The sequence below is a fragment of the Parcubacteria group bacterium genome (assembly GCA_041660065.1).
Taxonomy (GTDB): domain Bacteria; phylum Patescibacteriota; class Minisyncoccia; order Moranbacterales.
Genome location: JBAZXC010000003.1, coordinates 57,672 through 99,745, shown reverse-complemented (window position 1 = coordinate 99,745; position 42,074 = coordinate 57,672). Strand labels below are relative to the sequence as shown.

The following is a 42,074-nucleotide window of genomic DNA, read 5'->3' as shown; positions in this document are numbered from 1 at the left end:
TATACCATACTTTTTGGCATTTGTGGCAATATATTTATTTTTTTTAGATGATTTGATAGCGATTGGAAAAAGGTGACTGGTTATGTGCAACGGGACGCAAAAGGAGCAGGTTACAAACCTGCTCCTGCAAAAGTAAAATACATATCCGCTAGTCCCCTTTACGCTTCGCTCTGATGCGATCATTTTCTGTGAGAAACTTTTTGCGAAGTCGTACGCTTTTTGGCGTGATCTCGAGATATTCATCCCCCGCCATGACTTCCATGCCTTTTTCGATCGTTATAACGATTGGTGGCGTCAATGTGATCGCATCATCCGTACCGCTTGCGCGCATATTTGTCAGTTGTTTACCCTTGATCGGATTGACCGTCATCTCATCACCTTTTGCCGTATTACCGATCACTTGTCCTTGATAGACATCCGTACTTGCACCGACATATAGAGCTCCTCGCTGTTGTAAGTTTGCAAGAGAAAATCCAAGCGCTTTCCCTGTCTCACCGGACACCATCGATCCCACTGCGCGTCTTTTGATCTCACCAACATATGGTCGGAACTCCAAGAAACGACTGGAAATGATACCCTCACCCTTTGTGTCTACGATAAATTCATTACGGTAGCCGAGTAACCCGCGTGTTGGCACATCAAATAGCATCCGCACACCATCATGTCCGTGTTTCATATCGGTCATTGTGCCTTTGCGCTTGCCAAGTTTTTCGATCACCGCACCAGAATATTGCTCCGGCACCGTCACCGTCACTTCTTCAAACGGCTCCTGTTTCACACCATCGATGTTTTTGATGATCACGCGCGGTTGTGATACTGCGACCTCAAATCCTTCTCTGCGCATATTCTCCAAAAACACAGCCACATGCAACTCACCGCGGCCTGATACTGTGAAATTTTCACCGGAAAAATCCACTTTGAGTCCCACATTCACTTCAAGTTCTTTTTTCAAACGTTCGCGAATCTGCTCCCTCGTCACAAAAGTTCCCTCTTTGCCTGCAAATGGTGAATCATTAACGAGAAACTCCAACGAGATCGTCGGCTCATCCACAGTGATCGCCGGCAGTACTTCTGCATCTTCATTCATACAAATTGTTTCACCGATATCGATATCTTCAATACCCGCGATCATCACAATATCTCCTGCCGATGCTTCATCTACAACTTTTTTATTGATCCCTTCGAATGTGAAGAGTTTGATGATCTTTGCTTTGCGCACGGGACGATCTTGCGACTTCACAAACACCGGTCCATTTTTTACAATGCCCTCATAAATACGCGCGACAGCCATGCGTCCCAAGAAATCGTCATACGCGAGTGAGAACGATTGCAAACGAAAAGGTGCCTCTGTGTCATTTTTTGCCGGCTCGACATATTGCAAGATCGCATCCAAAAGTGGCGACATGTCTTTGCTGTCGTCTGTTGGCGCAAGCATTGCCCGTCCTTCGCGCGCGATCGCGTATACCGTTTTGAAATCCAACTGTTCATCATTTGCTCCGAGATCGAGGAATAACTCATAAATCTCCTCTTCAACCTCGCCCAAACGCGCCGCCGGTTTATCGATCTTATTGATCACAACAAGCGGTTTGTGCCCGATCTCCAGTGACTTTTTTAACACAAATCGTGTCTGTGGCATCGGACCCTCTTGCGCATCCACAACCAATACGACAGAATCGATCGATCGCAAAACACGTTCTACCTCAGATCCGAAGTCAGCGTGCCCTGGCGTGTCCACAATGTTAATCTTTGTGTCTTTATACATCACAGATGTGTTTTTGGCATAGATCGTGATCCCGCGCTCCTTTTCGATCGAATCGCTGTCCATGCTCCCATCGGATGATGCTCCTGTTTGTTTCATGATTGCGTCAGTGATCGTTGTTTTGCCATGATCCACATGAGCAATGATGGCGATATTTCGAATTTCCATAACTACGTTTAAAAGTGTTGATTATATATACGTTCTTGAAACTAAAAAGCCAGCCCCAGACTGGTAACCTGCACAAAAAAGTGCAACCGTCTGTCCATCATACAAGAAAAGCTCTCATCCGTCAAGAAAAAACCTCCCGGAAAAAATTCCGAGAGGTTATCAATAATAATGTATTACAGCAAATGACTTGCCAGTTCCGATAACGCTGACCGCTCACCTTTGGTAAGAGAGACATGCGCAAACATTTCTTGTCCGGACATCTTTTCGATCATATAGCTAAATCCATTTGAATGCCGATCAAGATATGGATGATCGATCTGTTCTGGATCCCCTGTGAATATCACTTTTGTTCTCTCACCCGCTCTCGTAATGGCCGTCTTTATTTCCTTTGGCGTGAGATTTTGTGCCTCATCAATGACCCAATACCATCCGTATAAACTTCGTCCGCGAATGTATGTCAGCGGATCGATCGAGATTTTTTCGTTATCGATCAATTTATCAATTGCCAGCGCCCTTTCATCTTTATCAGGAAATTGATTACGAATCACGGAGAGATTGTCATACAATGGTTGCATGTATGGATCGACCTTTGACTTTACAGTACCCGGCAAATAACCGATATCTTTATTTGATAAAGGCACAATCGGACGTGAAACTTTAATCTGCCGATACGATCTTCTTTGCTCGATCGCTGCGGCAATTGCCAGAAGCGTTTTACCTGTTCCCGCCTTTCCAGACAAAGCAACCAGTGACACGGCAGGATTACATAATGCATGCACAGCAAAACTCTGTTCTGCATTGCGTGGCATAACACCATACACATCCTTTTTTTTGATACCGTACAAACAACTGTCGGAAGCGGAATATGTCGCAAGCGCACTCTTACTGCCACTTCGCATAATCACATACTCATTCGGCATCAATGGTTCTTCGCCAAAGACACCCACGTCAACCAAAACGCCATCAAAGCTTGCAAAAAGTCCATCGATCATGCTCGAATCGCAATTTTCCACAAGCCGGCATCCTTCGCGCAGATCACTTTTTACATGATCTTTTGTATAATCTTCACCGCTCAAACCAAGTGCCTGTGCCTTGAGACAAAAGTTTCCATCTTTTGACACTAGGACAACAGAAACTTCCGGATTCGCTTTGGCATAAAGATATGCAATGTTGAGAATCCGATGATCCGGTTTTGATGGATTGGGAAAGTGTCCTTTGATGTCCTCATGCGCCGGTTGTTCCAGCTTGATCATGATCTTGCCACGCCCCTCTCCCAATGACACACCACCGTTAAAGATTTGCTTTTCACTGATACTGCGGAGTTTCCGTATGAATTCTCGTGCATTGTAATTTTTTTCCTCCGTGCCTTTTTTGAAAGTATCCAATTCCTCCAAAACGGTGATTGGTATGACCACGTCATGTTCTTCAAAAGCATCGATGCAACTGCTACTGTGGAGAATCACATTCGTATCAATTACAAATGCTTTTTTGCGCCGCTTTTCCTTTCCCATGTTGTCACCTCATTTATAATATGTTCACATATATTAACGAACACCGTCTTTATTCGATTTTGCGAATACCCTATCATAACAGCCCTGCTTCAAAAAAGCAAAAAATCTTTTACATCATCGCAGGAGCACAGTTATACTGTGCTTCACATGTTTATTAGGTGTAAATAAATGCACGAGAATTCATACGGAAACTCCGCAATAAATGAAAGAAGCAGGTTATAAAACCTGCTCCTGCAAGATGCTTTTTTGCTTTTGTATTATTATCACGATTTTTGTTCTTCCAACGCAGTGACGAGACTCTTAAATTCAATAGAGGCCGCGCAGACCACCTCATCAGCACCACCATAATAGACAAAGAGATTGTCGCCAAGCACAACCGCACCGCAAGAGAAGACTGTCCCCGGGCGCAAGCCCTTATTCTCATAACCGGCCTTCGGCTCAAGGATCGGATAATCCAGCCGCGATGTCACAGCACCATTTTCCAGATTCAACATTGCCGCACCAAGTCGATACTGTCCATCGTGTCTAGAAAGTGCATGATAAATAAGTAGCCATTCATTACCTACTTTGAACGGTGGTCCAGCAATACCCACTTTCTCACTGTCCCATGAATCCGGCCGTGAACACATGATGCTTCGCCCGCCCAATGTATGCCCATTTTTGAAATCGATATCCTCCACATAATCCAACCAGATCGTGTGTTTCAATCGATGGAAAAAAACATATTTGTCATTGACTTTTTCAGAGACAAGACACGCATTTTTATCATCCATGCCATCCGGCGAGATGAGGATCGGCACCGTCCATCGCTCCCATTTCTGTTTGCGGAAATCTTCCACACTGATCGATGTAAAAGCAACGCGTGCCGGACCATGTCCATTATATGCCGTATAACACATATAGAAACGATTGCCAAACTGTGTGATGCGCGCGTCTTCACAACCGGAATTACCCGGCTCTTCACGCACCTCCTCGGGAATACGTGGCGCATAGATCGGCTGATCATATTTTTTCACGAGATGAAATCCATCCTTTGTTGTCGCATGCCCTACATACGACGTGTCATTATCATCTTGTGCACGATACAAAATATGGATAAGCCCATCATCATAGATCGCTGTCGGATTGAGTACATATTTTGACTCCCATCCGCCATCATGTGTTGGTTCGATGATTGGATTACCTTCAAAACGTTCCAGAGAGACGGGGGTGACATGATCACCGACATATTCCTCACAATCTTTCAATTTGATGTATTCCAACAACTCACGAAGCGACAGCATCGCCACAGCACACACCATATCCGCCGCACCATAGTACAATCGAAGTTCATCCCCATCAATCGTTACGCCTGACGGGAACGTGATATTTGGAATTGCACCGTACATTTCATAGATTTCTTCCGGTTTGATCAGTGGCTCAACACTACGACCAACGACACGCACAGGGTCTTTGAGATCCAGAAGTGCCGTTTCAATACCGAACACTTTATTTTCCGTACGATATCTCCTTATATATGAGTACACGAGAAGCCACCCATCCTTTGTCTTGACCGGTGGCGCACCGATCTCAATGTGATCATCGAGAGACCGCTGAAAATGCAATGTGTGTGAATCCATATCTTCCTCCCATTCTTCCCAAAATTTTCTATCCCAGATCTGCTCCGGCGTATCAAACTCTGCAAGCATAATGCGTACTGGCGGTATATCTGTATTCATCGTAAAGATTGCCACAATTTTTCCATTGATCCGTTCGGGAAAAAATGCCATCGCCTTGGAATTAAAATGCGTCACTTGATGTTTTGCATCAATCGTCTTGAAATCTTTGGTTGTCGCCACACCAATCGTGATTCCCTTTGGCGTATGCGGAAAATCGGATAGCGCTGTATACGTAATATAATATGTATCATCGATCTTTGTTACACGCGGGTCTTCACAGCCGTATTGCTCCCACAATTTTTCCGGCACGATCAACTGTCTGCGTTCTCCTGTAAAACTCAATCCGTCTTCACTGAAGGTATGCCCAATCGTCGACACTTCCATCGTATCCTGTCTATGTTTTTGTTTTGACGACTGCGCACGATACAGCAAATGATAGCCTTTTTCATCCCTGATCGGACACCCATTAAACACCGCCTGCGCTTCCCATGGATGTGTGCGGTCCGGACCGAGGATTGGGTTATTAGGATAACGCTTTACGTGAATTCTCATATTTTTGTGTAGGTTATTTGTTAGTTAGTTTTGTGTTGTCATAGAGCCCGTCCGCTTCAACTCATCCAAAAACTGTTGAATTGGCGCCGTTGCCACACATACACAGGCATCCGATCCGCCATAATAAACAAAAAGCGTGTCATCCTTTATCACTGCACCGCACGAGTAAATAACACCCCATTTATGTCCGTCATTCTCATAGGGCTCTTGCGGTTCAAGGATTGGCTCTCGTGTCCGAAAAAGAATTTTTGTCGGATCCTGATAATCAAGGATCAGCGCACCAAGCCTGTATCGATCAGAATTTCTATGATCCATTGCATGATAAAAAACAAGCCACCCATCTTCAGTTTTGAGCGGTGCGGGACCAACCCCGCGAAACCAACTATCCCACGTCCTCGTATGATCGACTGGTCGCGTGTTGTTGCTCTTGATAAATTTTGTGCCATCCAATTCATCCAAGCTATCAAAATAATCGATCAAAATTTCCGGATAAAAACTGTGCATAATGGCAAACTTGCCATTGATCTTTTCAGGAAAGATCACCCAATTTTTGTTTTTTTCTCCCGGTGGCGAGATCAGAGTTGTTTTTTTCCAATTCCACTTTTTATTTTTAAAATCCTCCCAACTGATCGACGTGAGCGCCATGCGCAACGACCCCCATCCATCAAAAGCTGTAAATGTTATATAGAGCACCCCGTCGATAAGCACCATCCGCGGATCTTCACAGCCACCATTGCTATTGTTGCCGGATGTATGTGACGTAGGAAATGGCGCATGGACAAACTGTGCATTTCTCCTATAAATGCACTGTGCATGTCGTTCATCGATCGTAAAACCGTCTTCACTGGAGGCATATCCCAAAACTGAAACGGCATCATGCCCGTCCGCCCGGTAGACAATATGCACTACACCATCACAAACAATTGCCGTCGGATTGTATGTCGCTCTGGATTCCCACAGATGTTGTTCTTTTGGCGCGATAATTGGATTGCACTCTGCCCGCTCCAGAGCAATATTTGCGCTACCATACTGTTCATCCACGGCGCCCTCTTGCACATTCTTTTGCGCAACTTCCCCCTCCTCATGACGATAAAAATGACGCAACAAAAACATCTCTTCTGCATCATCCATCCAATATGACACGAAATATTCATCAAACACCACTGCACCAAAAAGTGCCGCATGATTGTTCTTCGTATTTTGCGTTTGATAGATCGGCCCCTGTGACCGCCAAATCATCTTGGTCGGATCACCATAATCGAAAAGTGCGCCATAAATCTTGTACTGGATAATACATCCTTCATTCGTTTTTGCCGCATACATGACAAAAACGCCATCGTCCACAATTTGCACATCCAACACAAAAAGCTCCATCTGAAATTCATTCAGATCAATTGCGATCAGATCTTTTTTTGCACGCGTCCATTTCTGCATATCCCTAGAAACATGCACGCGAATCGCATCCCCGCCAGTAAACATCACATTGCGACCGGCATAGAGATAATCAGATACGATCTTACCATTGCCATTTATGCCGTCCAACTCCACCGTCTTCTCCCAATCGATCAAATTTTTGGATCGTGCAATACACAACTTCTCTATATTATTCACACGATATGTCATATAATACGTCTTTCCATCCTTTGACGCATGCAGAAAACCGCACTGATCAAACTCATCAGCCGGTCCGTTGATATTCACGATTTTTGCATTTTGTGTCAGTGTAACAAAATCAATCCCGTCCGTACCCTCGCGCACGGTAAATGTCCCATGTTGAATATCACTCTCATCACACAAAAATAAATACGATTTTCTATCGATCAATGCAGATCCAAGACCCTGCATTTGTTTTTTATTTTCCATTTGCTTCTCACGCTCAATATATATAGATACATTATAAAACCATTTCGCCAAAAAAACAAACGTTCCTCCTTCATCAAGAACATTCTTCTACCCCTTGTCAAACAACATGCCCAAAAGCTTTCACAAAACTGCGCATTTTTAAAGCTTTGACACTTTCATAATAAAATTTCGCCGATAATAGAGAGCATTGACTTTTTTTGATTAATGTGTAAACTATTTATATATTAACAATAATACATCTATGCAAACAATAACCGAATCGATCATGTGCATCGCATCGCGACTGGAACGCATCGCCGACCAACACATTTTTCGCCATATCGATCTCTCTGCGATCAGCGTCAAAATCCTCTTTATCATACACATCCATCCATCCATCACACCATCCGATATTCAAGAATCCGTCGGGGGTACCAAGTCCAACATCAGTCAACGACTTAACTACCTTGAGAAGAAAGGGTTCATCACACGTACTCATACAAAAGACGCGGATAAACGTACTGTTTCCCTCACTCTCACACCAATCGGCAAAAAAAAGATCACCACGATCAAAAAATGGCTCACCAAAGCAAATCTCCACCTCGAAAAACATTTCACACAAAAAGAGCTCCATACACACTTTGATTTTTTGAAAAAATTGCACACGGTGCTTGATCACGAGGAAAAAAACCACAGTCATAAACTATATACCTGTAAAAAAATTTAACTACTATTTTTATGAAATTTAAAATCATTATCACAGTTATTTCAATCGCATTTCTGTCACTTCTTATATACAGATTCACACAAAAGAAACCTGCAACTGATGTGATTGAAACGAAAGCACCCCAGATCGTTTCGATACAGAGCGCACACGACAGCAAACGTTCAACGCAAAAGATCACCTATCCTGCGATCATTGCCGGAGATCAGCAAGCCACTCTCACAGCAGGAGCAGGTGGCACGATCACAAATCTCTCTTTTGATCTTGGCACGTATGTTCCTCAAGGTAAACGTCTTGCGACAATTGATACTATTGGCACATCTGCCACAGGAGAAAATGGCCTCAAGAGTAGCCACATCCAGTCACTCGAATTAGATGTACAATCCGCAGAAGAATCCTACAAAAAATCAAAGGACGCTTACAAAAAAGATCACTCCTACGCAAATAAAAAATCCAAAGAAATCGCCCAGATCGATCTGGAGTCTGCTCGCGTAGCCCTAAGTGGCGCCCTTGACGGACAATTTGTCACTGCACCGATTTCCGGGACAGTGATCGAACGATTTGTATCTCTCGGCGATTCCGTATCCGTTGGTCAAAAAATTGCCACTCTGTCCAAAACAGGCCTGACAAAAATTCAATTTTATGTCAGCAAAGATGAATTACCATTCGTCGCAGTTGATAATCACATTGCAATCGACATTGATGGTCGTGCGACTGATGGTATGATTACGGTTGTCTCACCACAAGCCGACCCGGCAACAAAACGCTTTCTCATTGAAGCAACTCCTTTGGATAAGAAACCGCTCACCATCGGCTCGATTGCTACGGTTTCCTTTGACATTGAGCGTACTGTCACAAATTCCAAAAATATCATTCTCCCTCTTTCTACGATCACGATCGGTCAAAATGAAAGCTCCATTTTCATCCTTGACGGCGACACCGCAAAGAAAATCCCCGTTGCAGTAGTGACTGTACAGGGAGAAACCGCTGAAATTACCAGCGACGATCTCACCGGGGATACACAGATCATTACCGACGGGAGCAAGCTTATAAGCGACGGCGATCCTGTGTCATATCACCAATCCTGATCATTTCATCTATTAATTCCCTACATGTTTCATCATGAAAAATATACATTCCACAGAATCATCCACGCAAAAAAAAGAATTTGCCTCTAGCGATCTCGCATATCTCGCCAAACTTGAATTCGACCAATCTCTGACAAAAGGATGGCTGAGTTTCTTCGTGACAAACTTTCGGGTCGTCATTCTCCTCATTCTCCTTCTCTCCGGATGGGGTATTTATTCTTACATCAAACTGCCACGCGAATCCAGCCCTGAGGTAAAGATCCCCATCGCTGTCATTACCGCCGTCTACCCTGGCGCTTCACCGACAGATGTGGAGGAGTTGGTGACAAAAAAAATTGAAACAGACATCTCTGGTGTCTCCGGTATTGATAAGATCACATCAAGCTCGACAAATTCCTTTTCTGCTGTCACCGTTGAGTTTGGCGCCAAAGAAGACATCGATAATTCTGTACGCAAACTCCGCGATAAGCTTGCAACAATTCGTTCTGACCTGCCAGATGACGCCAATGATCCTGAAGTGATAGAGATTTCTCTCGACGATACACCGATTGTCACATTTGAACTTACCGGTCCTTATGATGGATTTACTCTCCGTGCGCAAGCGGAAAAGATCCAAGACGAACTCGAAAAAATTTCCGGCATTCGTGAAGTAAAAATTTCCGGCGGTGATGAAAGAGAATTTGATATTTACTATGACCCGCAAAAGTTGTCATTCTACAACATTTCGATCGACCAAGCCAATCAAGCCGTACGCACAACCAATCTCGCTGTACCCGCAGGTAATTTTGATAGCGCAACATATGCCTATCCTGTGCGCACAGATGGACGGTTTTATGATGCTGTAACGATTGGTGATATTCCGATTCTCCACACAGATAACAACGCTATCATCTATCTCAAAGACATCGCACGCGTCGAGGAAACCGCCATTGAAAAATCGATTCTCTCACGATTCTCGCAAAATGGCACGCCACCGCAAAATGCCGTGAGTATCCAAATTATTAAAAGAACGGGAAGCTCTGTGCTCGACACGGTCAAAAAAGCGCAGGATACATTGGACCAACAATCAAAAACATTTCCACAAAACATGACCTACGTCACAACGATCGACATGGCGGATTATATCCGGCAAGACTTTGACCAATTATTCCATGATTTCCTCATCACACTTTTACTCGTGATCACCGTACTCTTTCTCGTCGTTGGTCTCAAAGAAGCATTTGTTGCCGGCCTTGCGATTCCTCTCGTGTTCTTTTTTACATTTGGTGTCATGCAGGCAACGGGCACATCACTAAACTTTCTTTCCATTTTCTCTCTCCTTCTTGCGCTTGGACTTCTCGTTGATGATGCGATCGTTGTCGTGAGTGCAACAAAGCAATATATGAAAACTGGAAAATTCACACCAGAAGAAGCTGTGCTTCTCGTACTCAATGATTTCAAAGTTGTCCTCACAACGACCACGCTCGCGACCATGTGGGCATTTCTTCCTCTCCTCATGGCATCGGGCATGATCGGACAATATATTAAATCGATCCCTATCACTGTTTCCGTCACACTCGGCTCGTCGCTTCTCATTGCGCTTATGATCAATCACCCTCTCGCGGCCGTACTTGAGCGCATCCGCCTTACCAAAACATTCTTTTTCGTAATTTTTGCAGGATTGATTCTTGCAGGATTATCTGGTATTGCGACTCACACACCATTTGGTTTTGTCGTGGCACCTCTCTTTTTTGTGATTGCCATTGTCATGCTATATTGGTACCTCACAAAAGGAAAATTGATCACGGGGCAAAACAAAGATCTTGTAGAAGCTGAATGGCACGATGACGAACTCATCAAGAAAAAACTTCTTTTGCAAGGACAGCATGACTCTGGCACATTTGGAGATCGACTGATCCATGGCGTTATTCATTTTGATCGCGTGATTCCACTCTATGAGCGGTACCTCCGCAAAGTTACCAAAACGCGCAAAGCACGTCTGACATTTATTGGTGCGATTTTTGTAGCATTTATCATTGCAATGGCACTTCCTATTATTGGCATTGTCAAAACGGAATTTTTTCCTGTATCGGATGCGGAGGAAATTTATATCAGTATGCGCGCACCATCGGGACTCGTCCTTGAACAATCTGATCAGATCATTCAAAAAGTGGAGGATGAACTTTATAAGTATCCTGAAATTCTCAATTTTTCTACTCTTGTCGGAAACCCGGGGAGTGGCGGTGATGTTGGCATTACGCAAAATACCTCTAACACAGCATCGATCACGATCAAATTATCACCAACAAAGGAACGTCAAAGAAAATCCTACGAAATTGCCGACGCGATACGCGCTGATATCGCTCCACTGCAAGGCGCAACGATCACTGTTAGCAGCCCCTCTGGCGGACCACCGTCCGGTGCGACATTTCAAGCGCAAATCACAGGTGATGACCTGCAAACACTTGACCGCATCGCCCATGATCTCAAACCGCTTCTCGATGCAATTCCCGGTGTGATCAACAGCAACATCTCACTCAAAGATGCGCCGGCAGAATATACTTTTTCTCTCGATGCGGCTAAGATGGAATTATACAACGTCAACGCAACACTTGTCGGCACAACGCTCCGCACAGCGATTTCAGGGACAACGGTTACAACTGTGATCGATGGCAATAAAGATATTGACGTTGTGGCTAAATTTGATAAAGAAAAAATACCGAACCTTGAATCAATCCAAAATATACAGATTCTCAATACCCTTGGCCAGCCGATCTATCTCAAAGATGTCGCAACAATTTCATTGACACCTTCTGTAGAATCCATCACGCGCATCGACCAAAAGAGAACCGTGCTTCTCACGGCAGATGCACGTGCAACAACAAATTCCACAGAGATTCTCACACAATTCACAGATAAACTCGCCAGCGAATACACACTTCCGGAAGGATATGAGATCAGTTATGGCGGCGAGAACGAGCAAAACACCGAATCCGTACAATCCATTCTTCGCGCAATGATCATCGCTGGTATTTTGATCTTCTCAACCATGATCATTCAATTCAATTCGTTCAAAAAAGCCCTGATCGTCCTTGTCACATTGCCACTTGCACTGATCGGCACATTCTTTGGGCTTGCGATCGTTGGTATCAGTCTCAGTTTTCCCGGACTCATCGGCATCCTCGCACTCTTTGGCATTGTCGTAAAAAATGCGATCATTCTCATCGACAAGATCAATCTTAATATCAAAAGTGATATTCCATTTTATGATGCAGTCATTGATGCCGGCAAATCCCGCCTTGAAGCGATCTTTGTTACATCGATCTGTACAATTTTTGGCCTTATCCCGATCACATTGTCCAATGAAATGTGGCGCGCACTCGGCAGTGCCGTCATCTTTGGTCTGGTACTCTCGTCATTTCTCACCCTCTTTTTGGTTCCCGTTCTGTTTATCACATTTGTGAAAGAGAAATAATTTGAGCTGCACAAAAAAACACCCACATAGCTGGGTGTTTTTTTGTACGATGCAACTCACAAAACTTTGTATTTTCATTATTATGACAATGATTTCTTTTTTATGCATATTGAGAAATGACTTCCAACACACACGATTGTGTACAAAATAATCGGCTATGCGATCAAATAAAAAACTTATAAAAAATACTGCAAAAAAACTCGCGGTAATAAAAAACAAAAACGCGTAGCCACTGCTGTGAAATATACCAAGGATCGGCAAAGAGACGCGAGCAAAAACATCACCAACCATAAAACACATACTTACCCCAAATCCAAAGGATGCATACCGCATCCGACGATAAAAAATGGACATAAGCCAGTATGGCATATATCCCATCCAAATCATCATCCCAATTCCCATCGCACGAAGCATGATGCCCGGCCATCCGTCAAGTAACACAACGCGCAGATCGAAAAGGAGATAAATTGAACAACTAAAAAAAGTGACTACCGCAACGACCGCCCCCATGTCCGTCGTTATGCTGGAAAATTTTTCCCCCCTCATTTTATTGTCACTTGTGTATTAGTTTTCGTTTTCATTATAACAGCTACATCCCACTTTGTGCAAAAAACTTTTAAAAAAATAAAATCCCACCAACGACCGCTCTCGTTAGCAGGATTTTTTTGAGAATCATCACCCATTTTTTTGCAACCACTCATCCTCAGAAATAAAAATGGGATACCAGTCTGGCATAATGGCGTTATTACTATCATATGCGGCTACGCCAATGCGAACGCTATCATAGTACTTTTTCCAGGAAGTGCCTTCCTCAAAGGAAATCACATTGAGCAAAAACACCTCATTAGACCCGCACTCTGGATGATTCTTTGATCCTTCCCTGCACATAACCCCACCTCCACTGATGGTTGACTGTTATTTTTTAATGAAAACAACTGGTAAGCATATATCAAAAAACATGTTTTGTCAACATGTTTTTTGTGTATGTTTTTATCATTTATTCATAACGCAGGGCATGGATCGGATTGAGAGATGCCGCACGGCGTGCCGGATAATACCCAAAGATGATTCCGATTGCGGCAGATACACTAAATGACAAGATGATCGAAAAGCTGGATATCTGCGTTGTGGTAACATCAAAATAATCCAGTGCAAATGCTACGGTAATGCCGAGTGCAATACCGATCACACCGCCAATAAATGTAAGCGTCATTGATTCAAAAAGAAATTGCTGACGAATGTCTTTTTGATTTGCGCCGATTGATTTGCGCAAACCGATTTCTCTCGTGCGTTCTGTCACGGTTGTAAGCATCATATTCATGATACCAATCCCCCCAACTACAAGTGAAATTCCCGCAACCGCACCCAAAAGCAGCGTCAGCGTCCCCGTAATCGATGACGTCATTTCGAGAATATCCTCTTGATTGCGAATATTGAAATCCGCATCATCCACATTGTTAATCTTGTGACGCTTGAGAAGCAATGCTTGAATGTCTTCCTCCACCTGTGTCATACGATCTTGATCAGCAACACTCACGCTAATTGATGAGAGATATTCACTGCCGGAGAAATATTGTTGATACGTCGAGAGTGGCATATATACCACCTCATCACTATTACCAAATCCGCCACCGCCCTTGGATTTTGTCACACCAATGACCGTGAAACTCAAACCACCAATACGCATTTTCTTCCCCACCGCAACCGCACCTTCGCCATACAGATCATCACGAATATCCGGACCGATCACCACAATTTTAGAACGTTTGCTTTCCTGCACATCGCCGATGAACGTACCGGATGCAACTGTAATATTATTGACCTGCGCGTATTGTGCCGTCACGCCGGTCACAGACGACTGCGCATTATTTCCCTCCGCAATGATCTGCTGATTGCCCGATGCTGTCGGCGCGACTGCGGCGATACCGTCAATTTCTTCTGCGATTGCATCCGCATCATCACGCGTAAGAGATTCTGCCGAACCAGAACCTTGTTGCGGTCCGTCGCCAAACGAACGTTGGCGACCCGGTTGAATGGTCAACAAATTCGATCCGATTGATTGGATGCTCTCTTGGATCGCCTTTTGTGACCCATTGCCAATCGCGATCATCACGATCACCGATGCAATACCGATTACGATACCGAGCACAGTAAGACCTGTACGCACTTTGTTTGACGTAATCGCCATATGGACTTCTGTAACCAAATCTGACAATAGCATATTTATGACATCATGAAATTATTTTTGTACTTCATTCTTTTCTCTGTTGTAATAATCTTCGACCAACTTACCATCCCGGATCACGATCGTGCGATCGGCAAAAGTGGCAACTTCATCTTCATGTGTGATGAGGATGATCGTATGTCCCTTCTCTCGATTGAGGCGCCGAAATGTCTTGAGCACAAAATCCCCCGTTTTTGTATCCAAATTCCCCGTCGGTTCATCAGCGAGAATAAGTGATGGATCATTGACCAACGCGCGAGCAATTGCCACACGTTGCATCTGTCCACCGGAAATCTCATTGGAATAATGATTCCATCGATCTTCTGCGAGCTGTACAGCGCGCAGTGCATCCTCAGCAATTTTTTTTCGTTCTTTTTTTGGCACCTCACTATAGATCAGTGGCAACATTACGTTACGTAACACTGTTGCACGTGGCAAAAGATTGAATGCCTGAAAAACAAACCCGATCTTTTCCTTCCTGATCACCGACAATTCATCTTCCGTAAGTTGTGACACATCTTGTCCGCCGAGAAGATATGTTCCGCTTGTCGGATTGTCCAATGCACCAAGAATATGCATGAGAGTCGATTTCCCGCTTCCAGACGGTCCCATGATTGCCACAAACTCTCCTTCCGTGATCGTGAATGACACATCATCCAGAGCAATCGTCTGGCTGTCACCACGACCATAGATTTTGGTAATATTTTTACACTTTATCATACATTGAGCTCATTTAACATTAATTCCTTTGACCGCCTCCTGCACCGGGACCAACTGGTAAGATCGACGAGGAACTGGATGATGTTTCTTTTTCTGCAGTTGTTGCATTTGTCGTCGTCACAGAACTCACAACAATTTCTTCACCATCGCTCAATCCGCTCACGATCTCAACCATTGTATCATCCGTTGCACCGGTCTCCACTGTTTTGTGTTGCATCATCTCCGCGGCATTTTGCACCAAAACATAGCTACCGGATCCATCACTTTTTACCGCCTCGGCCGGCACAATCAATACATTTTCCGTTTTCTCGATCTCAATATCCGCCGAAGCACTCATGCCTGGTTTAAGTAATTCACTCGGTGATGCAAATGTGATTTCCACATCATAGGTTACCACACCTGCATCCACGACACCGATCGTATCAACCTTTGACACGGTACCTTGTGCCGTCACACCATCAAGCGCATCAAACGATAGTGACACAGTATCACCCACCTTTACCTTTGCCGCATCTACTTCATTAAGTGAAATTGTGACCTGCACATCCTCTGTGATCACCGATGCCAAAACTTCATCACGTGAGATCGAGTCTCCTGCAGAAAAATCCAGACCTGTCACGATCCCGTCAAACGGTGCGCGAATAGAATAATCTTTCAAGTCATCATAGGCGTTACTGAGAGAATTTTGCGCTTGTATGAGCGTATTCTTTTGTAATTGTCGCTCATATTTATCGTCAACAGTTTTTGTGTCAAACTGACGTTCGGTCTGCTTTACTTTGATTTGTGCTGTTTCCACGGATAACTTTGCATCACGAATTGTTTTTTGAATATCGGTCGTATCCAATACAGCGATCAAATCCCCTTTTTTTACCGCTTGATCATTCTTGACCGCTACTTCCACGATATCCAATCCATCACCGGCAACTTGCGGTTTGAGATCCACTTGACTCGTGGCGTTCACTTGTCCCGTACCGCTAACGGACACCTCGATATTACCTCTTTTTACCGTAGCTGTTGTCGGCACTGTATTTTGTGCAGTATCATTGTTTTTTTGTGAAAAATAATAATACGCTCCTCCGCCAACAAGAACGATAACTCCTATGATAAGCCATTTGCGCGCGATCAGTTTCTGTATAAAGTTTTTCATCGATTTATGTCAATCTAATTATCATGTAAAAAAGAGGTTTTTATACCTCCTATCGGTTATACGAGATCGTTTTCTCTTTTCTTGCAGATCGCCTATACTGTGCAATGCCCCACACAATTGCCCATCCGACAACCGGCACTACCCCGACAAAGATCGCATGTGTCGCAAATGACACATGGATTCCACCACAAATGAAAGCGAGATATGAAAACATCTGTAATTTTTTCCACCGGTTTTTGAAGTATTTTTGTGATGCACGATTGGATGTCAAAAATGGGATCATGAGTGCAACAAATGCGATGTTTCCCCACCCAAAAAGATTGGCAAAACTCCAAAATATTCCATCGGTAAAATATGTCAGAAGGATTCCGCTATCGATCATATACAATACGACGTGCAAAAAGGCAGTCACGCCGCAAGCAATCCCTAAATGTTTGCGCATCGGCATAATTTGGCGGAGTTCTTTGGATCCGGTAATTTCCGCGAGTGGCCTCATATAAAGAATTACAATCAAAAGAAACCAACTGATTTTGGCAAATAAAATATGCATAAAAAAATAATTATTGTGTAATTGCATGGGTTGGACACCCATTAACAGCTTTTGTAATTGATGTTTGTGATATGATTTCCTGTGAGATCACCTCAGCCTTATGCGTAGTGCTATTCAATGCAAAATTACTTGATGCAAGGCGTGCACATTTACCGCACCCGATACACTTCTGTACGTCAACCGCCAAACTGTCATTTTTGATGATCTCTGTCGCATCATTGGATGGCGTTGTGACAGATTGTGACACTCCTTCATCAATCACCGTACTAGAGCACCCACTCAATAGTTGTATTATAGCGTAACCACCCAAAGCCATAAGAAGACTTCTTTTGTTCTTTTGCATGAAAAAAATTCATTAATAAACTACAGGTAATACTACGCTCATCGTGAGAGCTTCTTTCATTGCTATGTTTCAGAAATAATATACTGATTGATCTTACAAAACTTTTTCTCTTGTCATCCACATTCTCCGACACAAGGATCTGTCCATTGTCATCCCTGCCTACCGGCAGGCAGGGCGGGGATCCATAAGTTTCTCAACCGCAGGAGCACAGTTGTACTGTGCTCCTCATGTTTGCTTAGTGTAATAAAATGAAAGGAGCAGGTTACAAACCTGCTCCTGAAAAATACTGGTTGATTTTACAAAACCCTCTCTTTCTTCCCGAAACTTATTTTCAGAAAATCAAGAGATGGCCTGCACATGACAAAAAATATTATCACGGCAACGATCGCACCAAGTGTGTCCGCCATCATATCTTTTTGCGCATCCCACACATCTCCCTGACTGCCGAGATATGCTCCTCCAGCCGCCGGATCCGCATTGGCGGCATAGATCCATTCAATGAGTTCATAACTCATCGCAATTGTCGCGATCACAAAAACCGGGTACGTGAAGAGAAGGAACCGATTAGCAACAAGTTTTTCTTTCCACAACCACTCTGCGATCGCAAACGCATAAAACCCGACAGAAAAATGTGCAATGCGATCAAAATGATTGCGTGAAAATCCAAAAAAATTCGTCACCCAATCAAACGGTACAAGTGCAAATGTATAATGCCCTCCGATTGTATGCAGATAAATAAGCACGCTCATAAGTACGTACGCCATGCATGAAAACCGTATCTGGTTTACCCACAAAGCAAAAATTGTGCCGATGATGATCCATACCGTGAGATTTTCCGCAAACCATGTCGCACGATCATATGGATGGATCGCCAGCACACTAAATAGAATAACATATACTACAAAAAGAATTCCAACACATTTTTGTTTTTTATCCATATATTTATTTTATCTTTACACACTCATTTTACCATCATTCGTCTCAAAAAGAAAAACAAACGGTTATACAGCCCCACTCCCGCAGATTCATTCAAACCTTACCGCAGGAGCACAGTTGTACTGTGCTCCTCATGTTTGTCCAGTACAATGAAATGAAAGGAGCAGGTTACAAACCTGCTCCTGCAAAGGTGGAAAATTACGTTAATTTACCATTACTGCAAAATATCCTTATATTTTTCTTTCATCGCGTTAAATGCTTCCATTTTATCATCCGCGAGTGGCGCGCCTTTTGGTTGCACAAGCGTGAGCGGATTGATCGGTGACCCGTTGAGTTTCATACCATAGTCCAAGTGCGGACCCGTTGACCACCCTGTTGATCCTACATAACCGATCACTTGCCCCTGATCGACATGCACACCGGATTTGATGCCTTTTGCAAAGGCGCTCAAATGTCCGTAGTGTGTTGTGTACCCATTATCATGTACCATACGCACGATATTTCCCCAGCCACCTTCCCAGCCGGCACTCACCACGGTCCCGCGTGCAGACGCAACGACCGGTGTGCCTGTTGGTGCCGCATAATCAACTTGATAATGTGCAGATACTTTGCGTGTGATCGGATGCATACGCGCGCCGGTAAATCCTGATGTAATGTGTCGATAACTCAATGGCGCTTTGAGGAATTGTCGCTCCAACACATGTCCATCACCATCATAGTACCCACCTTGCCCATCATTATCGAAGTAATATGCATAATGTGTCGTACCATCATTGATGAATTTTGCTCCCAATATTCGTCCATCCGGTGCATCGACGCCATTACGCTTTCTTTTTTCATAGACAAAGACAAACTCATCCCCCTCACGGATCTCTGTTGTAAAATCGATACTAAAAGAAAAGATGTCCCCTACCTCCAAAACAGTCGACTCCGAAAGACCGGCATCAAGTGCATCCGCATAGAAAAAATTATCGATCACACCCTTTGCTGTTTCTTCGGTAACTGTATATTGAATTTGCTCCTCATGCACATGAAACACATCGCCATCTCGTTCAGCAATGATCATCTTTTCCGTATTACAATCATATTCCATCCGCACAGCCTTCTCTCCATCTTTATCAAAATAAAATCGCAAAGGTTGACCAATCTTTAAATGCGTCAGATCAAAAACATCCGTAGCCGCTTTGAGCAATGCTTCTGTGTCATTGGCATCATAATGACCGTATGTGCTAAAGACATCCGCAGGGATATCTCCATCTGCGATCGTACACTGTTCGACATTTTCTTCTTTTGCAGGATCTACTACAGGATTTTGTTGTATCTCCTGCACAGATTCTTGCGATATTTTTTTCTCATCAAAATTTTGTGCGGTATGAAATTTTTTTACCACCAAAATCACAACGACCACCAAAATCACAACAAAGAAAATCTTGCGTTTCCATTTGCTCCGCTCAGTGCGTGGTACTATACTGCGATGATATTTATGTTGAAGTGTCATGATATTTTATATATACGTATTTTCCAATGCTCCTTAATTTCTCTTTGTCATCCTCTCTCGTCATCCCTGCCTACCGGCAGGCAGGCGGCAGGCAGGCTCGGACGTGCCGTGTCCACCTCAAGAGGAGTCGGGAATCTATCCCCTTGTCATCCCCCTTGTCATCCTCGCGAATGCGGGGATCCATAAGTTTCCGATAATCTTATAGTTTTCCTGGATTCCCGCCTGCGCGGGAATGACATACTGGTTGATCTTGCAAAACTTTTCCCTTGTCATCCTCGGGCTTGCTGCGTCCACCTTGGGAGGAACCCGGATATCCACAAGTTTCCACTAATCTCATCAGAAATGCATTATAGCATAACGTTCTATACCTTACTACGCATATCGTATATTACTTATTACACAAAGCTTGAGATCAAAAAGTCTATGTGTCAAGAGCCTGCAAATTAGCAACATGTAACATAATTATACGGCCGTAAGATTATGTTACGATTTGTTGTGGCGTATATTTGTTTTTTTTGCTGATTATTTTTGCCTACCCTGAAAAAAGAGGATGCAATCGGAATAATCTGGTCAAAAAACCTTTTTAATGCTATATTTGTCATTATATTATTCGCATTGATATAAAATTACATTATGACAAAAAAGAAAAAGGTTGCCAAAAAACCTGCCACACATAATGATTTCCTCCATGGTGCAAAACCGAGTAAAAATCCTTTTTTAGCATCCACAAAAAAAGGCATTTCTCTTCCACCACAACGCCGCTTCAGTCGCACAAAATAGACCCTTGCAATCCATGCAACCATAGCCATTTACAAAGGCAGCAAGATCTCTTCAATTACATTTTTTCTCATTTTTTACATCTTTTTCATACTCCCCGACAAGTTCATTTTTCCCATTGTTAGAAAATTGATTTCCGCAAATTTTTCCTTGTGGCTTTGCCTGAATTTTAATTCCGCCCCCCTTATTGTCATGTAGATTATTTTTGATCACATCATTATTGATCCCGTCATCGTTTTTGTCGCCACCAAGACGAATACCAGCACCCATGCATCCATACACTTCATTGCCACGAAAAATATTACTATTTCCCCGACTATCTAGTCCGGCAGATTCATCATCTTTTTGCCCTGTACAAATATTATTTTCCACAACATTAAACGATGCCCCCTCTTTAATATCAACACACTCATTTCCTTGCGTATTGATTGTATTATCATGAATCCAGTTATGATTTGATTGATCAATATCTCGTGTAATATTTTTGTCTTTTTCCACTTGTTCTGGTGCAGTGCCAATATAAATCCCCTCGCCATTTTTTCCGCCACCATCAAATAAAAAATCATATGCACCACAGCCCATAATCTTGTTATGTGCAATTTCATTTCTTTGTGAAAAATATTTGATACGAAGACACTCTCCTCCCGCATTTTTGAGATCCATGTTCATGATTTGAACACCTGTAACACCATTTAGTTCCTCTTTGCCTTCTACGTAGATCAATTTGTCTCGATAGTTTTTCCCCTCCCCAACATCACCCAACAGACCATCCACGACAAAACCATGCAAAACAATGTGATCATGATTAATCTCAATGATACGAGATTTTTTTCCCGTTCCTTTTACAATTGCATTTTTTGAACCGGTAATAATAATTTTGTCATTCTCTGTGCCATTGCGTATTGTCGAAAAATCTTGTATATACTGCCCATCCAACAATGTCAGCCCATCTCCCGGCATCAAAAAAGAAACTGCTTTTTGAATCGATAAAAAAGGTGTTTGTTGAGTACGCCCATCATAAGAGTCATCGCCATTGGGTGAAACATAATACATTGTACCAGACACATGCAAAAAACTTTTTTCTCCACGAAAAGAATTGTATATCACAATAGGATTTCCAAATTTGCTCACCACCACAAAAAAACAAAATGCAATGGCTCCACATACGATTATAATAAGTATCTTCTTTTGCATTACATTGTTTTTATTGGTTATTATTCGTTGCAGATGATCACTTCACAAAGTTTTGTGATTTTTCTTTGAAATGAAGATTGAGCTTATTAAACAAAAATGAATTATTCCCAACATAATTATCTCGTGATCCCTGGTAGAAATAAACACCTTTATTATTGATCTTGATCGTATTATATCCTATATAATTGTTTTTGGAAGCATTGTTGCCACGCACGCCAATATTATTATCGATTACTTCATTTTTTCTGATAATATTATTTGATGACTGATATAGCGTAATACCATTCACATTGCCAGATACATAATTCCTCTCGACTATGTTGTGATGTGAATTGCGATCAAGCATAATACCATGCAATGCATTATCATGAGAATAATTGCCACGAATTATATTAGCAAAACACCGCTTTGATGCAATAATTCCATGATTTCCGTTATGATGCACATTATTATCAGCGATCAACATATGATTTGAATCATCATGCGGATCGATCCCGTATGAAACATTTTCATATACTTCATTATGGCTGATTACAATACCCGTTGCACCATATGAATACATCCCAAATAAATTGTGATGGATACGACTGTTTTTGACGGATCCCGTCGATACTTCTTTGTGAAAAGATGCGCTTTGAATTTTCCATGACACACCGTATGGACCGCCAAAAGGATTTCCTCGCAATGGAAATCCGTAATTTCCCAAATATGCAAGCTCACTGTCGGTAATATCCATGCGACCATTTGACTTCTGCAAAATATAACTGCGTCCATCCTGCCAATTCATATCATGATTATTTTTTATTTCATCCCACGACGTGACCTTGGTATTTTCTATGATAATGTTGCCATTCTCCGCCTTGACCCACACAAAGCCCTGATCCTCACTTTTTAATTTCAGCCACGCCACATCTTGTCCTGATATTACCAAAGTCACACCATCGTCAATAAATAAATTTCTGCGCAAAATCCACGTTTTATCTTCTATGTTATGCAAGAAGCTCTCATCATTCAGTCGTCGTGCCAGTTGCGGGATTGTTACAAAGGCACCATTTCCTCTAACGCGGATTGCATTTTCTTCATAATCATTCGTCACAATAAAATTCTGCGCACCCGTTTCACGATATAATTGCATATGTGGATCTTGCAACTGTGACACTGGTATTTTGATCGTTTCACCATTTTGCAATCTCACACCATCCATTAACGCTGTTCCATCGTCGCGATATAACGTTGTATCCGGCGCCAAGAAAAATCGTCTTTTTATATCAGGAACATCCTCCCACAAACTCGTTTGGTAATACGCGAAAGAATCATCATTTATTTCTTGCATGATCCAATCCTCTCTTTCCTGCATTTGCTTGTTCGTGACCGCCATTGGGATGCTTTGATCCTCAAATTTATTGAGCTTTTTTTGCTGTCGTGCAATCTCATCTTGTCTCTTCTCCCAAAAAGATTTTACGCCGGCCATACGCACATTCACATGAAAACTCAATGAAAACAACATCACAACTACGCCAAACGTCGCTACATATGCTAACCATTTTTTGATCACGCCAAGTTGATTCAAGCGATCCTTATTCCATCTTGTAATCCACGATTGTTCTCCGACGGTAATTAACGTATAAATTTTAATCACTGCAATCACATACGTATAGATAATATAGATCGGCATAATCAGTAGATCACGTGGATGTTTTCGCAAATGTCCCAAAATCTTGATCGAACGACTCACCATCCACCACGCAATCAACACACTGACGAAAATCCAATCGCCTTTATATAAAGCAATAATTAAAAACATCGGACCCAAGAGCAATGTGAATGGCTGCACAAATCGATCGACTGTATGAAAAGCAAGAAATGGGTTTTTCCACATCCATTTTTTTGTGATTGATGTCACATCTGAGCGCCAACTATTCCGCGTCCACCTAATTTGTTGCTTGAGATAGGTTGCAATATCTGGAAAGCCCTGTGTATATACCAATGCATCTTGTACATATTTGACCTTCCATCCATCTCTTTGAATCAAATTAGTCAATCTCTTATCATCCCCGCTAATGCATTTCTTGCCAAAAAAAATCTCATTTTCCAGTTCATCCGTCAAACGCTTAATAGCTTTGCGACGATAAATCCCCGTACGTCCGGAGATGCAACTAAGCGCATTACCAAAAGCCGCCTGATATATAATGTCATTGCCATACCGATTGTAAATATGAATACGGAAAAAACGCTTTGCCAGTGTATCCGCATTCATCACATCTTGTCGCGGTGCCACACCACCCACCTTCTTATCTTCAAAAGGACCAAGAATTTTTTTTAAAAATCCATTAGTCCACACAGTATCACTATCAACCAATGCAATGATCTTTCCTTTTGACGCCTTAATACCATCTGCCAATGCGGCACGCTTACCTGGTTTTTCCGTGATAATCATTTTGGCATTGGCAAACTCTTGAGAAAATTTTTCAAAAACTGCGATACAGTTTTTATCTGTATAATCAATCACTGCAATGATTTCTCTTGGATTATTATTTTTCCACGATTGCAATGCTACCAAAAATATCGCCGGATCTTCATTGTATACAGGCGTTACGACAGAGACAGTCGCAGTATATACACCACAAGGAATTTTATAGAAAAATGAGATGCCTTTTTTTGCACACCACACGGACCATCGCCAAACACCGATTACACCAAGTGGAAAATAACCTATATAATGCGAAAAATTACTTGATATTCCATCACTTAAAGCACCGATGAGATCGAACATATTTTACCAAAGATAATCATTATTTTGTCTTATGCCAAAAAGATTCAAAAATATTATTAGACGCAATCACACCTTTCAATAGATTCATTTTGATCTTTAACTTTTTTGACCATGAAAAAAATGCCTGCGTATCCTTTGGTAGACACATACCATCAAAAGGGCCGCGGTTGCGCAATCCGTATTTTTTATTCCAAAATGCCTCTGCACTATCCGCAGTGATTTCAAAAATCTTGTCTGGTTGCACTCCGATACAATGACTCACCAAACGCATCTCATTAAAAAATGCAATCTTTGTTGCATTGTACAAATTATGTACATATTTTTGCATTTCCGCCTCCTTGATCGATACATAATATATAGGACAATCAAAATCCTTATACACTTCGCCCATGATTTTTTTTGTTTTTTTATCCAGTGTTCCTATTGTAATAACCCAGGGTTTTTTGAAATCTTTTTCCGCATTTACTTCTCTCAAATATTCTGGATTCATCGATACACCAAAATCTCGCCCCGCCTTTTTATTTGATGCTTTTTCAATAATCGGCACAATAATGTTTTCAGTCGTTCCTGGAAGAACTGTACTTCGTACAACAATGACAAAATAATCCTTACGATCACGTAGTTTTTTTCCAAGTGTCTTTGCCGCACTCATCATGTATGTTAAATTGATTTTCTCATTTTCAGTTGGTGTAGAAATTACAAAGAAAAAAATATCGCTCTCATTCGTATCCAAAAAATCAATATGTTTTGCATCATATCCTTGTGTTACAAGTTTTTTTAAAATAACATCTTGCACGTCATAAAATATCACGTCATGCCCCTTACTTAAAAAACCAAGACCCGTTGCCCGTCCCACAACTCCACTTCCAAGTACTGCTACTCTTTTCATAATAGTTTTGTAATAAAAAATGTGACAATATCACATGACAATACTGTCACCGTAAAATAAATCATTTTCCTAAATTATAGACTACATCACGCTATTTGCCCACCTCTTCATGATGTGACCTTTGCTACTGCAATTATATTACATCACATCCAAGTTTTTCATTGTTACATAAAAATAAAAATTTGTACATATCCCCATGCCCATCTTACAAAAACGTCTTCATTTACAAAAAATAGCGCAAAATCAAGACTTTTTCGCACGATCCGGATTTATGATTTTGACCCTTGCGTAATTCCACGTATCTCATATAATGAGATTGTTTAATTATTTATATAAAGGTTTGAATTTATTTTTTTAAGTTCAAATAACCCAAATATATCGATGACCAAAGATCAACAAATAGTCCAAAAATACAAAAAAGAAAATCCCTGGGGTATAAGCACATGTATCGATTTGTATGATTGTAATCCCAAGACATTACGCAGTGCAAAAAAGATCAAACAATTCGTGAAAGAACTATGTACGCTGATCGAGATGAGAACTTTTGGTGAAACGGTGGTCGTTGATTTCGGAGAGGATCCGCGCGTGTCAGGATTTTCCATGACACAGTTGATCGAAACATCTCTCATCTCCGGACACTTTGCCAATGCGTCCAACGCCATCTATCTGGATGTATTCAGTTGCAAGGCCTACTCTCCCCACAAAACAGCCCAATTTGCCAAGAAATTCTTTGAAGGCAAAAAGATGGACGTCAAAGTAAATTTTAGATACTAGACTGTACACATAATTTAGAAAATATTATTAAATCCCATTCTTTGGGATTTTTTAATTTTATATCAACACGACTATCATCCTCTATCATTTAATCCCATGGATTTTTTCATCTTATGGAATTTTTATAAAAAATACCTCGGCGAAAATTATCACCGAGGCAATTGTACCTAATTACTTATAGACTAAAGCGCCTTCCGAGTTCTGATGCGATATAGTCTGTAGAATAATGAACACTATCGATACCGAACTTCTCTTTTATATCAACCTCTGCTTTTTTCAGCATACATTCTGAATACGGACCCATGGAGTATGAGGAAGAAAAGAAATGTAATTCACCATTTTCAATTTTCATCCTACCTCCTCCAAGATTCGGCGGAGAAACAATGAACAAACCCTTTTGTTTACGCATGCTGTGCATATTCATATAGATGTCCTCATGCTCCATTGATATGGAAACACCTATGAACAACATTACTATGCTTTCCGCAAAATCCGCCACCGCGCTCAAAACAAACTTCAGCTCTCGTCCAGCCTCCAGCATTTCCTGGCAGGCCTCAATATGTTCTTTTTCCGTGTTTGCGACAATTTCTTCCACACGCAGATAGTGCGTGAAAAAATATACTTTAGCTTTCATAACATCCTTCCTTTCTTCTCAATAAATGCTTGGACGCGCTCACCAATGGTCACATTTACAGAAAGTCACTTCTTTATCACTTTTATGATGAGGTAAAATGGAACTTTGTCCTCACATCCCCACATCTCCGGACATTCTTTCATGTCAGCTACAGAGGCTCTCGGTTCGGATATTTCCTGAATCAAAAATCCGCAACTGATCAATCCATTCAAATATCCGGCAATCGTATTCTTTTTAGCGTCTACCGGAAACTCTTGACTATCATTCGTTCGTAAAAGAATTTTTTCCTCATCATCCCAATAATCCAACGGGTGTTGATTATTGAATTCTACCCATTTTGTCCTTGGTCTTACGATGTACATTGCGGGATGCGGAACGGCGAGAACAAAAGTCCCACCAGACTTTAAAACTCTATGCGTCTCCCTCAATGACTGATATACGTCATCATGATCAAAATGCCCAAAAACCATCACCGAAACAGCACAGTCGAAAAAGTTCTCCGCTAAGAATTCTAGATTTAAAGCCGATCCGATCCTGTACTCAACACCTACCGCATCTTTCGCCTCCTGTTCCATCGCAGCTTGAATGAGTCCTTCAGATATATCCACTGCCGTAACTTTTGCGCCACGTTTTGCCAAAAGTCTCGACACATACCCATCACCACACCCGATGTCTATGACCCTTTTTCCTTGAACATCTCCTAGAAGCTCAAGCGCTTGTGGTCGGCAGATATAATCCGATTGGATTTTTTTCTTGGTTCTCTTCCAAAAATCAACATTCCCATCATAATCAGACATCATCCATCCTCCCTTTTGTGATTATAAAGACGCCAATTGTTGAACAGCATAATTGTATATCCTCTTGTCAATTTCATATCCGATATATCGCCCTCCGCGCCTTAAGACGTGACAACCCAATTTTGCTGTCCCCATAAAAGGTTCCAACACTGTATTGCCTGGCCTGAAATACATATCCAAGAATTTCTCGCACACCGTATCCGGAAAAGGACATGGATGTGCTAGGGTCTCCTTGAAGTTCAGATAGAATATCTCTCCCCCAATGAAAGGCCTTTCTTTTTTAGAAAAAACCAGCCATTGGTGACAATTGGAGTGGGCGCTGACATCTGTCATGTACATCTTTAACCAACGATCATCCTCCGGAAGTTCAACTCCGCTTTCGGTATGTAAAAAATTGATATGACGCTCATGCAGAAACAGTCCGGCATCCAGCGCCATTTTTTGAAACATTCCTGCCAATTGCACATACACCATGCCTTTTTCGCCATTCATCAAAACAGAATCAGCGGGATCCATAAGCAGCCTTCCCTCCGGCTGCAAAACTCGCTCACATTCAGCCATGATAGATTTCATCATCTCATAGTATTTTTCAATCGACATTCGATCCATATTATCGCCATAAACCGTTCCTATATTGTAGGGCGGTGAAACAACGATTAGATCCACACTCCGACTCTTTACTTCAGACATATTCTCGGAAGATTTGTTATATACTATCCATCCATCTTTCATACCCACCTCCTTTCAGCAGATTGATTTTTTAAATAACACTCGTAATTTCATCGTAACGAGATAGTATACACCAAAATGATATACTTGTCCATATTTTGGTTATATTATTATATGATCTATGTGTATTTTTGCTGTATTTTCCCTTTTTTATTGACATTTTATGTGTTTTTTGCTATACTGTATATGTTGACCATTATTTGGACATTTAATATGAAACTACAAAATACGCTAGAAAAATTAGGTTTTGAAGCCAAGGAGGCCACGCTTTATACGACGCTTTTGGAATTGGGCGAGGCAGGAATCGTCGATATTGCCAGAAAATCCGGACTAAAGAGAACGACTGTCTATCACATCGTAGATAATTTGAAATTGCGTGGGCTCGTCAGCCAGACAAAAAAAGGAAAGAAAGTTTTTTATATCGCCGAAGACCCCCACTCCATCGGACAAGACCTCAGAGAAAAAGAATCGCTTTTTCAAAAAACGCTCCCGGAACTTTTGTCGATTGCCAACCTCTTGGAGAAAAAACCCGTCATAAAATATTTCGAAGGAATAAATGGGATCAAAGAAGCCTACAAAGATCACCTCAAACAAGGCGACTATGAGATGCTCGGTTGGTGGTCAGAAAGTTATAATATCTTTGGCGATGATTTCTTTTATGATTACTATATGCCCGAACGATTGAAAAAAAAGATCTGGTTGCGCGCGATCGTCCCCAACAGCCCTTATGGTCAAAAACACGTCAAAGAAGATCAAAAATTTCTCCGAAAGATCAAATTGGCTGATCTAGATCCGACATTTGCCGAGCTGGACATCCATCTTTATGGTAATAATAAAATCTCCATCAACTCATTCACTGAAAAATTCGCACTCATCATCGAAAGCAAAGCCCTCTATAACACCTTGAAAAATATTTTTGAGTTGCAGTGGAAGAGTTTGAAATAGTTTAAATTTTTTTTCAGCTATATCATCACAAAAAAATGGCTTGATACGTTTATGCGCCCTTATCATATAAAATAAAATGCGGTCCCAAAGGAAATTCCTCCGGGACCGGTACATCAAAATCAAATTGCTTCGATTATTTCCTCCGATTTTTCATGCATAACTCGGAGATATTGCTTGCGAGCAATGATCTTTTGCATAACAATGCACGCATCTTTCACTGCGAGATTAAAGGCATCCGTCTTGAAAGACATTCCCGTCATGTTGCCAAAATATACTGATGTCGTGTACTCCATAGGCATACCGTAAAAATACGTATCCCTCTCGTCCTTTAGGAAAGGACCCATGGATCTGATATGTTCCCGACGTGACGCGAATGACATAGGGATCGTATCCAAATATTTGATCCGAATGTCGATCCAATCAGCGATCTCTCCCGGTTTTTGTGCATATCCGTCATGAAGCACGTACAAATGGAAGTCAAAGCCGGCATGTATTGCCAATGGCCACTCTGGATTAAACCAATTTGACTTTATCCGGATCCTGAAATCCGGCCAATCTGCAAAATTCATGTCTTGAAGCTCATAAAGATTTTTATAGGGATACCGGTCATTTTTGTCAATCTGAAGTGTGATATTTTGAGCCTTAAGCTCTGCGTAAAAACACGCCATCTGACGCAAAAGCGTGTTCATGGCTGGCAATTTACACTCGTCAATGTCTTCCATAGTCAACAAGTCGTTTGCATTGGGTCTCTTGAGTACATTTTCACGATGAAACGCCACTGTTTTTAGCTCATCGGTAGTCATTGTTATCTCCCTTAGATATTTTTTTTAACTGCTTGGATGGTCTCCTATATATTATGCAATTGTAAATGATACTAAAACTGTAAAGACAATCTAGCCTATATCTGACAATAAAGCAAGCCTAAGATGCTTGACTTTTGGCTTAAAATGTGTATAATGTATGGATGTTCTTTTTGACAAAAGACCTCAACAAAAAAGTTGAGGATCCACTGTTTTTTAAAACCATAAACATAGAGGAATGAGGAATGAACGAGACTAAAACAACAGAAGTGAGTGTTCCCGATGAATTGATCGCCAGACTAGCAAAGAGTTCCGGTATGGATGAAAAAACTGTCCGCCATCTGATCAGCGTTGAACGGTTTGATGTTTTTGCCAAAATCCTGCCAAATCAGACTGCCACGGCAAAGTACATCCTAAATGAGTTTGAAAATGGACGGCAGGAGGAATTGCTGGAATGGGCACGTGAAGGCGTCCGGGATGAAGAATTGTTCTACGAATTGATGAGATATTTTAAGTAACGTCCCCGCAACGCAACGACCATAAAGGTTCAAGAGATTTTACTTGAACCTTTTTTATTTTATTACCTTTGCCCGCTTCCAGATCAATTCAAACAAATCCTCTAGCCCATCTTTTATTATAAAATGCAGCCTTCGAAAATATTTCAAAGGCTTTTTTCATTCTTCAGTCACATATTCATCAATATTTTCCAGCGTGATGGGTGTGGATTTTTCCCACATCATGTCGAAATAGTTTTGGAAGACTTTCACCAGGATGTCATCTTTGATCTCAATGATGCGCAGTGGCTCAACGAAAGACTGGACGATGATCGTGTCACGATTGACATTGAAGTTCCCCAGACACTCTCCTTCTCTTGGCCATAAACGATATTGCGTCAACTCCGGATAATTTTTTATCATCTCAATTTCACTTTTGGTAATTGTGAAATGGATCGTTTTCCAAATAACCCGTTTTTTGATTTTAAGTGCCATATACTTTTCAGTAAGTGGACCCAAGATCTCAAAAAAATCTTCGTTGCTAATCGTCCCCAAACAATGCATTGTGGAACCATCCGGCATTTCCTCCAATGACTTCATCCAGTAGTTACGATAACTCTCAATCCCTTCATAAACAACAATTTGCTGGGTGGCCTTGCTGTGATAGGTTTGAACATCTTTTATTATCTGCTCGGTGATATTTTGCTTTTGTCTAACACTGGTGAGTAAGCTGTTTGGATCAGTGATTTGAAAAGTCCACACGCCACCCTTTACCACTTTTGTTGCATAACCGCTCAAAATAAGCTTTTCCAAGGACTGATAAACGAGATTGCGATGCATATCCAATTTTGCAATGAGAACGCCCGCCCGACACGGACCATGCTTAACCAATGCCTCATAGACTTTGGCATCATTTTTGTGCATTCCGATGAGTTGCAATTCTTTGAGCATGTCCCTATTTTGTCATATAAAATGATATTTGTAAAGTATAATAATAAAATATCCATTATATAAGCCAAATATTGGCAATATAAATATCTCACATTGTCATTATATATCGTATGACAATATATTTGTAATCCTGTATAGTCATATCAGGAAGGATGTCCTTGAAAAAAGCAAATTTCACGTTCATTATCAAATCAATTTTAGGAGGATTACCATGGTAGACACAAAAAACGACACTCCCCGATGCCATTATTGCAACAAAGGTGAAGGGGACGGAGTGACCATTGCTCCTGACGGAGAAAGTTTCGTTTGTAATGAGTGCAGTCACTTGTTATCAAGCATAAGACGGACCGTAGTGGCTGGAAGTCTCACCTGTTCCTTCCGTGGAAAAGCAAGCGCAGATCTGATCATAAAAACAACTGTGCTGATCCACAAGGGAGTTGTCCGCATCATCCCAAACAAAGAAAACATCTCCACATGCAAAAAATGCAACGAGGAGCATTTTCTTGCTCTTTCGGAAAATTCATCGAATAACGGAACGACCCATTGAAATAACGCACAAAGAAAGGCAGGAATCATAATGGATTTCTGCCTTTTGTTTCTTACATCATGTTGAATGATGTAAATGTTTGAGCTTTTTTAAAGCGGTTCTTAATTGTTTTAATTGTCCTCTGGGGGAGACATCTCCACTCTTTTGTCTTATACATCGTTTTTTTTGTTTGACTGTGCAAGGCGGATCACCCAGATGATGTTGTAACCACTTTTCAGAGCAATTAGCGCAAATATCTTCTTCCATGACACACTCCTTTGATCGATAGACTCATTTCTTTTGAAAGACCTCACTTTTTTATGTAATTAAAAAATTCCTACACCAACCACCCCTCTTTATCTCTGGGGACGATCATCATTGTCCAGTTTTATCGCCAACGCGAGAATTTTGAGTGCATTGTGCACACGTGGACTTTGTCCTCCGCTAAAATAATCCTGAAAACGCATAGGCCCGTGAGGCCCGTCGGTTGTTACAACCATACCGCCATCTCTCAGCATAAACGTTTTAATATTACCTTCAAAGGTTCCATTATGATGATCATCATGCGTCCTCGTATACACCTTTTCAGTGGAAAGATCGAGAGTTCCGAGTGAATTATTCAAAACCCTCAGCACGTCTTTTAGCAATCTATCTTGGGAAATTATTCGTGACATGTTCCACCCTCCATATATTTGATATTTTTTTAAAATACACCCCTATACAAAATATCGTTCAATGTCATAGACTATAGCATGATTGATCCCCATTGAACAATACACCTGAAAATCCTCATCAAAAACAGATTTATTATTATCAGGTAATTTTTTTTCCTCTTCCCCACACCAACTCAAAGATTGGACGCATAGATTGCACTAATTCTTCTGACTCGATAAGCACAATGAATGGCTCCTCACCCAGCGACGTGATGGCCAATTTGTTATCATAGATTGTAAAGTCCATTTGCATATCGCGCAAGTCCGGCAAAGTGCGCACTTCTTGATCGATCGTCAAAAACTCTTTGGCTATTTTCAATTCGAATGGGCTATCAGAAATAAGATGACGACACTTCGCCTTTATAATTCCCCTTCTAGTTCGATCTATCCAATCAGCGATCGCTCCGGGAAAATGTTTTTCGATCCTCTGGTAAGAAGAAATGAAAAGCGCGTTGCTTCCCGGATAATTCATCTCCTCCCACGCATTTAAGATGCCCTCTTTGGTTTCATGATATGTAATTTTTGGTCTCTCTTTCCCCGTGTTTCCCAATGACCGAAAGATTGGCAACATCTCAGAAAAATTTTTATAAGAAATGCGCAGTTTATTCAAAATGACCGTCGGGTCCATCGCTTGATATGTATTGATCTTTACATCCGGCAATTCACTCGCATAACCACGTTTGATAAGTCCTTCCAAAATTACATAGATGATGGAACGCTTAAGCTTCGTACTTGTGGAAATTTCTGTCACATTGCCCTGCTTCAATGCCAAAAGCGCCAGATACACTTCGGCTTCTTTTTTGGTAAACCCGGCAGTTTCTAAAATTTTAACGAGGTCTTGATCCATAGAACAAAAAATTTACCAATAATCAATTTTCAATTCACCAATACATTTTAAAAATCATACAAATGATCTCATTTATATAATCATTTCTACAAATCCCCCGGATGACAAAAAATGAAAACCGTACAGTTTAGTATATCTCAATGATGCTATTTTGTCAATATTTTTGATAAATCAATCCCTATAATGTCATTATTTAGCCATTTTATTGCAAATATTCATATTTTTTTATTGATATTTATAAACTACTGTGATAATTTACACGGTCGCTGAAAATCGGAAAGTTGTTTAACAATAAAATACTCTCACGGAGGATCAAAAAATGTCATTACTCACATTGTTGCAAAAAGTGAAATCTCTCCCAAAATATCTCCATCAACATGCCATCAAAAGCATTGGTACTAAATGGAGAAAGGAAAGACCTTTGGTAGAAGATGTCCTGAGCGGACGAACCACTTTTGAGAAAGCCATCACGCCACTCGTTGAAGAAAATACTAAACTGACATATTTTAGTTGTTATGATGGGGTGTGCAATTCGGAGCAGTTTGATGGGATAGTAAAAGATTGCAAAGAAAAATTTGCTGACATTCTCGATATGGAATTTTATGAATACTTTGGTCGCGGAGGATTACAAACATACGACCTGACGGAAACTGTTGACTTTACAAAAATTTTTTGGGCTGAAGTAACTTTTAGTCTCAAGCTCATAGCCATGGCATTGATCATTTCTTTTGTAATGATGGGCTGTGCTGAAGGATCGATCTTTACACCTTGGAACATAGTGAAGAGCTTGCTAACAGTGATCAGTGTCGGCTTTGGACTCTTGGCTATAGTTGTACGTCTGTTTTTTGTCTATCCAAACTCGCTTTCAGGACGAAGGATGTATGCCAAAAAAGTTCTAAAAGATGCGCAATTCCTTGATGAAATGTTTCGACTGGCACAAAATACGGAAGGAGGAGAAAATGGGATCAAATAAATGCATGCACGAAGACGAACACGGGAAGTTTTGTAGTCAATGTGGCATACCATTGGAATGCGATCACCGGGGAGAATGTGGGATCTTTTGTCGAAATTGTGGCATGCGGATCGGAGAAAAATGTCCCGAATGCAATAGCATAGAGCCGATCGGGCGGATTGTTTGCCAAACCAAACTCGCAGAAGCACACGCCAAAAGAGATTTTTTTGTTGAAGAAAAAATCTCTACTGAGAGAAAAAGCCTTTTTAGTTTTCTTGGCTTAAGTTGCTTTTGTATTTGTATGGTGACACTTGCCATGGCGCCCAGTTCACCCCACACAACAAAAGTTATTCTATTATTCGGTTTTTTATCCATCGTATTTCACACGCTATCCGTTCGTCGCGGAAAAAAATGGAAGCACAAAAAAGAATTTGAGGTCAAAAAGCGATTCGCGGAAAAATATCCGGATCACGCCGATATCATCCGTAAAGCGGAGGGGGTGAAAAGTGGAAAGTAAAAAATCAAATCAAGGATCCAAAAAATATTATGCAAAAGGTATGTATTTCAGTCTGTGGATAATCATTTTTTGTATGACCATTTGTTCTGCAGTGAACGGGACGGATATCTGGTATGACACATCAGAAAATCCTCCGGGACTAGAAATGTTTTCCATATTGATATCCCTTATTTTTTTGTTGCTAGCTCTTACACTAAGCTTCATAATTTTTACTGATCAAAGTGGAGAGGATGAAGAATGAAAAATCATAAATGCAATCATGAGAAAGAGTATGGCGAATTATGCGACAAATGCAAAATTACGCCTGAAAATTGCAAAAACGAGGCCAGAGAATGTGCCTTAAGCGCAATACCTTTGATGAGTCTGTATGGTTTATTGTCCATTTGTTACGGAATACTTTACATAAGTTTTCCAAAAGTGAGAAATTGGGTGTGGTGCATGAGATTGTATGATTTTCTCACAGTCCTAGTAGTTATCTTTCTCGCATATATCTACATAAAAACTGCTAGACTTGAAAAACGAGCTGAAAATAAAAGTCTTGATCATACAAAGAAAGACGTGTGAATTTTGAACAAATAATTCGAACAATAATCTTTTGACCAGGGAGGCAAAAAAATGTGCTTCCCTTTTTTATTTATCCTAAAATTTAACAAAAAATAGTCCGCCTTGCTTGTGAAGCATGACGGACCATATGTTCCGTGATCATTTGAAATGTAGTTCAGGAAAACTCAGCAGTTCATCGGAGAGTTTCTTTTGGCGTTTTATCGCATCGATAACACATTTCTCAACACCTGTCTCACTTGCAATCTCCTTTGTAGATAACTCTCTTTCTATAAGATATGCCACCCAATCAAATAATGCACAACCCAGTCCAAAGAAAGAATCATCGCCATCACCATTGATACCACTGTGACTTGGTTTTTTCAAGACACAATCTGGAAGGTTGAGATAATCTGCAAGGGCATATACCTGCGTTTTGAAAAGACTTTCCAATGGTTGCGTCGCGCCTGCCATTGAATTGGGAGAAAAAAGCCCACTATACAATTCCGTTTTCACGCTGGTACCGATCAAAAATCCTCCCAAACTCTCAGCAACTTCCTTGATCACTGTATTGCGCAAACCCATGATAATGTGCGCATGATTTGGCAGATTATACATGACAGCTTTTTCAAAAAGATCGGTCATGTCCAGCACAATGTGCCGAATGCCGAGATGTGTTGCCACTGTCTGTGCATCACACACATCTTGCTCGCGAATAAATCCCTCGCCAGATATGGTGATCGCCACTACCTCCATGCCGGTCAATTTGCACATTTTTGCAACCAACGCCGAATCAATCCCGCCACTGAGTCCCACACAGAGACATTTTGCTTCGCGTGCTTTTGCTTTTTTGTGTAAAAAATCAGTACACACCAAACAAAATTTTACAAAGTCCATTGTAAAAACATCTGCTGGAATTTCTTTGTTCTCTGTGATGAGACTTGTTGGCAACGATGGAATGATCCGATCAAACAATTTTCTGACGATTGGCAAAACCTGCGGAAAATATCTCCACATAATCAATGCAAGCCGAAAGCCGAAGCCATTGTAGTAAAAATCGATAAACTTCCGACCCCGTGGATACATCATCAATCGGTTATCGCGAAATTGTCTCAACCTCTCAACCATTGGATGATCCTCGTTGCCCTCATAGATGACTGTTGCCACAGCACAAAATTTATACCCTCTAGACTCTTTTACTGGCATGTCAGACGGCTGATCGTCTCGAAATACAGGTGGATCAATTTTTTCATAGTCAGAAAAGCTCCGTCCCTCTGCACAGCCTTCTCTATCACAGGCACTTGCACCGCCAGTATAAGCACCTCGAGTGCCAATTAGACCACGAGCACCCGTTGAAGTCGCTCTTATACCACCCTCACTGCCACTACTCGATGCGCTGCTTCTGCCACTCCGTCCTACGCCCTCACCCATATAACACCTCCATCAGATTATTTATTCGAGAGTTTTCGATCATGCCGTTTCAAACATATTTTAAGTTACTAGCCCCAAGCCTAGCAAAGTATTTTTTATTTGGCAATGATTTATAAATATTGAAAAAAGTATGTTTTTGCATTACAATAGAGGAAATGAAACTCAAAACAAAATTCTTATATGTATTGTTTTTTCTCGCGATTGGCATCGGGTGTGTTTCCTATTATGTCAGCATCCTCAATATCCGCACATTGACGCAAAAACAAGTCGTCACATATGCCGACGAGACACAAAAGAAATTTGAAAATCTGCGCGCGCAAGACATTCAAATGCTTTCTCTCGGTGCATATTTTTTTACTGCAAATCAAGAGATCAAAGACGCTTTCCTCACAGGCGACCGTGACCTCCTGTATCAAAAAATGCAACCATTTTTTGCAGAGGCGCGTGGCACTTACGGCGTAACGCATTTCAATTTCATCACACCAAATGAAAAAATCTTTTTACGTTTGCAGGATCCACAGACATTCGACGATCATATCCAGCGTCAATCTTTTCTCCGGTCTGTTGTTTCTCACAAGACGGAAAATAGTCTGGAACTCGGCAAAAACTCCTTTGCTCTGCGTATCGTAACGCCATATTATGACGGCGACACACTCATCGGCTATATCGAACTCGGTCGTGAGATCACCAATTTTTTGGAAACACTTGCCTATGAAACCAGCGACGATTTCGCGATTTATGGCAAAAAATCCCACCTTGATCATGATGATTTCATCGCAAGTGCCGAACGGAAAGGTCAGCCGGATACATGGGATGATCGTCCAAATTACGTGCTTTTGGCAGAAACAAAGACGCATGACAGCGCCACGACATTATGTGTGTCCGGTATAGAGATCGACACGTTAGTGCAAGATCGCTCGCTTTACAGGGAAATCACCGCCGATGAGAAAAAGTTTTTATGTGCGGGTTTTCCGATCAAAAATGAAAACGATGAAACGATCGCCACAGTGATCGTCGCACATGACATCACTCCGATGCTCATTACCAACCGCAATGCTTTTATGATCGAACTCGCGACCATTGCCATCGTTTTTGCTGTTTTTATCATCATTTTTTATATTCTCCTACATCGATTTGTCCTCCGCCCCGTCAAAGAACTCAAGCGCACATCTGCGCTTGTTGCCTCCGGGGACTTTTCTCAAAAGATTACCTACACATCCAAAGATGAGATCGGCGAGCTTGCCACATTCTTTAACATCATGACCCAAAGACTCGACGAAAGCACTCAGGAGACAACTCGCGCACTAAAAGAAACGGAAAGATCTCGATCCCTCTCCGATGCGCTCGCACATGATCTAGAAAAATTCAAACGCGCAGCAGACAGTACATCAGACTTCATCATCATTACCGACATATTTGGCAAGATGGTCTATGCCAACACTGCAGCAGAAAATATCAGTGGTTTATCGCATGATGACATTTTTTCTCTTCCCGATGCCGCTACACATTTTTGGGGCGGACAAACTGACAAGCAAAAATACGATGACATCTGGCGCACGATCAAAACAAAAAAGGAGCCCTTTGTCGGCAATATAAAGAACAAAACGATCTTTGGTAAAGAATACCATGTGGCACTCTCTATTGCGCCGATATTTGATGAATTTCACAATATCATCTTCTTTGTCGGTATCGGCAAAGACATCACGAGAGAAAAAGAAATGGAAATCGCCAAAGATACTTTTGTTTCACTTGTATCGCATCAATTGCGCACACCACTCACATCGATCAAGTGGCTGATCGAGCTCCTGCGCGAACAGAAAACCGGCGATCTCAATGCCAAACAAAAAAAGTTTCTCGATGAAGCCTATGCATCCACAAATCGCCTTGCACTTTTGGTCAGCGACATCCTAAGTATCAATCGCATCGAGATGGGCAGGGTCACAGTCAAAAAAACGCCATCAAAAATCACCGATCTGCTCACAGATATCTTTCATGAGATGGAGGTTCATTATAAATCCAAAGACATCATCGTCACCACACATTATGCAGAACATCTCCCCCTCGTTGATATGGACCCGATCCTTATCCGCCAAGTGATCGTAAATATCTTCTCCAATGCGATCAAATACACACCGGAGAAAGGCCTCATCTCTTTCACCGTAGAGGAGATTCCCGATCGCATTCGTGTGACAATTACAGATACCGGCATCGGCATTCCTCCGCAAGAGCAAGGGCGCATATTTGAACGCTTCTACCGTGCATCAAACGTACAGGCACAATATTCCGAAGGCACGGGCTTGGGTCTATTCATCGCAAAAACGATCATTGACATGTGTGATGGTACGATTGGATTTTATTCACAACTACAACACGGCACAACAGTGTGGTTCACTCTGCCAATCAAAAACGAAAAACGCGACTAATATAGTCGCGTTTTTATTTATCCCATAATTTATATACTATTTCAGTCAGCCAACTTGTTTCTCACTTTCTCAGAAATTTCTTCCAAAGTCCAATCCGCTTTCACGAGATATTCGGATACGCCTTTGCGCACGATCTCTCCCACCTTGCCCGTCTCACTCAGATTTGTCAGGATCATAACATCGATTTCTTTTGTTGCATCATCCTTTGCCAAACGGCTCAACACATCAAATCCGTTCATTTTTGGCAAAATAATATCCAAGAGGATCAGATCTGGTATATGTTGTTGTGCAAGTACCAAGCCATCCTCACCATTATCCGCCGTAAGGACAGCAAAGCCTTCCCCATTAAATTTTTCTTCCAACGCCATGCGAAGTGATGCTTCGTCCTCGATGATCAATATTTTTTTTGCCATATGCGCATATTGCTATTATTTGATTATTCTCTCTATTACTTATTATACTACGATAGTCATCGATCAATCAATGCCGACAACTATTAAGAGAGTTCATATCCTACCATCCCCAATTGTCATTCCCGCGGAGGCGGGAATCTATCCCCTGTCATCCCTGCCCCTGCCTACCGCCTGCCTGCCGGTAGGCAGGGCAGGCAGGCTCGGGCTTGACCCGGGGATCCACAGGTTTCCGATAACTTTACAGTTTCCATGGATTCCCGCCTCCGCGGGAATGACATACTGATTGATTTTTTTCAATTTAAACAAAATATACCCCTTCTCATTAAAACTATAAAAATTCTGTCATTGCGAGCGAAATGCAATGCAGTGAAGCAATCTCACAACATTACAACTAGCTCACAACATAAGAAGATTGCCACAGTCAATCCTGACTATCATCGGGATTCCCCGCAATGACAAAAATATATGGTTTTTGTTACAGCGAAATTTATTTCACAGCCGATTTCCACGCCAGTTCAAACATCGTCCGATAGGCATTTGCGATGTCACTGTCCTCTATGATTACGCCATAATAATTTTTTTTGATCGATAGAATAGCCACTTTATTATCATAAATAATATTATCCACACTGGAAAAAAGATGCGCATTGGGCAAGACGCGGACACTGAATTTAGAATTTTTCCGGTCGTTTGTCCTTTTGGCATAATTCCTATCAAAGGAGGTGTTGTTGACGATTTCCCTGGAACCTTTTGAATACGCAGATTCTTCCTGACAAATTTTGTTGTAGCTCTCTCGAAATTCCTCCATGACGTCTTTCATCGACCCAAACCAAAGAACCTCTGTTTTACTGCGGATTGTTTCTTCGTAGATCTTTCTGATGCCATCCTTCCCTTCATAGGAAACGACCTTTGGTTTTTCACTCTTATTAAAATAGTTGTTTTTAAGGTCCGGCAAGATATTTTCGATCGATCGCTTCTTTGATTCCAATATGCGCAATAGTCTCTCCGGTTCTTCCGGCAGATAATATTTTTTCTTTCCCTTGATGATCGTTTTGATCAATTCTTTTTTTATCAGACTTTCGATCGTTAAATACACCGTCGGTCTTTTGACCTCCGTTTCCTTGGCGATAGTCACGATCGTGCTGTGCCCAAAATTCACCATGGCCAAATACACTTTAGCCTCATTAGTGCTCAGTCCATAACTTATGAGAGTGTTTTGTAACTTTTCCATAGTGCCAGCATAGCAAAAATGCATCAAATGTCAATATTTGTGACATTATTTATGACTAATTTGATAAATAATGGCTTATTATAAAGATTTATTTATAATGAACATTATAATTTTGATATTTTCTATTGATAAATTATGATCTCATCGATACACTGGAACAATTAATTAATCACATAAGCTCCGACCTCTTAAGGCATAAAACCAACCCTATTATGAAAAAAGTAAAAATTTTGCGTCATAAAAACAATCGTTTTTTGTTTATTGATGATGATCTGTGGATGTGGGATACGCCACGAGAACAAAAAATGCAGAAAAGATTAAGCGAACAGGCATTTGGTGATGTATTGGTTGCCGGATATGGATTTGGTATCGTTACAAAATTCTTACTGGAAAATCCAAATGTTGTGTCAGTAGTAACCATAGAAAAATACAGCGCTGTATTGAACGCCGTAAAAAAATTTGATCGCCTAGAGGGAAAGATCATCGTGTGTGATTTTTATGACCTGCCTGATAATAAAAAATTTGATTGCATCGTTGGTGATATCTGGCA

The 42,074-nt window shown here is 41.4% G+C and carries 40 protein-coding genes (1 of these 40 only partly in view); 12 read left to right on the top strand and 28 right to left on the bottom strand.

Features of this window, described 5'->3' with window-relative positions; all coding sequences use genetic code 11:
• Positions 1 to 148 precede the first annotated feature (148 nt).
• From typA to WC819_04550, 4 genes are all read right to left on the bottom strand, one after another.
• Positions 149 to 1,927, bottom strand: coding sequence for a translational GTPase TypA (typA, locus tag WC819_04565; GenBank protein ID MFA5986589.1), 1,779 nt, complete (start codon positions 1,925 to 1,927; stop codon positions 149 to 151).
• 173 nt (positions 1,928 to 2,100) lie between these two features.
• Positions 2,101 to 3,438 (bottom strand): PhoH family protein, encoded by a 1,338-nt coding sequence (locus tag WC819_04560; GenBank protein MFA5986588.1) that lies wholly within the window; start codon positions 3,436 to 3,438, stop codon positions 2,101 to 2,103.
• Positions 3,439 to 3,701: 263 nt separating this feature from the next.
• The gene (locus WC819_04555; protein MFA5986587.1) at positions 3,702 to 5,648 is read right to left on the bottom strand and encodes a hypothetical protein; all 1,947 of its coding nucleotides are present in this window, start codon (positions 5,646 to 5,648) and stop codon (positions 3,702 to 3,704) included.
• A gap of 24 nt (positions 5,649 to 5,672) precedes the next feature.
• On the bottom strand, positions 5,673 to 7,511 hold the full coding sequence (locus WC819_04550) for a hypothetical protein (GenBank protein ID MFA5986586.1): 1,839 nt from the start codon (positions 7,509 to 7,511) through the stop codon (positions 5,673 to 5,675).
• A 241-nt stretch (positions 7,512 to 7,752) separates the two neighbouring features.
• Here WC819_04550 and WC819_04545 point away from each other — a divergent pair, with 241 nt between their 5' ends.
• From WC819_04545 to WC819_04535, 3 genes are read left to right on the top strand one after another with little or no spacing between them, the layout of a single operon-like run.
• Positions 7,753 to 8,217 carry a MarR family transcriptional regulator gene (locus WC819_04545; protein MFA5986585.1) on the top strand — a complete coding sequence of 155 codons (465 nt, stop codon included), beginning with the start codon at positions 7,753 to 7,755 and terminating at the stop codon, positions 8,215 to 8,217.
• 11 nt (positions 8,218 to 8,228) lie between these two features.
• Positions 8,229 to 9,302 carry an efflux RND transporter periplasmic adaptor subunit gene (locus tag WC819_04540; GenBank protein MFA5986584.1) on the top strand — a complete coding sequence of 358 codons (1,074 nt, stop codon included), beginning with the start codon at positions 8,229 to 8,231 and terminating at the stop codon, positions 9,300 to 9,302.
• Between the two features lie 34 nt (positions 9,303 to 9,336).
• Positions 9,337 to 12,756, top strand: coding sequence for an efflux RND transporter permease subunit (locus tag WC819_04535; protein ID MFA5986583.1), 3,420 nt, complete (start codon positions 9,337 to 9,339; stop codon positions 12,754 to 12,756).
• Here the strand turns inward: WC819_04535 and WC819_04530 are convergent.
• From WC819_04530 to WC819_04490, 9 genes are all read right to left on the bottom strand, one after another.
• Positions 12,697 to 13,302, bottom strand: coding sequence for a hypothetical protein (locus WC819_04530; protein ID MFA5986582.1), 606 nt, complete (start codon positions 13,300 to 13,302; stop codon positions 12,697 to 12,699). The two genes, WC819_04535 and WC819_04530, sit on opposite strands and share 60 nt — an antisense overlap.
• Before the next feature lie 129 nt (positions 13,303 to 13,431).
• Positions 13,432 to 13,644 carry a hypothetical protein gene (locus WC819_04525; protein MFA5986581.1) on the bottom strand — a complete coding sequence of 71 codons (213 nt, stop codon included), beginning with the start codon at positions 13,642 to 13,644 and terminating at the stop codon, positions 13,432 to 13,434.
• Between the two features lie 109 nt (positions 13,645 to 13,753).
• Positions 13,754 to 14,977, bottom strand: coding sequence for an ABC transporter permease (locus WC819_04520; GenBank protein MFA5986580.1), 1,224 nt, complete (start codon positions 14,975 to 14,977; stop codon positions 13,754 to 13,756).
• 18 nt (positions 14,978 to 14,995) lie between these two features.
• On the bottom strand, positions 14,996 to 15,700 hold the full coding sequence (locus WC819_04515) for an ABC transporter ATP-binding protein (GenBank protein ID MFA5986579.1): 705 nt from the start codon (positions 15,698 to 15,700) through the stop codon (positions 14,996 to 14,998).
• Between the two features lie 19 nt (positions 15,701 to 15,719).
• Entirely contained in the window at positions 15,720 to 16,847 is a 1,128-nt protein-coding gene (locus WC819_04510) for an efflux RND transporter periplasmic adaptor subunit (protein ID MFA5986578.1), read from the bottom strand.
• A gap of 49 nt (positions 16,848 to 16,896) precedes the next feature.
• Positions 16,897 to 17,397, bottom strand: a complete 501-nt coding sequence (locus WC819_04505) for a ferric reductase-like transmembrane domain-containing protein (GenBank protein ID MFA5986577.1) — start codon at positions 17,395 to 17,397, stop codon at positions 16,897 to 16,899.
• A gap of 10 nt (positions 17,398 to 17,407) precedes the next feature.
• A complete protein-coding gene (locus WC819_04500; GenBank protein ID MFA5986576.1) occupies positions 17,408 to 17,740 on the bottom strand; it encodes a ferredoxin in 333 nt (110 codons plus the stop codon).
• A 296-nt stretch (positions 17,741 to 18,036) separates the two neighbouring features.
• On the bottom strand, positions 18,037 to 18,678 hold the full coding sequence (locus tag WC819_04495; protein ID MFA5986575.1) for a DUF2238 domain-containing protein: 642 nt from the start codon (positions 18,676 to 18,678) through the stop codon (positions 18,037 to 18,039).
• Positions 18,679 to 18,890: 212 nt separating this feature from the next.
• Positions 18,891 to 20,174 (bottom strand): peptidoglycan DD-metalloendopeptidase family protein, encoded by a 1,284-nt coding sequence (locus WC819_04490; protein ID MFA5986574.1) that lies wholly within the window; start codon positions 20,172 to 20,174, stop codon positions 18,891 to 18,893.
• A gap of 633 nt (positions 20,175 to 20,807) precedes the next feature.
• Here WC819_04490 and WC819_04485 point away from each other — a divergent pair.
• A complete protein-coding gene (locus tag WC819_04485; protein MFA5986573.1) occupies positions 20,808 to 20,954 on the top strand; it encodes a hypothetical protein in 147 nt (48 codons plus the stop codon).
• A gap of 51 nt (positions 20,955 to 21,005) precedes the next feature.
• Here the strand turns inward: WC819_04485 and WC819_04480 are convergent, their stop codons facing one another.
• Genes WC819_04480 through WC819_04470 form a run of 3 tightly spaced genes read right to left on the bottom strand, consistent with a single transcriptional unit; the run spans position 21,006 to position 25,807 of the window.
• Entirely contained in the window at positions 21,006 to 22,145 is a 1,140-nt protein-coding gene (locus WC819_04480) for a right-handed parallel beta-helix repeat-containing protein (GenBank protein ID MFA5986572.1), read from the bottom strand.
• Positions 22,146 to 22,182: 37 nt separating this feature from the next.
• Positions 22,183 to 24,918, bottom strand: a complete 2,736-nt coding sequence (locus tag WC819_04475) for a glycosyltransferase (GenBank protein ID MFA5986571.1) — start codon at positions 24,916 to 24,918, stop codon at positions 22,183 to 22,185.
• A gap of 19 nt (positions 24,919 to 24,937) precedes the next feature.
• Positions 24,938 to 25,807 (bottom strand): hypothetical protein, encoded by an 870-nt coding sequence (locus WC819_04470; protein ID MFA5986570.1) that lies wholly within the window; start codon positions 25,805 to 25,807, stop codon positions 24,938 to 24,940.
• Between the two features lie 381 nt (positions 25,808 to 26,188).
• Here WC819_04470 and WC819_04465 point away from each other — a divergent pair, with 381 nt between their 5' ends.
• Positions 26,189 to 26,581 (top strand): S-adenosylmethionine decarboxylase, encoded by a 393-nt coding sequence (locus WC819_04465; GenBank protein MFA5986569.1) that lies wholly within the window; start codon positions 26,189 to 26,191, stop codon positions 26,579 to 26,581.
• Positions 26,582 to 26,756: 175 nt separating this feature from the next.
• Here the strand turns inward: WC819_04465 and WC819_04460 are convergent, their stop codons facing one another.
• The 3 genes from WC819_04460 to WC819_04450 all read right to left on the bottom strand — a co-directional run bounded on the left by WC819_04460 (position 26,757) and on the right by WC819_04450 (position 28,744).
• Positions 26,757 to 27,215, bottom strand: coding sequence for a hypothetical protein (locus tag WC819_04460; GenBank protein MFA5986568.1), 459 nt, complete (start codon positions 27,213 to 27,215; stop codon positions 26,757 to 26,759).
• 65 nt (positions 27,216 to 27,280) lie between these two features.
• A complete protein-coding gene (locus tag WC819_04455) occupies positions 27,281 to 28,015 on the bottom strand; it encodes a class I SAM-dependent methyltransferase (GenBank protein ID MFA5986567.1) in 735 nt (244 codons plus the stop codon).
• An 18-nt stretch (positions 28,016 to 28,033) separates the two neighbouring features.
• The gene (locus WC819_04450; protein MFA5986566.1) at positions 28,034 to 28,744 is read right to left on the bottom strand and encodes a site-specific DNA-methyltransferase; all 711 of its coding nucleotides are present in this window, start codon (positions 28,742 to 28,744) and stop codon (positions 28,034 to 28,036) included.
• A 210-nt stretch (positions 28,745 to 28,954) separates the two neighbouring features.
• On the opposite strand from WC819_04450, the gene WC819_04445 reads away from it, so the two are divergent.
• A complete protein-coding gene (locus tag WC819_04445; protein ID MFA5986565.1) occupies positions 28,955 to 29,686 on the top strand; it encodes a helix-turn-helix domain-containing protein in 732 nt (243 codons plus the stop codon).
• Positions 29,687 to 29,805: 119 nt separating this feature from the next.
• On the opposite strand, the gene WC819_04440 is transcribed toward WC819_04445, so the two are convergent.
• Positions 29,806 to 30,489: a hypothetical protein gene (locus WC819_04440; protein MFA5986564.1), complete on the bottom strand. Its 684-nt coding sequence runs from the start codon at positions 30,487 to 30,489 to the stop codon at positions 29,806 to 29,808.
• 242 nt (positions 30,490 to 30,731) lie between these two features.
• Between WC819_04440 and WC819_04435 the strand changes: the two genes are divergently transcribed.
• Complete coding sequence (locus tag WC819_04435; GenBank protein MFA5986563.1) at positions 30,732 to 31,004, top strand: hypothetical protein; 273 nt, start codon at positions 30,732 to 30,734, stop codon at positions 31,002 to 31,004.
• Between the two features lie 156 nt (positions 31,005 to 31,160).
• On the opposite strand, the gene WC819_04430 is transcribed toward WC819_04435, so the two are convergent.
• Complete coding sequence (locus WC819_04430; GenBank protein ID MFA5986562.1) at positions 31,161 to 31,931, bottom strand: helix-turn-helix domain-containing protein; 771 nt, start codon at positions 31,929 to 31,931, stop codon at positions 31,161 to 31,163.
• A 211-nt stretch (positions 31,932 to 32,142) separates the two neighbouring features.
• Here WC819_04430 and WC819_04425 point away from each other — a divergent pair, with 211 nt between their 5' ends.
• Complete coding sequence (locus tag WC819_04425; protein ID MFA5986561.1) at positions 32,143 to 32,478, top strand: hypothetical protein; 336 nt, start codon at positions 32,143 to 32,145, stop codon at positions 32,476 to 32,478.
• A gap of 57 nt (positions 32,479 to 32,535) precedes the next feature.
• On the opposite strand, the gene WC819_04420 is transcribed toward WC819_04425, so the two are convergent.
• The 3 genes from WC819_04420 to WC819_04410 form a co-directional block, all read right to left on the bottom strand.
• Entirely contained in the window at positions 32,536 to 32,724 is a 189-nt protein-coding gene (locus tag WC819_04420; protein ID MFA5986560.1) for a hypothetical protein, read from the bottom strand.
• A gap of 89 nt (positions 32,725 to 32,813) precedes the next feature.
• Entirely contained in the window at positions 32,814 to 33,131 is a 318-nt protein-coding gene (locus WC819_04415) for a hypothetical protein (GenBank protein ID MFA5986559.1), read from the bottom strand.
• A gap of 139 nt (positions 33,132 to 33,270) precedes the next feature.
• A complete protein-coding gene (locus WC819_04410) occupies positions 33,271 to 34,017 on the bottom strand; it encodes a helix-turn-helix domain-containing protein (protein ID MFA5986558.1) in 747 nt (248 codons plus the stop codon).
• Between the two features lie 319 nt (positions 34,018 to 34,336).
• Here WC819_04410 and WC819_04405 point away from each other — a divergent pair, with 319 nt between their 5' ends.
• Positions 34,337 to 34,990 (top strand): hypothetical protein, encoded by a 654-nt coding sequence (locus tag WC819_04405; protein MFA5986557.1) that lies wholly within the window; start codon positions 34,337 to 34,339, stop codon positions 34,988 to 34,990.
• Here WC819_04405 and WC819_04400 read toward each other — a convergent pair.
• Positions 34,983 to 35,180: a hypothetical protein gene (locus tag WC819_04400; GenBank protein ID MFA5986556.1), complete on the bottom strand. Its 198-nt coding sequence runs from the start codon at positions 35,178 to 35,180 to the stop codon at positions 34,983 to 34,985. The two genes, WC819_04405 and WC819_04400, sit on opposite strands and share 8 nt — an antisense overlap.
• Positions 35,181 to 35,285: 105 nt before the next feature.
• Between WC819_04400 and WC819_04395 the strand changes: the two genes are divergently transcribed.
• Positions 35,286 to 35,486 carry a hypothetical protein gene (locus WC819_04395; GenBank protein ID MFA5986555.1) on the top strand — a complete coding sequence of 67 codons (201 nt, stop codon included), beginning with the start codon at positions 35,286 to 35,288 and terminating at the stop codon, positions 35,484 to 35,486.
• 702 nt (positions 35,487 to 36,188) lie between these two features.
• On the opposite strand, the gene nadE is transcribed toward WC819_04395, so the two are convergent.
• Positions 36,189 to 37,457, bottom strand: a complete 1,269-nt coding sequence (gene nadE / locus WC819_04390) for an NAD(+) synthase (GenBank protein ID MFA5986554.1) — start codon at positions 37,455 to 37,457, stop codon at positions 36,189 to 36,191.
• Between the two features lie 155 nt (positions 37,458 to 37,612).
• Between nadE and WC819_04385 the strand changes: the two genes are divergently transcribed.
• Positions 37,613 to 39,880, top strand: a complete 2,268-nt coding sequence (locus WC819_04385; protein ID MFA5986553.1) for an ATP-binding protein — start codon at positions 37,613 to 37,615, stop codon at positions 39,878 to 39,880.
• Positions 39,881 to 39,921: 41 nt separating this feature from the next.
• On the opposite strand, the gene WC819_04380 is transcribed toward WC819_04385, so the two are convergent.
• On the bottom strand, positions 39,922 to 40,293 hold the full coding sequence (locus WC819_04380; protein MFA5986552.1) for a response regulator: 372 nt from the start codon (positions 40,291 to 40,293) through the stop codon (positions 39,922 to 39,924).
• 487 nt (positions 40,294 to 40,780) lie between these two features.
• Positions 40,781 to 41,524 (bottom strand): helix-turn-helix domain-containing protein, encoded by a 744-nt coding sequence (locus tag WC819_04375; GenBank protein ID MFA5986551.1) that lies wholly within the window; start codon positions 41,522 to 41,524, stop codon positions 40,781 to 40,783.
• A gap of 212 nt (positions 41,525 to 41,736) precedes the next feature.
• Between WC819_04375 and WC819_04370 the strand changes: the two genes are divergently transcribed.
• Positions 41,737 to 42,074 carry the 5' portion of a hypothetical protein gene (locus tag WC819_04370; GenBank protein MFA5986550.1) on the top strand. Its footprint extends 142 nt past the window's final position, so 338 of the gene's 480 nt are visible here — the first part of the coding sequence; the start codon lies at positions 41,737 to 41,739; the stop codon falls past the right edge of the window.

What these genes read in the sequence shown, in the direction of transcription:
- WC819_04380 (MFA5986552.1), bottom strand. Translation starts at nt 40,293, where the DNA reads ATGGCAAAAAAAATATTGATCATCGAGGACGAAGCATCACTTCGCATG.
- WC819_04405 (MFA5986557.1), top strand. Translation starts at nt 34,337, where the DNA reads ATGTCATTACTCACATTGTTGCAAAAAGTGAAATCTCTCCCAAAATAT.
- WC819_04460 (MFA5986568.1), bottom strand. Translation starts at nt 27,215, where the DNA reads ATGAAAGCTAAAGTATATTTTTTCACGCACTATCTGCGTGTGGAAGAA.
- WC819_04500 (MFA5986576.1), bottom strand. Translation starts at nt 17,740, where the DNA reads ATGCAAAAGAACAAAAGAAGTCTTCTTATGGCTTTGGGTGGTTACGCT.
- WC819_04445 (MFA5986565.1), top strand. Translation starts at nt 28,955, where the DNA reads ATGAAACTACAAAATACGCTAGAAAAATTAGGTTTTGAAGCCAAGGAG.
- WC819_04435 (MFA5986563.1), top strand. Translation starts at nt 30,732, where the DNA reads ATGAACGAGACTAAAACAACAGAAGTGAGTGTTCCCGATGAATTGATC.
- WC819_04505 (MFA5986577.1), bottom strand. Translation starts at nt 17,397, where the DNA reads ATGCATATTTTATTTGCCAAAATCAGTTGGTTTCTTTTGATTGTAATT.
- WC819_04420 (MFA5986560.1), bottom strand. Translation starts at nt 32,724, where the DNA reads ATGGAAGAAGATATTTGCGCTAATTGCTCTGAAAAGTGGTTACAACAT.
- WC819_04495 (MFA5986575.1), bottom strand. Translation starts at nt 18,678, where the DNA reads ATGGATAAAAAACAAAAATGTGTTGGAATTCTTTTTGTAGTATATGTT.
- WC819_04425 (MFA5986561.1), top strand. Translation starts at nt 32,143, where the DNA reads ATGGTAGACACAAAAAACGACACTCCCCGATGCCATTATTGCAACAAA.
- WC819_04535 (MFA5986583.1), top strand. Translation starts at nt 9,337, where the DNA reads ATGAAAAATATACATTCCACAGAATCATCCACGCAAAAAAAAGAATTT.
- WC819_04440 (MFA5986564.1), bottom strand. Translation starts at nt 30,489, where the DNA reads ATGACTACCGATGAGCTAAAAACAGTGGCGTTTCATCGTGAAAATGTA.
- WC819_04450 (MFA5986566.1), bottom strand. Translation starts at nt 28,744, where the DNA reads ATGAAAGATGGATGGATAGTATATAACAAATCTTCCGAGAATATGTCT.
- WC819_04530 (MFA5986582.1), bottom strand. Translation starts at nt 13,302, where the DNA reads ATGAGGGGGGAAAAATTTTCCAGCATAACGACGGACATGGGGGCGGTC.
- WC819_04375 (MFA5986551.1), bottom strand. Translation starts at nt 41,524, where the DNA reads ATGGAAAAGTTACAAAACACTCTCATAAGTTATGGACTGAGCACTAAT.
- WC819_04455 (MFA5986567.1), bottom strand. Translation starts at nt 28,015, where the DNA reads ATGATGTCTGATTATGATGGGAATGTTGATTTTTGGAAGAGAACCAAG.
- WC819_04415 (MFA5986559.1), bottom strand. Translation starts at nt 33,131, where the DNA reads ATGTCACGAATAATTTCCCAAGATAGATTGCTAAAAGACGTGCTGAGG.
- WC819_04520 (MFA5986580.1), bottom strand. Translation starts at nt 14,977, where the DNA reads ATGCTATTGTCAGATTTGGTTACAGAAGTCCATATGGCGATTACGTCA.
- WC819_04480 (MFA5986572.1), bottom strand. Translation starts at nt 22,145, where the DNA reads ATGCAAAAGAAGATACTTATTATAATCGTATGTGGAGCCATTGCATTT.
- WC819_04485 (MFA5986573.1), top strand. Translation starts at nt 20,808, where the DNA reads ATGACAAAAAAGAAAAAGGTTGCCAAAAAACCTGCCACACATAATGAT.
- WC819_04510 (MFA5986578.1), bottom strand. Translation starts at nt 16,847, where the DNA reads ATGAAAAACTTTATACAGAAACTGATCGCGCGCAAATGGCTTATCATA.
- WC819_04475 (MFA5986571.1), bottom strand. Translation starts at nt 24,918, where the DNA reads ATGTTCGATCTCATCGGTGCTTTAAGTGATGGAATATCAAGTAATTTT.
- WC819_04470 (MFA5986570.1), bottom strand. Translation starts at nt 25,807, where the DNA reads ATGAAAAGAGTAGCAGTACTTGGAAGTGGAGTTGTGGGACGGGCAACG.
- WC819_04525 (MFA5986581.1), bottom strand. Translation starts at nt 13,644, where the DNA reads ATGTGCAGGGAAGGATCAAAGAATCATCCAGAGTGCGGGTCTAATGAG.
- WC819_04395 (MFA5986555.1), top strand. Translation starts at nt 35,286, where the DNA reads ATGGCGCCCAGTTCACCCCACACAACAAAAGTTATTCTATTATTCGGT.
- WC819_04430 (MFA5986562.1), bottom strand. Translation starts at nt 31,931, where the DNA reads ATGCTCAAAGAATTGCAACTCATCGGAATGCACAAAAATGATGCCAAA.
- WC819_04410 (MFA5986558.1), bottom strand. Translation starts at nt 34,017, where the DNA reads ATGGATCAAGACCTCGTTAAAATTTTAGAAACTGCCGGGTTTACCAAA.
- WC819_04490 (MFA5986574.1), bottom strand. Translation starts at nt 20,174, where the DNA reads ATGACACTTCAACATAAATATCATCGCAGTATAGTACCACGCACTGAG.
- WC819_04385 (MFA5986553.1), top strand. Translation starts at nt 37,613, where the DNA reads ATGAAACTCAAAACAAAATTCTTATATGTATTGTTTTTTCTCGCGATT.
- typA (MFA5986589.1), bottom strand. Translation starts at nt 1,927, where the DNA reads ATGGAAATTCGAAATATCGCCATCATTGCTCATGTGGATCATGGCAAA.
- nadE (MFA5986554.1), bottom strand. Translation starts at nt 37,457, where the DNA reads ATGGGTGAGGGCGTAGGACGGAGTGGCAGAAGCAGCGCATCGAGTAGT.
- WC819_04515 (MFA5986579.1), bottom strand. Translation starts at nt 15,700, where the DNA reads ATGATAAAGTGTAAAAATATTACCAAAATCTATGGTCGTGGTGACAGC.
- WC819_04560 (MFA5986588.1), bottom strand. Translation starts at nt 3,438, where the DNA reads ATGGGAAAGGAAAAGCGGCGCAAAAAAGCATTTGTAATTGATACGAAT.
- WC819_04550 (MFA5986586.1), bottom strand. Translation starts at nt 7,511, where the DNA reads ATGGAAAATAAAAAACAAATGCAGGGTCTTGGATCTGCATTGATCGAT.
- WC819_04555 (MFA5986587.1), bottom strand. Translation starts at nt 5,648, where the DNA reads ATGAGAATTCACGTAAAGCGTTATCCTAATAACCCAATCCTCGGTCCG.
- WC819_04465 (MFA5986569.1), top strand. Translation starts at nt 26,189, where the DNA reads ATGACCAAAGATCAACAAATAGTCCAAAAATACAAAAAAGAAAATCCC.
- WC819_04540 (MFA5986584.1), top strand. Translation starts at nt 8,229, where the DNA reads ATGAAATTTAAAATCATTATCACAGTTATTTCAATCGCATTTCTGTCA.
- WC819_04545 (MFA5986585.1), top strand. Translation starts at nt 7,753, where the DNA reads ATGCAAACAATAACCGAATCGATCATGTGCATCGCATCGCGACTGGAA.